This is a genomic window from Erwinia sp. MYb416 (genome assembly GCF_037479575.1).
Lineage (GTDB): Bacteria > Pseudomonadota > Gammaproteobacteria > Enterobacterales > Enterobacteriaceae > Erwinia > Erwinia rhapontici.
The window spans coordinates 1-57,671 of record NZ_JBBGYT010000422.1 but is presented as its reverse complement, the minus strand read 5'-3'; the positions used below and the strand labels follow the sequence as shown (position 1 = coordinate 57,671).

The 57,671-nt window shown below is 54.7% G+C and carries 51 protein-coding genes, 1 rRNA gene and 1 riboswitch (1 of these 53 running past the window's edge); of the genes, 25 read left to right on the top strand and 27 right to left on the bottom strand.

All coding sequences use genetic code 11. The features are described from left to right. A protein-coding gene (gene cpxA / locus WH277_RS07505) for an envelope stress sensor histidine kinase CpxA (RefSeq protein WP_133846421.1) crosses the window boundary here: on the bottom strand, positions 1–1,076 show its 5' portion. Its footprint begins 304 nt before the window's first position; 1,076 of the gene's 1,380 nt are visible here — the first part of the coding sequence; its start codon is at positions 1,074–1,076; its stop codon lies off the left edge, out of view. Beyond that, the gene (gene cpxR / locus WH277_RS07500; protein ID WP_133846420.1) at positions 1,073–1,771 is read right to left on the bottom strand and encodes an envelope stress response regulator transcription factor CpxR; all 699 of its coding nucleotides are present in this window, start codon (positions 1,769–1,771) and stop codon (positions 1,073–1,075) included. The genes cpxA and cpxR overlap by 4 nt, the downstream gene beginning before the upstream one ends. 152 nt (positions 1,772–1,923) lie before the next feature. Between cpxR and cpxP the strand changes: the two genes are divergently transcribed. The 5 genes from cpxP (at position 1,924) to WH277_RS07475 (ending at position 6,721) form a co-directional block, all read left to right on the top strand. Then, positions 1,924–2,433: a cell-envelope stress modulator CpxP gene (gene cpxP, locus WH277_RS07495; RefSeq protein ID WP_133846419.1), complete on the top strand. Its 510-nt coding sequence runs from the start codon at positions 1,924–1,926 to the stop codon at positions 2,431–2,433. A 118-nt stretch (positions 2,434–2,551) separates the two neighbouring features. Beyond that, positions 2,552–3,454 (top strand): CDF family cation-efflux transporter FieF, encoded by a 903-nt coding sequence (fieF, locus tag WH277_RS07490; protein ID WP_133846381.1) that lies wholly within the window; start codon positions 2,552–2,554, stop codon positions 3,452–3,454. Positions 3,455–3,667: 213 nt separating this feature from the next. Beyond that, the gene (pfkA, locus tag WH277_RS07485; RefSeq protein WP_133846380.1) at positions 3,668–4,630 is read left to right on the top strand and encodes a 6-phosphofructokinase; all 963 of its coding nucleotides are present in this window, start codon (positions 3,668–3,670) and stop codon (positions 4,628–4,630) included. A 143-nt stretch (positions 4,631–4,773) separates the two neighbouring features. Further along, on the top strand, positions 4,774–5,763 hold the full coding sequence (locus tag WH277_RS07480) for a sulfate ABC transporter substrate-binding protein (RefSeq protein ID WP_133846379.1): 990 nt from the start codon (positions 4,774–4,776) through the stop codon (positions 5,761–5,763). Between the two features lie 181 nt (positions 5,764–5,944). After that, positions 5,945–6,721 carry a CDP-diacylglycerol diphosphatase gene (locus WH277_RS07475; protein WP_339505141.1) on the top strand — a complete coding sequence of 259 codons (777 nt, stop codon included), beginning with the start codon at positions 5,945–5,947 and terminating at the stop codon, positions 6,719–6,721. Positions 6,722–6,752: 31 nt separating this feature from the next. On the opposite strand, the gene yhjD is transcribed toward WH277_RS07475, so the two are convergent. Next, positions 6,753–7,766, bottom strand: coding sequence for an inner membrane protein YhjD (yhjD, locus tag WH277_RS07470; RefSeq protein ID WP_133846377.1), 1,014 nt, complete (start codon positions 7,764–7,766; stop codon positions 6,753–6,755). 56 nt (positions 7,767–7,822) lie between these two features. Then, positions 7,823–8,722, bottom strand: coding sequence for a LysR family transcriptional regulator (locus tag WH277_RS07465; protein ID WP_133846376.1), 900 nt, complete (start codon positions 8,720–8,722; stop codon positions 7,823–7,825). A gap of 115 nt (positions 8,723–8,837) precedes the next feature. Between WH277_RS07465 and WH277_RS07460 the strand changes: the two genes are divergently transcribed. Next, positions 8,838–9,596: an SDR family NAD(P)-dependent oxidoreductase gene (locus tag WH277_RS07460; protein WP_133846375.1), complete on the top strand. Its 759-nt coding sequence runs from the start codon at positions 8,838–8,840 to the stop codon at positions 9,594–9,596. 51 nt (positions 9,597–9,647) lie between these two features. On the opposite strand, the gene WH277_RS07455 is transcribed toward WH277_RS07460, so the two are convergent. Then, positions 9,648–10,499, bottom strand: a complete 852-nt coding sequence (locus tag WH277_RS07455; protein ID WP_227535338.1) for a PhzF family phenazine biosynthesis protein — start codon at positions 10,497–10,499, stop codon at positions 9,648–9,650. Between the two features lie 112 nt (positions 10,500–10,611). Between WH277_RS07455 and WH277_RS07450 the strand changes: the two genes are divergently transcribed. Beyond that, positions 10,612–11,235 (top strand): glutathione S-transferase family protein, encoded by a 624-nt coding sequence (locus tag WH277_RS07450; protein ID WP_133846373.1) that lies wholly within the window; start codon positions 10,612–10,614, stop codon positions 11,233–11,235. Positions 11,236–11,289: 54 nt separating this feature from the next. On the opposite strand, the gene WH277_RS07445 is transcribed toward WH277_RS07450, so the two are convergent. Beyond that, entirely contained in the window at positions 11,290–12,741 is a 1,452-nt protein-coding gene (locus WH277_RS07445; protein ID WP_133846372.1) for an aminotransferase-like domain-containing protein, read from the bottom strand. 137 nt (positions 12,742–12,878) lie between these two features. Here WH277_RS07445 and WH277_RS07440 point away from each other — a divergent pair, with 137 nt between their 5' ends. Further along, positions 12,879–13,466 carry a LysE family translocator gene (locus tag WH277_RS07440; protein ID WP_133846371.1) on the top strand — a complete coding sequence of 196 codons (588 nt, stop codon included), beginning with the start codon at positions 12,879–12,881 and terminating at the stop codon, positions 13,464–13,466. A gap of 126 nt (positions 13,467–13,592) precedes the next feature. Here the strand turns inward: WH277_RS07440 and mqo are convergent, their stop codons facing one another. Both mqo and WH277_RS07430 read right to left on the bottom strand, forming a co-directional pair. After that, the gene (mqo, locus tag WH277_RS07435; protein WP_167864832.1) at positions 13,593–15,155 is read right to left on the bottom strand and encodes a malate dehydrogenase (quinone); all 1,563 of its coding nucleotides are present in this window, start codon (positions 15,153–15,155) and stop codon (positions 13,593–13,595) included. Between the two features lie 320 nt (positions 15,156–15,475). Further along, entirely contained in the window at positions 15,476–15,931 is a 456-nt protein-coding gene (locus WH277_RS07430) for a carboxymuconolactone decarboxylase family protein (protein ID WP_339505136.1), read from the bottom strand. Positions 15,932–15,990: 59 nt separating this feature from the next. Between WH277_RS07430 and pdxR the strand changes: the two genes are divergently transcribed. Then, entirely contained in the window at positions 15,991–17,424 is a 1,434-nt protein-coding gene (pdxR, locus tag WH277_RS07425) for a MocR-like pyridoxine biosynthesis transcription factor PdxR (protein WP_171149579.1), read from the top strand. 31 nt (positions 17,425–17,455) lie between these two features. Here pdxR and tpiA read toward each other — a convergent pair whose 3' ends face one another. Both tpiA and WH277_RS07415 read right to left on the bottom strand, forming a co-directional pair. After that, a complete protein-coding gene (gene tpiA, locus WH277_RS07420) occupies positions 17,456–18,223 on the bottom strand; it encodes a triose-phosphate isomerase (protein WP_133846367.1) in 768 nt (255 codons plus the stop codon). Between the two features lie 118 nt (positions 18,224–18,341). Then, complete coding sequence (locus WH277_RS07415) at positions 18,342–18,935, bottom strand: YiiQ family protein (RefSeq protein WP_133846366.1); 594 nt, start codon at positions 18,933–18,935, stop codon at positions 18,342–18,344. 91 nt (positions 18,936–19,026) lie between these two features. Here WH277_RS07415 and WH277_RS07410 point away from each other — a divergent pair, with 91 nt between their 5' ends. Continuing rightward, positions 19,027–19,470: a DUF805 domain-containing protein gene (locus tag WH277_RS07410; protein ID WP_133846365.1), complete on the top strand. Its 444-nt coding sequence runs from the start codon at positions 19,027–19,029 to the stop codon at positions 19,468–19,470. Here the strand turns inward: WH277_RS07410 and fpr are convergent. After that, a complete protein-coding gene (gene fpr / locus WH277_RS07405) occupies positions 19,461–20,207 on the bottom strand; it encodes a ferredoxin--NADP(+) reductase (RefSeq protein WP_339505135.1) in 747 nt (248 codons plus the stop codon). The two genes, WH277_RS07410 and fpr, sit on opposite strands and share 10 nt — an antisense overlap. A 309-nt stretch (positions 20,208–20,516) precedes the next feature. On the opposite strand from fpr, the gene emrD reads away from it, so the two are divergent. Next, on the top strand, positions 20,517–21,695 hold the full coding sequence (gene emrD, locus WH277_RS07400; RefSeq protein WP_133846363.1) for a multidrug efflux MFS transporter EmrD: 1,179 nt from the start codon (positions 20,517–20,519) through the stop codon (positions 21,693–21,695). 147 nt (positions 21,696–21,842) lie between these two features. Here emrD and glpX read toward each other — a convergent pair whose 3' ends face one another. From glpX to WH277_RS07385, 3 genes are all read right to left on the bottom strand, one after another. Continuing rightward, positions 21,843–22,853, bottom strand: a complete 1,011-nt coding sequence (gene glpX, locus WH277_RS07395) for a class II fructose-bisphosphatase (protein ID WP_133846362.1) — start codon at positions 22,851–22,853, stop codon at positions 21,843–21,845. 100 nt (positions 22,854–22,953) lie between these two features. Then, positions 22,954–24,468, bottom strand: a complete 1,515-nt coding sequence (glpK, locus tag WH277_RS07390) for a glycerol kinase GlpK (RefSeq protein WP_339505132.1) — start codon at positions 24,466–24,468, stop codon at positions 22,954–22,956. Between the two features lie 34 nt (positions 24,469–24,502). Further along, a complete protein-coding gene (locus WH277_RS07385) occupies positions 24,503–25,345 on the bottom strand; it encodes an MIP/aquaporin family protein (protein WP_133846360.1) in 843 nt (280 codons plus the stop codon). Between the two features lie 445 nt (positions 25,346–25,790). On the opposite strand from WH277_RS07385, the gene zapB reads away from it, so the two are divergent. Continuing rightward, complete coding sequence (zapB, locus tag WH277_RS07380) at positions 25,791–26,030, top strand: cell division protein ZapB (protein WP_133846359.1); 240 nt, start codon at positions 25,791–25,793, stop codon at positions 26,028–26,030. 74 nt (positions 26,031–26,104) lie between these two features. On the opposite strand, the gene rraA is transcribed toward zapB, so the two are convergent. From rraA to priA, 7 genes are all read right to left on the bottom strand, one after another. After that, positions 26,105–26,590 (bottom strand): ribonuclease E activity regulator RraA, encoded by a 486-nt coding sequence (gene rraA / locus WH277_RS07375; RefSeq protein WP_133846358.1) that lies wholly within the window; start codon positions 26,588–26,590, stop codon positions 26,105–26,107. A gap of 106 nt (positions 26,591–26,696) precedes the next feature. Further along, positions 26,697–27,623, bottom strand: a complete 927-nt coding sequence (locus WH277_RS07370; protein WP_133846357.1) for a 1,4-dihydroxy-2-naphthoate polyprenyltransferase — start codon at positions 27,621–27,623, stop codon at positions 26,697–26,699. Positions 27,624–27,787: 164 nt separating this feature from the next. Continuing rightward, positions 27,788–29,119, bottom strand: coding sequence for an HslU--HslV peptidase ATPase subunit (gene hslU / locus WH277_RS07365; protein WP_133846356.1), 1,332 nt, complete (start codon positions 29,117–29,119; stop codon positions 27,788–27,790). Between the two features lie 12 nt (positions 29,120–29,131). Beyond that, the gene (gene hslV, locus WH277_RS07360; protein WP_133846355.1) at positions 29,132–29,662 is read right to left on the bottom strand and encodes an ATP-dependent protease subunit HslV; all 531 of its coding nucleotides are present in this window, start codon (positions 29,660–29,662) and stop codon (positions 29,132–29,134) included. A gap of 90 nt (positions 29,663–29,752) precedes the next feature. Next, positions 29,753–30,652: a cell division protein FtsN gene (ftsN, locus tag WH277_RS07355; protein ID WP_159338329.1), complete on the bottom strand. Its 900-nt coding sequence runs from the start codon at positions 30,650–30,652 to the stop codon at positions 29,753–29,755. A 179-nt stretch (positions 30,653–30,831) separates the two neighbouring features. Then, a complete protein-coding gene (gene cytR / locus WH277_RS07350; protein WP_133846353.1) occupies positions 30,832–31,869 on the bottom strand; it encodes a DNA-binding transcriptional regulator CytR in 1,038 nt (345 codons plus the stop codon). A 206-nt stretch (positions 31,870–32,075) separates the two neighbouring features. Further along, on the bottom strand, positions 32,076–34,274 hold the full coding sequence (priA, locus tag WH277_RS07345; protein WP_133846352.1) for a primosomal protein N': 2,199 nt from the start codon (positions 34,272–34,274) through the stop codon (positions 32,076–32,078). A 217-nt stretch (positions 34,275–34,491) separates the two neighbouring features. Here priA and rpmE point away from each other — a divergent pair, with 217 nt between their 5' ends. Further along, entirely contained in the window at positions 34,492–34,704 is a 213-nt protein-coding gene (rpmE, locus tag WH277_RS07340; protein WP_339505128.1) for a 50S ribosomal protein L31, read from the top strand. Between the two features lie 169 nt (positions 34,705–34,873). Here the strand turns inward: rpmE and metJ are convergent, their stop codons facing one another. Next, entirely contained in the window at positions 34,874–35,191 is a 318-nt protein-coding gene (metJ, locus tag WH277_RS07335; protein ID WP_133846350.1) for a met regulon transcriptional regulator MetJ, read from the bottom strand. A 243-nt stretch (positions 35,192–35,434) separates the two neighbouring features. Here metJ and metB point away from each other — a divergent pair, with 243 nt between their 5' ends. The 3 genes from metB to metF all read left to right on the top strand — a co-directional run bounded on the left by metB (position 35,435) and on the right by metF (position 40,150). Beyond that, positions 35,435–36,595: a cystathionine gamma-synthase gene (metB, locus tag WH277_RS07330; RefSeq protein ID WP_133846349.1), complete on the top strand. Its 1,161-nt coding sequence runs from the start codon at positions 35,435–35,437 to the stop codon at positions 36,593–36,595. 2 nt (positions 36,596–36,597) lie between these two features. Beyond that, entirely contained in the window at positions 36,598–39,033 is a 2,436-nt protein-coding gene (locus WH277_RS07325; protein WP_133846348.1) for a bifunctional aspartate kinase/homoserine dehydrogenase II, read from the top strand. Between the two features lie 214 nt (positions 39,034–39,247). Beyond that, positions 39,248–40,150, top strand: a complete 903-nt coding sequence (gene metF / locus WH277_RS07320; RefSeq protein WP_133846347.1) for a methylenetetrahydrofolate reductase — start codon at positions 39,248–39,250, stop codon at positions 40,148–40,150. A 108-nt stretch (positions 40,151–40,258) separates the two neighbouring features. Here the strand turns inward: metF and ppc are convergent, their stop codons facing one another. Further along, on the bottom strand, positions 40,259–42,910 hold the full coding sequence (gene ppc, locus WH277_RS07315; protein WP_133846346.1) for a phosphoenolpyruvate carboxylase: 2,652 nt from the start codon (positions 42,908–42,910) through the stop codon (positions 40,259–40,261). Positions 42,911–43,281: 371 nt separating this feature from the next. After that, positions 43,282–44,433, bottom strand: a complete 1,152-nt coding sequence (argE, locus tag WH277_RS07310) for an acetylornithine deacetylase (protein ID WP_133846345.1) — start codon at positions 44,431–44,433, stop codon at positions 43,282–43,284. A 171-nt stretch (positions 44,434–44,604) separates the two neighbouring features. Between argE and argB the strand changes: the two genes are divergently transcribed. From argB to argH, 3 genes are all read left to right on the top strand, one after another. Continuing rightward, positions 44,605–45,381, top strand: coding sequence for an acetylglutamate kinase (gene argB, locus WH277_RS07305; protein WP_133846344.1), 777 nt, complete (start codon positions 44,605–44,607; stop codon positions 45,379–45,381). Between the two features lie 149 nt (positions 45,382–45,530). After that, the gene (locus tag WH277_RS07300; RefSeq protein ID WP_133846343.1) at positions 45,531–46,745 is read left to right on the top strand and encodes an argininosuccinate synthase; all 1,215 of its coding nucleotides are present in this window, start codon (positions 45,531–45,533) and stop codon (positions 46,743–46,745) included. Positions 46,746–46,835: 90 nt separating this feature from the next. Then, entirely contained in the window at positions 46,836–48,209 is a 1,374-nt protein-coding gene (argH, locus tag WH277_RS07295; protein ID WP_133846342.1) for an argininosuccinate lyase, read from the top strand. Positions 48,210–48,295: 86 nt separating this feature from the next. Here the strand turns inward: argH and WH277_RS07290 are convergent, their stop codons facing one another. Beyond that, the gene (locus WH277_RS07290) at positions 48,296–49,027 is read right to left on the bottom strand and encodes a glutathione peroxidase (RefSeq protein WP_339505126.1); all 732 of its coding nucleotides are present in this window, start codon (positions 49,025–49,027) and stop codon (positions 48,296–48,298) included. A 135-nt stretch (positions 49,028–49,162) separates the two neighbouring features. Between WH277_RS07290 and oxyR the strand changes: the two genes are divergently transcribed. Further along, positions 49,163–50,077: a DNA-binding transcriptional regulator OxyR gene (oxyR, locus tag WH277_RS07285; protein ID WP_133846340.1), complete on the top strand. Its 915-nt coding sequence runs from the start codon at positions 49,163–49,165 to the stop codon at positions 50,075–50,077. On the opposite strand, the gene sthA is transcribed toward oxyR, so the two are convergent. Beyond that, a complete protein-coding gene (gene sthA / locus WH277_RS07280; RefSeq protein WP_133846339.1) occupies positions 50,060–51,460 on the bottom strand; it encodes a Si-specific NAD(P)(+) transhydrogenase in 1,401 nt (466 codons plus the stop codon). The two genes, oxyR and sthA, sit on opposite strands and share 18 nt — an antisense overlap. Before the next feature lie 192 nt (positions 51,461–51,652). Here sthA and fabR point away from each other — a divergent pair, with 192 nt between their 5' ends. Both fabR and WH277_RS07270 read left to right on the top strand, forming a co-directional pair. Then, complete coding sequence (fabR, locus tag WH277_RS07275) at positions 51,653–52,294, top strand: HTH-type transcriptional repressor FabR (protein WP_133846338.1); 642 nt, start codon at positions 51,653–51,655, stop codon at positions 52,292–52,294. 64 nt (positions 52,295–52,358) lie between these two features. Continuing rightward, a complete protein-coding gene (locus WH277_RS07270) occupies positions 52,359–52,715 on the top strand; it encodes a YijD family membrane protein (protein ID WP_339505125.1) in 357 nt (118 codons plus the stop codon). A gap of 36 nt (positions 52,716–52,751) precedes the next feature. Here WH277_RS07270 and trmA read toward each other — a convergent pair whose 3' ends face one another. Continuing rightward, a complete protein-coding gene (trmA, locus tag WH277_RS07265; protein ID WP_133846336.1) occupies positions 52,752–53,852 on the bottom strand; it encodes a tRNA (uridine(54)-C5)-methyltransferase TrmA in 1,101 nt (366 codons plus the stop codon). 125 nt (positions 53,853–53,977) lie between these two features. Further along, positions 53,978–54,157, top strand: a riboswitch (cobalamin riboswitch). 67 nt (positions 54,158–54,224) lie between these two features. On the opposite strand from trmA, the gene btuB reads away from it, so the two are divergent. The 3 genes from btuB to WH277_RS07250 form a co-directional block, all read left to right on the top strand. Beyond that, positions 54,225–56,105, top strand: coding sequence for a TonB-dependent vitamin B12 receptor BtuB (gene btuB / locus WH277_RS07260; RefSeq protein ID WP_133846335.1), 1,881 nt, complete (start codon positions 54,225–54,227; stop codon positions 56,103–56,105). Continuing rightward, complete coding sequence (murI, locus tag WH277_RS07255) at positions 56,050–56,901, top strand: glutamate racemase (RefSeq protein WP_133846334.1); 852 nt, start codon at positions 56,050–56,052, stop codon at positions 56,899–56,901. The genes btuB and murI overlap by 56 nt, the downstream gene beginning before the upstream one ends. A 405-nt stretch (positions 56,902–57,306) precedes the next feature. Further along, a 16S ribosomal RNA gene (locus WH277_RS07250) occupies positions 57,307–57,671 on the top strand; the annotation flags it as partial.

Genomic DNA, 57,671 nt, shown 5'->3' with positions numbered 1-57,671 from the left:
CGAACGATATTTTCCAACGCACTTTCGAGCGCACTGGGGTTCCCGTACAGCGGCCACGGACCGGGTGGATAAGGCACCTCCAGTGTTTTCCCCATCTGTTCCGCTTCGAAGCGTGCATCTTCCAGAACATCGGACCATAAGTGGTTAGCCTTAATGGCTTCACTGACCAGCGCATTGGTATGCTGAGTGCGTGATAACACCAACAGATCGTTGATCATGCCATCCAGACGCTGTGCCTCCATCTCAATACGTCCCAGCTCTTTGCCTTCACCATGACGACGGCGCATCAACGCGGTCGCCAGCTGCAAGCGTGTCAACGGGGTGCGTAATTCGTGAGAGATATCGGACAGCAGCCGCTGCTGAGAGTTCATCATACGTTCCAGCGCACTGACCATCTGATTAAAACTGGCACCCGCGGCCAGAAACTCCTGCGGTCCGGATTCCAGTTCAGGCCGCTGACGCAGATTGCCCGCCGCAACATCATCGGCAGCATGTTTAAGCTTACGTGCGGGTTTCGCCAGGCTCCATGCCAGCCACAACAGCAGCGGTGAACTGATCAGCATCGTGACAATCAGCAGTAGCAGCGGGCGGTCAAACAGCAGATTAATAAAATCGAGCTGCGAACTGCCTGCCGGACGGATCAGATACAGCTGATAGTTATCTTCTCCGTCGCGTATGGAAAATGGCCCGACCATCTCAAGTCGGCCATATTTTTTCTTCTGCGGATGATCGGCATTATCGGACTGGCCGATAAAGTTACGGATCACCTGCATTTCGTTATGCTGAGCGCCAATCACACGCCCTTCGCTGGTGACCAGCAGCAGGCGTTGACCGGGCGGAGCCCATTTATCGATGGCGCGGAATAGTCTGCGCCACCACATTAAGTCATTGGGCGGATCCTGACTCAGCTCCGCTTCAACGTGCTGCTCAATCATAATCCCCTGCCGTTGCTCATTATCCAGCAGCGGCGTCATCTGACGGGAATCGAGCTTGGGCAGCATTAACACCAGCATCAATACCAGTGCCAGAGTCAGCCAAAAAATGGCAAAGATGCGGGTGGTCAGGCTGGATATCATGTAGCAGACACCATCAGATATCCCCGGCCACGTAGCGTTTTAAACCACGGATGGCCGTCTCTGCGCTCCGGCAGCTTACGCCGCAGGTTAGAGATATGCATATCAATTGCCCGGTCAAACGGTGTCAGTCGCTTGCCGAGAACTTCCTGGCTGAGATGTTCACGGGATACGACCTGGCCCAAATGCTGTGCCAGCAGGTAGAGCAACGTGAATTCCGTTCCTGTTAAATCCAGCGTGACCTCATCGAAACTGGCTTCCTGACGACCCGGGTTCAGGCGCAGTAAATCCACTTCCAGCGTGGGTGAGCTGTTGTCGTGCTGTTGCTGCTGTTCACTCCAGTTAGAACGACGCAAAATGGCACGAATACGGGCAACCAGTTCGCGGTCGTTAAACGGTTTCGGCAGATAGTCATCTGCGCCCAGTTCGAGACCAAGGACACGGTCCAGTTCACTACCACGTGCGGTTAACATAATGACCGGCGTCTGGTGCTGCTGACGCAGTTCTTTCAGGGTATCGATACCGTTTTTCTTCGGCATCATCACATCAAGTAATAATAGATCGACAGTGCTGTCCAGTAGCGCCAGTGCCTGTTCGCCGTCACCGGCCACCAGGACATTGAATCCTTCCATTTCAAGCAATTCTTTCAGTAGCGAAGTCAATTCGCGGTCATCGTCAACCAACAGGATCTTATTCATTTTTTATTGCCCTCCGCAGGCAAAATACCGTGAACGAATGCGCTCAATCCATGACTTTACGTAGTTTTACACCCCCTGACGCATGTTTGCAGCAGGCACCGTAGACTCATTCTCGTTGAATCGAAATACGGAAACAAACCTGGGAGTAAACGATGCGCAAAGTTACCGCCGTCGTTGTTGTTCCGGCGCTGATGTTCACTCTCTCCGCCGCATGGGCTGACAACGTCGCGACGACTGACGAGATGCATCAGGATGACGGAGCAAACCGTACACTGAGGCAGGTTCCGCAGAGTCATATGTTTGATGGCATCAACCTCACGGAACAGCAGCGTCAGCAGCTACGAGATCTGATGCAGCAGGCACGACACGATCGTTCTCCTATAAGTATTAACGATTTAGAGCGACTGCACGAACTGATTATTGCAGATAAATTTGATGAAGCGGCCTACAAGGCTCAGGCGGAAAAAATTTCACAGGCAGAGGTAGCGCGCCAAATCGAGATGGCTCGGGTTCGCAACCAGATGTATCACCTGTTAACGCCTCAGCAGCAGGACGTTTTAGAACAGAAACATCAGCAGCGCTTTGATGAAATGCGCCGGCTAACGAACATGCAGCAGGCTTCACCGCTGCAGGCAGCAAGCAGTACCGGCAGTACCCAGTAACATAGTATCCCTGTTTTTCCTTGCCATAGACGTATCCCTGTCTTCCCCCGCCATGATGGCGGGGTTTTTTTTGCCCAAAACTCAGTATACTTAGCACTCCGACGTCACGGGGTATTCCATGAATGCAAATTACGCCCGGCTGGTGAATGCCGCTGCCCTTGCAGCGACGGTGCTGGCCTCGATGCTGTTAATTATCAAGATTTTTGCATGGTGGTATACGGGCTCAGTGAGCGTACTGGCGGCGCTGGTGGATTCTCTGGTGGATATTGCCGCTTCGCTGACCAACCTGTTTGTGGTGCGCTACTCACTGCAACCGGCTGATGCTGAACATACCTTCGGTCATGGCAAGGCGGAGTCCCTTGCAGCACTGGCGCAGAGTATGTTTATCTCCGGTTCTGCACTGTTTTTATTCCTCACTGGCTTACAACACCTTGCGTCTCCTGCACCGATGAAAGCCCCGCTGGTGGGGATGGTCGTCACGGTGATTGCACTGGTGGCAACGCTCGTGCTGGTCACATTCCAGCGTTGGGTGGTTCGGCGTACCCGCAGTCAGGCTATTCGCGCTGATATGCTGCACTATCAATCTGACGTTGTGATGAACGGTGCCATCTTGCTGGCCCTGGCCCTCAGCTGGTACGGCTTTCATCGTGCCGATGCGCTGTTTGCGTTAGGGATTGGCGTGTGGATTCTGTACAGTGCTTTGCGTATGGGTTATGAGGCCGTTCAGGCCCTGCTCGACCGCGCCCTGCCCGTTGAGGAGCATCAGGCGATTATAGACATCATTGCGGCCTGGCCCGGTGTTCAGGGGGCGCATGACATTCGCACGCGTCAGTCCGGGCCGACGCGTTTTATTCAACTGCATCTGGAAATGGACGACCACCTTCCGCTGTACCAGGCTCATCAGATTGCGGAGCAGGTTGAACAGGCGCTGCTGCATCAGTTTCCGGGTTCCGATGTGATTATTCATCAGGACCCGTGTTCTGTGATACCCGACAGGCCGCAGGGCAAATTTGAGCTGTAAAGCGTTTTTAAATGAAATGGTTAGCGTTTACACTACTTAAAACGTGATACACCGCAAAAAAAATAGCCGAAAGTTGCCTGACCTGAATCAATTCAGCTTGAAGTGTTTGATATACTATTGCCAATAATTGAGCCGGTTATCTCGTATGTATGTTTTTAATCCCGCTCCGGCGTCCAGAATTCATCATTTGCATCATCAAGTTCAGAGGTTGTCATGATCAAAAAAATCGGTGTACTGACAAGCGGCGGCGACGCCCCAGGTATGAATGCTGCGATCCGGGGTGTTGTTCGCGCCGCGCTCAGTGAAGGGCTGGAAGTTTGTGGCATTTATGACGGCTACCTCGGCCTGTATGAAGATCGCATGGTCAATCTCGACCGCTACAGCGTATCGGATATGATTAATCGCGGCGGTACCTTCCTCGGGTCTGCGCGTTTCCCTGAATTCCGTAATGACGATGTGCGCACTGTTGCCATCGAAAATATGAAAAAGCGCGGTATTGATGCGCTGGTGGTGATCGGCGGTGACGGGTCTTACATGGGCGCCAAGCGCCTGACCGAGATGGGCTTCCCGTGTATTGGCCTGCCAGGCACCATTGATAACGATGTAGCGGGAACGGATTACACGATTGGCTATTTCACCGCGCTGGAAACCGTTGTCGAAGCGATTGACCGCCTGCGTGACACCTCATCATCACATCAGCGTATTTCTATCGTGGAAGTGATGGGCCGTTACTGTGGCGATCTGACGCTGGCTGCGGCGATTGCCGGTGGTTGTGAGTTTATCGTTCTGCCGGAAATCCCTTACACCCGTGAAGAGCTGGTGAGCGAAATCAAAGCGGGGATTGCCAAAGGCAAAAAACACGCCATCGTGGCCATCACTGAGCACATCTGCGATATCGACGAGCTGGCGAAATTTATCGAAGAAGAAACCAAACGCGAGACGCGTGCCACGGTGCTTGGCCATATTCAGCGCGGTGGCCCACCGGTAGCCTATGACCGCATTCTGGCCTCGCGTATGGGTGCCTATTCCATTGAGCTGCTGTTGCAGGGCTACGGCGGTCGCTGCGTCGGTATTCAAAACGAGAAGATGGTGCACCATGACATCATTGACGCGATTGAAAACATGAAGCGTCCGTTTAAAGGCGACTGGCTGGATACCGCTAAAAAACTTTACTGATGAAAAACAAGGCGCTGCTGGTCAGCGCCTTTATTATGCAAATCGTTATTCCATATAGTTATTACAGCTAATTTTTAATTCTTTAATTCACTCTACACTTTGTGTCACGCTCCTTATCAGATAAACCTTTGGGAGTACGTGCAATGAAGAAGTGGAGTGTAGGAATTACCCTGTTACTGGCCTCAACCAGCGTGCTGGCCAAGGATATCCAGCTGTTGAACGTGTCTTATGACCCAACGCGTGAGCTGTACGAGCAGTACAACAAAGCGTTTAGCGCGCATTACAAACAGGAAACGGGCGATAATGTCGTCATCCGCCAGTCTCACGGTGGTTCAGGTAAACAGGCAACTTCGGTCATCAATGGCATCAAAGCCGATGTGGTGACGCTGGCGCTGGCCTCCGACGTGGATGCGATTGCCGAGCGCGGCCGTATTGATAAGAACTGGATCAAGCGCCTGCCAGATAACTCCGCTCCTTATACCTCCACCATCGTGTTCCTCGTACGCAAAGGTAACCCGAAACAAATTCATGACTGGCAGGATTTAACCAAACCTGGCGTGTCTGTTATAACCCCGAACCCGAAAACCTCTGGTGGGGCACGCTGGAATTATCTGGCGGCCTGGGGCTGGGCACTGGACCAGAACAAAGGTGACCAGGCTAAAGCTCAGGAATACGTGAAGGCCCTGTTTAAAAACGTTGAAGTGCAGGATTCTGGCGCACGTGGCGCCACCAATACCTTCGTTGAACGTGGCATTGGCGATGTGCTGATTGCATGGGAAAACGAAGCCTATCTGGCGGTGAACAAATTGGGCAAAGATCAGTTTGAAATCATCACGCCAAGCGAATCGATCCTCGCAGAACCGACTGTTTCCGTGGTCGACAAAGTGGTGGACGAGCGTGATACCCGTAAAGTCGCTGACGAGTATTTGAAGTATCTGTATTCCACCGAAGGGCAGGATATTGCCGCTCAGAACTTCTATCGTCCGCGTGATGCTGCAGTCGCGAAGAAATATGCCAGCACCTTCCAGCCGGTGAAACTGTTTACTATCGATAATAAGTTCGGTGGCTGGACGCAGGCGCAGAAAACCCACTTCGCGGAAGGGGGGACTTACGACCAGGTGATGAAGCGCTAATTCGCGTAACCCTGAATTGTTCCGAAGGGCCGACATTTGTCGGCCCTTTTTCGTTATTTGATTTAAGTATTTATCAGGCAGCCTGGTTTCCAAAAAAGTACCGTGAAGTGATGATTTCGCATGATATTTCACGCAGCTTAGATTACATTGTGAACAACAATTGGGTAGAGGTTTGGAAAAGATGCTGGAACGAAGGCGGGTTGTTATCACGCTGGTCACTATGGTGGTATTGGTAACCGTCGGTTGTGCTTATATTGCATTGAATTACTTAAAAAATTCTGACCAGTTATGGAAAATAGTCAGCCAGCAATGTGTACCAGGCCAGGAGCAAAAAAACAATCCGTCCCCCTGCCGTCAGGTCAATATTCAGGACGGGTATGTGGTATTAAAAGACAGGAACGGTGCGCTGCAATTTTTGCTGATGCCGGTAGCGAAAATAACGGGAGTGGAGAGCCCGGGTTTACTTAATCCCTCTACGCCTAATTATCTGGCGGAAGCCTGGCGTGCACGTCATTTTATGGAAGAGAAACGCGGTGCGGTTATAGATGATCGGATCTATTCACTGGCGGTTAATTCGCGCTGGGGACGTACCCAAAATCAGTTACATGTTCATATTTCTTGCCTGCGCCCGGATATTCGTCACCAGTTAGATGCGCTCAGTACGCGGCTGAATGATCGCTGGCAAAACCAGCGTCTTGGCAGCCATGAGTATCTGGTCAGAGTGATCAGTCGTGATGAGTTTAAGCGCACCAGCCCGTTTATCCGTATGGCAAATGAGTTGCCAGGTGCGCGTGAAAACATGGGCAGTTATGGTATTGCCATTGCCGCTTTGGGTGATGGCAGACGAGTGTTGATGGTGGTGAAGCGTAATCTGCTGTTGCTTAATCGCGCCTCTGCTGAGGAATTACAAGACCATCGCTGCGCATTATTGAATTCGACATCCGGTAGTGAGCTTTGACAGAAGCCGGTAAAACCGGCTCCTTTTAACACTATACCGCTTCGTTTTTTTGCACCGGTTCCGGATCATTTTTATAACGGGCGGTGGCAATCCATGCTGCGCAGAACAGTGTCAGGCGTGCAAAGAAATAGAAGAATGCCATCAGTCCTAACACCGACCCAAAGGCCGCACCGGATGGCGAAGAGGCCAGTTTCGGTAGCGTCAGCGTCATAATAAATTTAATCACTTCAAACCCTATTGCGGCCAGCAATGTGCCACGAAACAGGGCTTTTTTACGCGGCTTATGGCGCGGCAGGATCCAAAAAATCCACAGAAACAGCAAATAGTTAGCGAAAATGGAAATCGACAGGGCAATCAACGTCATGGCCGGTCGCAGCCATTCAATCCCCTCCAGACCCAGGGCACGTACGATAGCGGCCTGTGCTGCACCGGCAATCGACGTCAGTGATAGTGTGATAATCAGTGCCAGCACCAGTCCGGTCAGCGAAATAAAATCGCGCGAATATTTAAACCAGATTTTTTCCTGATCCTGCGGCGTACGCTCCCAAACATCGCGTGACTGAGCGCGTATCGCTTCGCGCAGATTGCCCATCCAGCTAATCCCGGAATACAGTGCCACCAGCAGGCCCGTCAGGCCAACGGTGGTTCGTTGCTGAATAGCGGTGTTCACCGTGCTCTTTAGCGTGGCGGCCAGTGATGGATCGCTGATATTACTGACGATCGTATTGATCAACCTGGCGAGCAGATCAGGGTTAGAAGCCAGCACAAAACCGACGCCGGCGAAAGAGACCATCAGGATCGGGATCAGTGAGAGAAAAGAGAAGTAGGTGATCGCAGCGCCAAACTGGCTGCCAAGACGATCGTTAAAGCGCTCACCGGCGCGGATAAAATGCGCCACTGCTGGAATAGCACGGAACCACTCAACCAGTCGCGATACCCGCGTCAGGGATTTATCTACCGTATGATTGCCGGTTTTCAGGTTGATAAGCGGCTTCTCTGCGGACTGCTCTTCGGGTCGGGTCGTACGTTGTGGTTTCTCTGCCATGAATCCTTCTTTATCCTGGTTTGACGGTAAGACTGCCGCTAATTATAGCCTGCTGGTCAGGTGACGTAACGCGTAAGGGCCTGACTGAGCCATTCAATAAACACTCGCACCCTGCGTGCCAGGTTACGGCGGTGGGGGTAGAGCAGGGAGACGGGCATGGCGCGTGCCGGGAACTGTGGCAGGATTTCGACCAGTTTTTTCTCTTTCAACGCCTGCAATACCCCTGCCCGTGGGACCTGGATAATCCCCAGGCCGGCGATACAGGCGGCGCGGTAAGTTTCAGTACTGTTGACAGTCATCACGCCGCCGGTCTTAATCAGCCGGGCCGTTTTCCCATCGTAATATTCAAACCCTTCAGGCTGGCTCCCCAGATGCTGGCTGTAATGCACCATGGCATGTTGAGAGAGGGCTTCCAGCGTATGCGGTGTGCCAAAGCGCGCCAGATAGCCCGGGCTGGCACAGTTGATCAACGGTAGATGGCCGAGCTGACGCGCAATCAGCCCGGAATCCTCCAGTACGCCAACGCGCACTACGCAGTCGAAGCCCTCGCGAATCACATCCACTCGCCGATCGCTGCTGCTCAGCTCCAGCTCAATTCCCGGGTAATGTTGTAAAAAATCCGGCAGCAGCGGGATCAGGTAGTTACTGGCCAGGCTTACCGGCATATCGACCCGCAGTCGTCCGCTCAGGGTCGCGGGGTCGTGCTGAAACAGCGAGTCCATCTCATCCAGCGTGGCCAGCACATCACGGCAGCGCTCGAAGTAAACCTGCCCATCCTGAGTCAGCTGCACCCGGCGTGTGGTACGGTGCAGCAGACGTGAACCGAGACTGTTTTCCAGCGCCAGGATCTGGCGCGACAGGCTACCCTTTGGCAGGCCCAGGCTCTCCGCTGCTTTGGTAAAACTCTGCATTTCTGCCACTCTGACAAACACCTGCATTGCGTGAATTTTATCCATTGCTGAGCTCATTGTTGTTATTAATGGAACAGTGAAGCGTATTTGAAGACATTTATAGTTCAGCTGGCAGGTAATATCCTCTTTTTTGTCCACAGCCCACTCCCTGGAGAAAAAAATGAGCCAGAAAATAGCACTGATTACCGGCGGAAGCCGTGGTTTAGGCCAGAATGCAGCCCTGAAACTCGCCGCAAAGGGCGTTGATGTGATTTTGACGTACCGTAGCCAGCAGCAGGAAGCGGAAGCCGTTGTGGCCCGCATTCAGGCGCTCGGGGCCCGTGCGGTGGCACTTCCACTGGATGTGGCGGACAGCCAGAGCTTCAGCGCATTTGCCGCTGAGGTTGCCCAACAGCTCAAAACGGTATGGCAGCGTGAAACCTTTGATTATTTATTAAACAATGCCGGTACGGGTTTGTACGTCCCTTTCACTGACACCACGGAAGCGCAGTTTGATCATCTGGTGAATGTCCATTTTAAGGGGCCGTTTTTCCTGACGCAGATCCTGTTGCCGCTGATGGCTGACGGTGGGCGCATCCTGAATGTCTCCAGCGGTCTGGCACGCTTCAGCCTGCCGGGCTCCAGCGCTTATGCGGCGGTGAAAGGGGCAATGGAGGTGCTGACGCGTTATCAGGCCAAAGAACTGGGCGTGCGCGGTATTGCGGTAAATATTCTGGCACCTGGCGCGATTGAAACGGACTTCGGTGGCGGAAAAGTCCGTGATGATGCGGCAATGAATGCGTTTGTCGCCTCACAGACTGCGCTGGGACGCGTTGGGCTGCCAGATGATATCGGCCATGCGGTTGCCGCGTTGTTCAGCGAAGAGTGCCGCTGGGTGAACGGTCAGCGTATCGAGGCTTCGGGCGGAATGTTCCTGTAATTCTGGGGGCAGGCGGACCGAAACAGAAGGTCCGCCTCTACGGGGAAAGGATTATACCCGGACCGAGCCGTCAATCACGGTGACGGTCTGACCGCCAATCCAGATGCCGTCAGCCGCATAGCGCACGCTGAGGCGCCCGGCCCGCTGCATCGCGCTTCCCTGGCGTACACGGTAATCCAACTCGACGCCACGTGCCTGGAAGTAACGCGCCAGGCACGCGTTGGCGCTGCCGGTGACCGGGTCTTCGGTTAGCGAGCCCTGCTCAATCAGCAGGCCGCGCACTTCGTATTGCTCTTGCCCACCGGGCAAGGGGCCAAACGGCATCACGCCATCGACCCGGGCTTTCTGCACCAGGCGAGAAAACTCCACCACGTCTGGCTTCAGCGCCAGTACGGCATTGGCTGACGTCATGGGCACCAGCAGCCAGCGAATCCCCATATCGGCAATCATCACTGGCAGTTCTGTTTCCAGGTGGTCGCTGTTGAGCGCGCTGCTGATTGGCGCATCGCTGAAGGGCGTGAGGATCGCTTCCGGGGCAGCAAAAGCCAGCGCGCCGTCGTCACTAATTTTGACCCGCACCAGTCCCAGCCCACACTCCTGCACAATCTGGCCAGGGTGGTGAAGTGTGATGCCCGCCTCCAGTAGCGCATGTGCCGTGCCCAGCGTGGGATGGCCTGCAAACGGGAATTCGGTATCCGGGGTGAAAATACGCACCCGATAGTCGGCCGTCGGATCGGTGGGGGGCAGGACAAACGTAGTTTCCGACAGGTTGGTCCAGCGGGCGATTGACTGCATCTGCTCATCACTCAGACCACTGGCATCCATAATTACCGCAAGCGGGTTGCCGTTGTACGGGGTGGAAGTAAATACATCGACCTGTTTAAAAGGGCGTAATTGCGTCATAGCTCTTCCTGTCAGCGTGAAGGTTCCGTTGGTTGACGATCCGCCTGGCGGTTGTCAGTACCGACTATTATGGGTATTAATAAACCACAGTGGTTAAAAAAGTGATGATTTTATGCTGAAAATACTGGGACGTGCCTCATCTATCAATGTCAGAAAAGTGCTTTGGCTGTGCGATGAGCTGGAGATCGATTTTCACCGCGAAGAGTGGGGCGATGGTTTTAAGTCACCGCAGGAGGCAGAATTTAAGGCGATGAACCCCAATGCGTTGATCCCGGTGATTCAGGACGGTGAGTTTATTCTCTGGGAGTCAAACACCATCATTCGCTATCTGGCGAACGCTTACGGTGGCGAAGCGCTGTATCCCACGGCACCACAGGCCCGTGCCCGTGTCGATCAGTGGATTGACTGGCAGGCGACGGAACTGAATACTGCCTGGCGCTATGCCTTTATGTCACTGGTGCGTCACTCACCGGCGCATCAGGACCCGCGTCTGCTGGCTGCCGCATCAAAAGGCTGGGCTTACACGATGGGGATTCTCAACCAGCAGCTGGAGCGCACGGGTGCATATGTGGCCGGGCAGACATTCTCACTGGCTGATATTCCGATAGGCCTGTCCGTGAACCGTTGGTATGAGACACCGCTCGATCACGCTAATCTGCCTGCGGTGCGTGCCTACTATGAGCGCCTGACGGCGCGTAAGGGTTATGCCACCTGGGGCCGTAACGGCACGCCATAACCCGTCCGGGTCGACTTTTTTGCGGTCGACCCGCAGTGGCGTCACACCACGCCGTTACATCCCCGCCGCAATGCCACTCATTTCACACGCCAGCGCGCCCGTACGTTTCAGCGCCCAGGTATAGCGTTCGTCAAAGGGATAACAGCAGGAGAGGCGCAGTGCATTGTTGCAGCGTTCGGAGAGGGTGTAGAGCGCTCCCGGCGTCAGGCAAATCTTCTCCTGCAACAGACGATGGAACAGTTCCACGCTATCGACGTTACCCGGCAGCTCAACCCAGAAGACAAAGCCACCGCTCGGGCGCGTGGCCCGCGTTCCCTGAGGAAAGTGGCGGGCGATAATACCGCGGGCCTCTTCCAGCTGCGCGGCGTAACGACGGCGCAGTGAGCGCAGATGATGGTCGTAGCCACCTGACTCGAGAAAATGCCCCAGCGCTTCCGACAGCAGGCGAGACTCTGCCAGTGAAGAGACGGCTTTCAGCCGCGCCAGCTGCTGGCTGAAACGCCCGGCGGCTATCCAGCCAAGGTGGAAGTCGGGGGCAACCGTTTTGGTAAAACTGGTGCAGTACATCACCCAGCCGCCGTCATCGAAGGCTTTTACTGCGGGCGTCAGCGGCCAGCAGAATTGCAGTTCAGTGTACAGCCCGTCTTCCAGCAGCGGCACCTGATAGTGATTGACCAGCCGCGCCAGCCGTTTTTTGCCATCCAGCGTCATGCTACTGCCTAACGGGTTCTGCGCATTTGGCATGGCGATCAGCGCCTGGATACGTTTTTCCTGTAACAACAGCTCCAGCGCATCCAGCGACAACCCGTACTGTGGGTCCGTTGGGATTTCCACCACTTTCAGACCGAGGCTGGCCAGCAGCGGGAACAGATAGAAATAGGTGGGTGTTTCCACGCCGACGCAGTCGCCAGGCTGTGTGACGGCACGCAGCCCGAGTTGCAGCGCTTCCATACAGCCATGCGTCAGGGTGATGTCTTCTGCGCTAAGGGTGATGCCCAGTTCCATTGAGCGGCGTGCGATTTCACGTCTCAGACGCAGACTGCCGGGGGGGAGCGCATAGCGGCCAATGAGTTCGGGCTCCCTGCGCAGAAGCGAGGCAATAATGCGGCTGATTTTCCCTGTCGGGAAAAAATCCCCGCTCTGGGGACAGGCCAGCGAGATATTGGTGTAGTCACTGTGGTTCTGTGCGGCGAACACTGCATCAATCAGATCGAGTTTTTCGCTGCTGGGGGAACGTACGCTGGTGCGCTGAAAAGAGGGACGGGCCAGCGAAGGCAGCGTGTCGCGCACGTAGTACCCCGACTGCGGGCGAGCTTCAATCAGCCCACGATCTTCCAGGATGCCATAGGCGGTGAGCACGGTGTTGACGCTGACCTGATGGTTGCTGGCACAGCGGCGAATCGCGGGCAGGCGGCTGCCGGGCATAAAGGTGCCCTGATGGATGGCCTCCGCCAGCGTTTCTGCCAGCTGATGGTACAACGTGATCGGCGGTTCAACGATGGACACAATGTGCTCCTCAACCTGTGGGTACAGTGACTATTTTTGACGTATTGTACTCATAACAATAGCGGGTTTCTGCATCTGTTACCATTGCTGACGGCTGATTACACTGAGGCTCTCACTTGGAATGCAGGACAGAAATCATGCTTGATCCCTCTTTTATCAGCTACGTCACGGTGATGTCGATCACACCAGGCCCGAACAATCTGATGCTGGCCACGTCAGGCGTGAACTTTGGCATACGCCGTACACTGCCGATGGTCAGCGGCATTCTGGTCGGCTGCGGATTACAGACGGCGCTTGCGGGGGCGATGCTTGAGGTATTACTGCAATGGATGGGCGCGATACGTCTGCCGTTGACTCTGCTCGGCTGTACCTACCTGCTGTGGCTGTCGTGGAAGATCTTCCGCTCTGGTGCGCCGGAGTTACGTGAGAAAGCGCGGCCAATGACGTTTGTCGGTGGGGCATTGTTCCAGGCCGTGAATCCTAAAGCCTGGCTGATGGCGATCAACGTGGCGCTGATGTACACCGTGAACAGTACGATTCTGACGGTGATGCTGAGTTTTATGGCGCTGAACCTGCCGTGCATTCTGATCTGGGCAATGATGGGCGATCGGCTGGGAAAACATCTGCAGGTGGCATGGAAACTTCAGCTGTTTAACGGCGTGATGGCGCTGTCATTGCTGGTCACCACGGTGTGGATGCTGGTGGAGGCATTCCAGCTGTCATAATTACAAGGGGCGGTGGGCCAGGCATGCCTGGCCCCTACAAGGGATCGTAAAAGCGCGGCAGGCCTGACGAGGTGCAGGGATCGCAAAACGCTGTAGGGGCGCAGCGTGCCGCGCCCGTTACAGCGACTACTTGCCGACCACCGAATCCTCGACAACCACAGGTTCGTCATTCGCGGCCGGGTTCATTGGCGTGTAATCCAGCTGCAGAATACGGCTGGTTTCGGCCAGTTCACGCTCAGTGGCTGCCACATTGCCATTCAGTTTCTGACCGTAGAAAGGAATGATCGCCTTTAGCTTGCTCTGCCATTCCGGCGATGCCATCTGGTCTTTGAACACTTTGCTCATCAGGTCCAGCATGATCGGTGCCGCCGTAGAGGCGCCTGGAGAGGCACCCAGCAGTGCCGAAATCGTGCCATCCTGTGAGGTGACCACTTCCGTCCCCAGTTTCAGCACGCCGCCTTTGTTGGCATCCTTCTGAATGATCTGCACGCGCTGGCCGGCTTTCACCAGGCGCCAGTCGGCTTTTTGGGCGTCCGGGAAGTATTCGCGTACGGCGTTGATGCGGTCATCTTCGTTCAGCATCACCTGACCGACCAGATATTTCACCAGGTCAAAGTTATCCAGGCCAACGCGTACCATCGGCATCAGGTTGGATGGCGTGATGGAACCGAACATATCCCACAGTGAACCCTGTTTCAGGAACTTGGTGGAGAACGTGGCGAACGGCCCGAACAACAGCACCTGCTTGCCATCCAGCGTGCGGGAGTCAAGATGCGGTACAGACATCGGCGGGGCACCCACCGACGCTTTGCCATACACCTTAGACTGATGACGCTTTACCACTTCCGGGTTATCGGTCACGAGGAACTCACCACCGACCGGGAAGCCGGCATAGTTTTTCGCTTCCGGAATACCGGACTCCTGCAACAGCGTCAGCGCTGCCCCACCGGCACCGATAAACACGTATTTTGCCCTGATGATTGTTTTCTCATCGTTGTTCTTCAGGTCGGATACGGTGATGCTCCAGGAACCATCGTCATTGCGTTTAATCGCACGCACTTCATGGCTGGTCTGACGTTCAAAGTTTTTGCTCTGCTGTAGCGATGCCACCAGCTGGCGGGTGATTTCACCGAAATTCACATCGGTTCCGGTCGGAATGCGGGTCGCCGCGACTTTCTGCGCGCTGTCACGACCTTCCATCACCAGTGGCACCCACTCTTTAATCTGATCCGGGTCTTCAGAGAACTCCATCCCGCGAAACAGAGTGCTCTGTTGCAAGGCGGCAAAACGCTTTTTCAGGAAATCGACGTTCTCTTCGCCCCAGACGAAACTCATATGCGAGACGCTGGTGACAAAGCTGCGAGGATCGCGCAGGACATTACGCTGCACCTGGTGTGCCCAGAAGCGACGGGAAACCTGGAAGGCTTCGTTAATTTCCACCGCTTTTTTGATATCGACAGAACCATCTGCGTTCTCTGGGGTGTAGTTCAGCTCCATCAGAGCGGAATGGCCGGTACCGGCATTATTCCAGCCGTTTGAGCTCTCTTCGGCTACACCATCCAGACGCTCTACCATGCCGATGCGCCATTCTGGCTCCAGCTCTTGCAGGTAGGTACCGAGTGTTGCGCTCATCACGCCACCCCCGATCAGTAATACATCGACGTGCTTCTCTACTGCCAGTTTGCGCATGAGACGACATCTCCGTGTTGAAGGAAATCAACATGTTAAGTAGAGAAGCAGTGGCAGGCCTTCTGGAACCCGTCTGACTGCTTCGCCCTTTCTGGATTGCTGACAGCGAAAATCCACATGAATTCAAAGTGTTTAATCGCTGTTCAAAAGCGTCAGAAATATAGCATTGTTACGGGGTAATTAAAAAAGTGTTTAAAGATTAAAAATGAGAATGATGAGCGTTAAAAAATAAGCAACATTGATACGGGCCGTTGAACGGCCCGCCAGGGCGAAGGATATCCCACAGGATAATGAGGGGTAACTATTTGAACAGAATGAAGTTAGGGGCGAGGAGCACTGTCCGGCAATTTACGCAGGGCGATCGCCAGTCGGTTGTAAGCATTCATTAAACCAATGGTGATCGTGAGGTCGGTGATCTCTTTGTCACTAAATTCCGCTTGCACCTGAGCAAAAACCGCGTCCGGCGCGTGGGTCTGTGCAATCAGCGTCAATGATTCTGCCCAGGCCAGCGCCGCCTGTTCACGTGGGGAGAACCAGTTACCCGCTTCGCGCCAGACTTTGGTTAGCACAATTTTGTCCCAGGGCAGGCCCGCTTTATGTAACGCTTTGGTGTGCATGTCGATACAGTAAGCACAGCCGTTGATCTCAGAGACGTGCAGGAAGGCCAGCTCAATAATATCGTGTGGCAAACCGCTTTGCGTGACATAGCCTGAGACACCTGCCAGTGCTTTCATACCCGCGGGTGAAGTGGTGTAGAAGTTGATACGTTCGCTCATTGCCTTGTCCTTTTATCTGGGTAGGGCGCTATTCTCATCTGTTTTATGGGCGGCTAAAAGTGCCAGGAATTCATAAAAATAATGGTCCATCCGTTCCCGATATTCTGCTGCGGCGCGATACGGGCCACTCGCTGAGTGAGCAGATCCGTCAGGGGATCACGCAGGCGATTGATGAAGGGCGTCTGAAGCCCGGATCGCGCGTCCCCTCCTGCCGCGATCTGGCCGCACAGCTTGGTGTGGCACGTGGCACGGTACGCACAGCGTATGACATGCTGGTCGACGGTCAGCGGCTGGTGGCGAAAGGATCGGCGGGCACCTGGGTGAGCGAGGTTCACCACTCACCGGGAAAAAGTCTGCTGTCGGATACGGCAGTGATGGCACCGCTGGCGTCGGTTATCCACGCTTTTGATCGTCCGCCGCTGACGTTTCAGATGGGCGTGCCTGCCAACGATGCCTTTCCTGCCAAGGTCTGGTCGCGCATTCTCACGCGTCATGCCCGGGAAATGGTGAGTAAACCGATCGGCTATTCCGATCCGCGTGGCAGCCTGGCACTGCGGGAACAACTGGTCAGCTATCTGTCGATGGCTCGCGGCATACGTTGTCAGGCTTCGCAGGTGATGATCACCAATGGTTATGCCGGGGCGCTGGGACTGATCTGCCTGGCGCTGGGTTTGCGTGGCAAGTCGGTATGGACAGAAGACCCCGGTTATCTGCTGGCCCGTAAAGCGCTAACGCTTGCAGGTGTCGAAGCCGTTCCCGTTGCCGTGGATGAGCAAGGACTGTGCGTGGAGGAAGGAATACGGCTGGCGGCAGATGCCGCTGCGGTGCTGGTCACGCCGGGTCAGCAGGCCCCGTTAGGTATGACGCTGTCGTTGGAACGGCGAGCGGCGCTGCTGGCGTGGGCGGAACGCCAGACAAGCTGGATTATTGAAGATGACTATCTCGGTGAGTTGCAGCTGGAAGGGCGGGCGGCCCCGGCCCTGGCTGCGCTGGATGGTGGGCGCGTGCTGCATATTGGTACTTTCAGTAAAAACATCAGCCCGTCGCTGCGTCTGGGCTATCTGGTTGTTCCGGCATCACAGGCGGCACATTTTGCTGAGGCAGCTGCGTTGCTGGCACCCGCCTCGTCCTTTGTGCTGCACAACGCGGTGGCTGAATTTCTGCACGAAGGCCACTTTATGCGTCATTTACGCCGGATGAAGCGGCTGTACAACGAACGGCTGGTGGCGCTGCTGGCAGCACTGCAACCGCTGTTCCCGCAGGCAACGCGTGCGGCACTGGCGGTGATCATTGCGCTGCCAGAGGGATGCCAGGATACGCGCATCGCGCAGGAAGCACTGGCGTTTGGCATGGCGCCAACACCGCTGTCGGTGTGGTATCAGGATGAGGGGCGTCGTCGTTATGGGCTGGTACTGAGTGTGACGAATATCCCACGTGAAGGGTTTGAGGCGTGTGCGCAGCAGCTGAAAGCGCTGGTCGGGACATTCGGTTAAATCCTGCCCCGGGGAGGGGCAGGAGGCATCATCAGGCTTTTTTCGCTGCAGCAGCAGCTTTAACGATCACCGCGAAAGCATCCGCTTTCAGTGATGCGCCGCCCACGAGGGCACCGTCGATGTCTGGCTGAGCAAACAGCTCTGCCGCATTTTTATCGTTCACAGAACCGCCGTATTGAATGATGACCTGAGCGGCCACCGCAGCATCTTTCTTCGCAATATGGTCACGAATGAATTTGTGAACGGCCTGAGCCTGAGCAGGGGTGGCAGATTTGCCGGTACCGATAGCCCATACAGGTTCGTAAGCGACAACCACGCCGTTGAACGCGTCAGCGCCCAGGGTGTTCAGCACGGCATCGATCTGACGTGCGCACACTTCTTCGGTTTTGCCCGCTTCGTTTTCTGCATCAGTTTCGCCGATGCACAGTACAGGGATCAGACCGGCTGCTTTCAGCACAGCGAATTTTTTCGCGATCAGCTCATCGCTCTCAGCGTGATAAGTACGACGCTCAGAGTGGCCGATGATGATGTATTGCGCGCCCAGATCTTTCAGCATGTCGGCAGAGACTTCACCGGTGAAAGCGCCAGACAGGTTAACGTCAACGTTCTGCGCACCCAGTGCGATATGGCTACCGGAAATGGCATGTTTCGCCTGATCCAGATACATAACAGGCGGAGCAATCGCCACACCACAACCATCAACACCGCTCAACTCGGTACGCAGACCGGCGATCAGCTCGTTGACCATGTGTTTGTTGCCGTTCAGTTTCCAGTTACCCATAACTAATGGATGTCGCATTGTATCCTCCACGCTTAGAGAGTATTAAAGCTGCCAGCAGGCAGCATTGTCTGCCAGACAGTATAGAGATCAAACATCGGAAAGGCTTTGCTTTTCGTCATCCTTTGGGCCTGTCGTCTCAGGGTGTGCTCAAGGCCAGTTTTAACGGTTCCACCGCAAAGGTTAATCCTTTATCGCCGTTATCGGCCACGATATAGCGCAGTGCCCCTTCGGTCTGTTGGTAAAAGCGAGAGCCTTTGCCTTTGGTCACCAGCGCCTCGGCACGTTTCTGGCTTTGGGCTTCACTCAGCATCGGTTCGAAGTAATGAATCAGCGCTGCGATGTACGCCAGCGCTTTATCGCGTGAGGCTTTCTGTTCCGGGCCGGGAATGGGCAACCAGGTGATCTGCAACGTTTTGATTTTTCCCGTGCCTTGTTCCAGTGCAGTCGACGAATAAAGATTTTCGTTGATCTTGCTGGCAGCACGCGTCAGATTGCTTTTATCATTCCTGCTGTCAATGGCGCGATATTCACTTAACGGTAACGTTTTATTGGCAGCATTATACTTTTCGCGAAACTGGCCGATAGTCATATCAAAGGTGGGGGCGCCGGCCTGTAAGTAGGGCGCGCCAGGCAAATGCTCAGTCCGATCCTGCGGGTCCGGATCGGCGTGTGCCGCAGCGATCGTCATTGCGGATAGCAGTGCAACTGCTGCCAAAATCGCGTTCTTCATTTCAATGACCCTAACCAGTAAACTCAGCCCAAGATTAAAACGGACAATGACCGGCAAAGTCAAAGGGCACCCGGACTCTGAGATAAAAATAATGACGTTACAGCAATGGTGTTTCTCTTTTCGTGGTCGCCTGGGACGGCGCGACTTCTGGATCTGGCAGGTGGCCTGGCTGCTGATGCTGGTGCTGCTCTTTACGCTGGCAGGCAATGGTCTGTTGGATACGCAGACGGCCGCTTTCTGCGTGGTGGCCCTGCTGTGGCCCACCAGCGCTGTCATGGTAAAACGACTGCACGACCGTAACAAAGGCGGCCAGTGGGCGCTGCTGTTTATCGTCGCCTGGATGCTGATGGCCGGGCACTGGGCGATATTGCCGGCAGATGCGCAGTGGCTGGTGGGCCGTTTTATTCCCACATTGATCATGGTCGGTATGGTGGTTGAACTGGGCGGTTTTGCGGGTACACCGGGTGATAACCGGTTTGGCAAAGCGACGCAGCCTGTGGTGTATCTGCGCCGCCGCTCACCGGATTACCAGTAATGTTCGCTGGTGATATGCCCGGGTTTGCGCTTGAGATGTTTACGCATGCCGCGGGTTTCTTTTAAAACTTGCTGGGTATCGCGCACCATTTGCGGGTTGCCGCACAGCATGACATGGCTTTGTTCGGCATCGATGCTCAGCCCGGTCACCGCTTCCAGCTGGCCACTCTCTATCAGCGCGGGCACTCTGCCCGTCAGTGAGCCCGGGCTCTCTTCGCGACTGACCACGGTTTGAATCTGGAGTTTCCCAACGTAACGCTGCTGTAATGCCTGCATCACTGGCAGATAACTCAGATCCTGTGCATAACGTGCGGCATGGACCAGTACGATATTTTTGAAGCGCTCCAGCCCTTTTCCTTCCTGTAAAATCGACAGATACGGCCCGATGGCGGTGCCGGTTGCCAGCATCCACAGCGTTTCGCACTCAGGGATTTCATCCAGTACAAAGAAGCCCTGAGCATCCTGGGTAATCATCAACTCATCGCCGGGTTTCAACGCATGCAGTCGTGGGCTTAGTTTCCCTTCCGGCACGGTGACCAGGTAGAACTCCAGATTTTCATTGCTGGGCGCATTCACAAAGGAATAGGCGCGCACCACACGTTCACCGTCAATTTCCAGTGCCAGCTTGGCATATTGCCCGGCGGTAAACGGGTCGATGGGAGCGGTCACCGTCAGACTGAACAGGCTGTCAGTCCAGTCGGTGACATGTTTAACGCGGGCGTTGACCCATACGGCCATAAAAAAACTCCTTCATTCGCTTGCGACATAAGTGACGTCTCTGCGGCTATCTTCGCCAGCCATCGGTTTTTTTTCCACCCGACGGCCCGGGTGAAAGCTCATATCGACAAAGTATGAGCACTATTTAAACGTAGCGTAAAAAATGTTTTACAGACACGCCTGCTTTTACTGACAGTGGCGCCAGCGTTATTTACCGCGACCCCCTCGCTTTGCTACGCATTCCTGATATTTTCAGCGCCATTGTGCCGGTATGACTGGCCACCCTTGCTGGTTGGGTGAGTTTCCGCTTTTTATAAGAGTCGTAACTTAATGAAAAAAATAGAAAATGGCCATTTGCTGGTGATGCTGATGGCGTTGCTGGCGGTGGGACAGATGGCGCAGACGATCTATGTTCCGGCGATGTCGACCATTGCTGATGTCTTCCATGTACGCGATGGTGCGGTACAACGGGTGATGGCTGCCTATCTGATGGCCTACGGTGCCTCGCAGCTGTTTTACGGCCCGCTGTCTGACAGTATCGGGCGTCGCCCGGTGATCCTGATGGGAATGGCGGTGTTTATTGCCGGATCGCTCACCGCACTGTTGGCAGGCAGTCTGAATGGCCTGGTGCTGGGGGCTGCTATTCAGGGAATGGGCACGGGTGTTGCCGGGGTGATGGCGCGCACAATGCCGCGTGATCTCTACGCCGGTAGTGCGCTGCGTCAGGCCAACAGCCTGCTTAACATGGGAATTTTGGTCAGTCCGTTGATTGCTCCCGTGATTGGTGCCGGGCTGACACACCTGTTTGGCTGGCGCGCTTGTTTCGCTTTTTTACTGCTGTTGTGCCTGATTGTTGCTGGCGTGATGCTGCGTTGGCTGCCGGAAACGCGTCCCGCAGGACAGCAGACACGCCCGCTGTTCTCCCGTTACCGTCCACTGCTGGCCGACAGCAGTTTTGTCCGTTATCTGGTGATTCTGATCGGTGCGCTGTCTGGGATTGCGGTGTTTGAGGCCAGCTGTGGCGTGCTGATGGGAGGTGTACTGGGTATGAGCAGCCTCGCCGTCAGCGTGTTGTTTATATTGCCCCTGCCTGCGGCCTTCTTTGGTGCCTGGTTTGCCGGGCGCAGTGAGAAACCCTTCACCACGGTGATGTGGTATGCGGTGAACAGCTGCCTGCTGGCGGGCGTGATGATGTGGATCCCCGGCTGGCTGGGCGTGATGAATCTGTGGACGCTGATTGTGCCGGCATCGCTGTTCTTTTTCGGTGCCGGGATGCTGTTTCCGCTGGCAACGACGGGTGCAATGGAGCCCTGGCCGTATATGGCGGGCACCGCCGGAGCGCTGGTGGGGGGATTACAGAATCTTGGTTCTGGGCTGGTCGCGTGGCTGTCTGCGCTGTTGCCGCAAACCGGTCAGTTCAGTCTGGGGATGCTGATGTTTGCCACTGCGCTGCTGATCCTGCTGTGCTGGCTGCCGCTGTCAAAACATCCACAGCCGCACGCGGTGTAAGGCTGTCATTTACCCGCTTTGGTACCGGGCGAGGCGTGCCTCGCCCCTACGGTCTCAGAGGCCGTGTAGGGACCCCTAGGGTCTCAGAAGCCGTGTAGGGGTCGGGCATGCCCGACCCGCATTGACACCTACTGAGACGGTAGACGATCACAAAATATACGGGTGCAGGCTTTCGTCTTTCAGATCGAGGTAATGGATCGACTGAATACGGCGGATGGTGCGGGATTTACCACGTATCAGCAGCGTTTCAGTGGTCGCCATATTGCCCTGACGGGTGATGCCTTTTAACAGGTCGCCGCTGGTAATGCCGGTCGCGGAGAAAACCACGTTGTCGTTGCGCGCCATCTCTTCCAGCTTCAGCACCTGTCCGGCAGCAATCCCCATTTCCGCACAGCGTGACAGCTCCTGTTCGCCCAACTGACGGTTCTCAGGGGTATCACCCTTAACGTCATGACGTGCCAGCAGACGAGCCTGCATATCGCCATCCAGCGCACGGATCACCGCTGCGGAGACTACGCCTTCCGGTGCGCCACCGATGCCGTACATCACGTCGACTTCGCTGTCCGGCATGCAGGTCAGGATCGACGCGGCAACATCACCGTCCGGGAACGTAAATACGCGTACGCCAAGCTGTTGCAGGCTGGCAATCACCGCATCGTGGCGTGGTTTCGCCAGCAGGGTCACGGTCAGTTCTGTCAGGGATTTATTCAGGGCACGGGCAACGCGTTGCAGGTTCTCTTCCAGCGGCAGGTTAAGGTCAATAGCGCCTTTAGCCCCAGGACCGACCACCAGCTTCTCCATATACATATCCGGTGCGTGCAGGAAGGTGCCTTTGTCCCCGACGGCCATGACCGCCAGTGCATTGGCCTGTCCCAGTGCGGTCATGCGCGTACCTTCAATGGGGTCGACGGCAATATCCACCGCATCCCCGTTGCCTGTCCCGACTTTCTCGCCGATATACAGCATCGGTGCTTCATCAATTTCCCCTTCGCCAATCACGATCTGACCGTCGATATCCACTTTGTTGAGCATGATGCGCATTGCATGTACGGCTGCACCGTCTGCCGCATTTTTATCGCCACGCCCCAGCCACTTATAGCCAGCCAGTGCCGCTGCTTCTGTTACGCGGGAAAATTCAATCGCCAGTTCTCGTTTCATGACATGCCTTTAAGGAAACTAATGAGGCGGGAAGTTTATCACAGGGAGCGGAGCGGGGAAGGGAGATACCCGTGGTCAGGCGACCACGGGCAGGAGATGATTACTTGTCGTCAGCGTCTTCCCATGCCTGCGCACGGGCGACGGCTTTCTTCCATCCTGCGTACAGCACGTTGCGCTGGGTGGTTTCGATGCTTGGGCGGAATTCGCGCTCGATGACGGACTTGGCGCGCACTTCATCCAGATCTTTCCAGAAGCCCACTGCCAGACCGGCAAGGTAAGCAGAACCCAGCGCAGTCACTTCACGCACTTCAGGACGCTCAACGCGCGCACCGAGGATATCGGACTGGAACTGCATCAGGAAGTTGTTCGCCACGGCACCACCGTCAACGCGCAGTGATTGCAGACGGGTGTTGGCATCGTTCTGCATCGCTTCCAGCACGTCACGCGTCTGATAAGCAATGGACTCCAGCGTGGCGCGAATGATGTGGTTAGCATTGGCACCACGCGTCAGGCCGAAGATAGCGCCTCGGGCATACGGGTCCCAGTAGGGGGCACCCAAACCGGTGAATGCAGGCACCATATACACGCCGTTGGTGTCTTTGACTTTGGTGGCGAAATATTCGGAGTCAGTAGAGTCACTGATCAGCTTCATTTCGTCACGCAGCCACTGAATGGATGCACCGCCGATAAACACCGCACCTTCCAGCGCATAGTTCACTTCGCCACGTGGGCCGCAGGCGATGGTGGTCAGCAGGCCGTGTGTTGAGGTCACCGCTTCTGTACCGGTGTTCATCAACATAAAGCAGCCCGTGCCATAGGTATTTTTCGCCATACCCGGCTGGACGCACAGCTGGCCATACAGCGCCGCCTGCTGGTCACCCGCAATACCGGCGATTGGAATACGCGTTCCGCCTTTACCACCGATGTTAGTCTGGCCGTAAACCTCTGACGAGGATTTCACTTCCGGCAACATTTCACGCGGGATATCGAGAATGTCCAGCATGCGCTGATCCCACTCCAGCTTGTGAATATTGAACATCATGGTACGGGAGGCGTTGGTGTAGTCGGTGATATGAACCCGTCCCTGCGTCATTTTCCACACCAGCCAGGAGTCGACGGTGCCGAACAGCAGTTCGCCACGGCGTGCACGCTCGCGGGAGCCTTCCACGTGGTCGAGGATCCACCTCACTTTGGTGCCGGAGAAGTACGGGTTAATCACCAGACCCGTGGTATGACGGATGTACTCTTCCAGGCCTTCTTTTTTCAGCTTCGAGCAGTAGTCGGCGGTACGCGGGTCCTGCCAGACGATGGCGTTGTAAATCGGCTTGCCAGTTTCTTTGTCCCACACAATGGTGGTTTCACGCTGATTGGTGATACCAATCGCGGCAATCTCGTCAGAGTTAATGTCCGCATGCGCCAGGACTTCGACCAGGGTGGAGCTCTGTGACGCCCAGATATCCATCGGGTCATGCTCAACCCAACCCGCTTTCGGGTAGATTTGCTGGAATTCACGCTGTGATACCGCAACGATATTGGAGTCATGATCCAGAATCACGGCGCGGGAACTGGTGGTTCCCTGGTCGAGTGCGACAATGTATTTTTTTTCTACGGTCATAATAGATTCCTGATGGTGTAAGCAATGAGCAGGATTACGCTTTACGCTGTGCAGCGCGCGGTGCTGATTTTTCCTGTTTCTCCACAACCTTACCCGGAAGGTTGTTGGCAATCAGGGCGCGGTAGCCAAAGGCTCCGAGGCTTGCACCGATCAGTGGGCCAAAGATCGGAACAAGGAAATACGGAATATCACGGGCACCGGTGAAGGCAACATTACCCCAGCCAGCCACCCAGGCGAACAGCTTAGGTCCGAAATCACGTGCCGGGTTCAGTGCAAAGCCAGTCAGTGGGCCCATTGCGGCACCGATGATGGCGATAAGGAAACCAATCAGCAGCGGTGCCATCGGGCCACGCGGCAGGCCGTTACCGTCATCGGTCAGCGCCATAATCAATGCCATCATGATAGCGGTAATGACCATTTCAACCAGGAATGCCTGACCCACGCTGATGTGCGGGTTAGGATACGTGGAGAAGATGCCCGCGAGGTCGAGGCTCTCAACGCTGCCACGTACCATGTGATGTGTCTGTTCGTAATCGAGGAAGAGATTGTGATACAGGCCGTACACCAGCGCTGCGGAGCAGAATGCACCCGCTATCTGCGCAATCGTATAGGGCAGCACTTTACGCCCTTCGAAATTGGCGAATAGCCACAGCGCGACGCTGACGGCGGGGTTCAGGTGAGCACCTGAAATACCCGCGGTCAGATAGACGGCCATCGCAACGGCCAGGCCCCAGACAATACTGATTTCCCAGAGGCCGAAACTGGCTCCGGCAACTTTCATTGCGGCCACGCAGCCAGCACCGAAAAAGATGATCGTGGCAGTGCCGAGAAACTCGGCGATGCACTGCCCCTTAAGTGTACTTGTTGTCTGACTCATGATGAATTCCTGAAGGCGAGGTTAATGGTTTAGCTTCTTAGTTTTGTTTCATCCATGAATCACCCAAATCTTATGTAGGGCTGTTGTGAATTTATCGTTAACGAGCATAAACGAGAAATAGCGAAATCAAAAATTGTGTTCTGTGTCATAAAAATGAGCGTTTTCGCGTCTTTTTGCTTTCCAAACACGACCTGGTGCGCGTTTGATCGCGTGTGAAATGCGCAATTATTTAACGCTGACCTTACATCAGGAGGGGGAAGATGTTAATGAGACCAGGTATAGACTGAAAATTGTTACAGACTACGCCCTGTAAGGGTTCGCTGCTGGACTTGAGCTGTCGCTCTACTTACAATCGGAGAATCGTTGTTATCCGCGGAATGCCGGTTCATTCCTCACCCCTGCGGCTAGCATCATCAACGCCCTGCGATTAGGAGAGGTTATAGACATGTCATTTGAAGTATTCGAGAAACTGGAAGCGAAAGTGCAGCAGGCGATTGATACCATCACGCTGTTGCAGATGGAAATCGAAGAGCTTAAAGAACAAAACGGTAATTTGAACCAGCAGGTTCAGCAGGCAGCAGGCAGCAGTGATGCGCTGGTGCGTGAAAATCAGCAGTTAAAAGAAGAGCAGCATGTCTGGCAGGATCGTCTGCGGGCTTTGCTGGGAAAAATGGAAGAGGTGTAATGCTGCACCTGGCGTAAAAGCAGGAAGCAAGCAGAAAACGGGTGCCCTGGGGCACCCATTTTATATGTTCGTCTTTATTCGATGTCGAGCGCGTCTTCGGACAGGATCATTCCCGTGTTGTCTGCGTACAGATGATCGCCGGAGAAGAACGTGACGCCACCAAAGTTCACCCGCACGTCGCTTTCACCAATGCCTTCACCTGCAGCCCCGGCAGGAATAGCCGCGATGGCCTGAATGCCGATATCCAGTTCTTCCAGATCATCCACCTGGCGAACAGAACCATACACCACAATGCCTTCCCACTCATTTTGCTGAGCCAGCGTTGCGAGCGCGGCGTCCACCAGCGCACGGCGTACTGAACCACCACCATCAACCAGCAGAACACGACCACGGCCGTTTTCCTCCAGCAAATCATAGAGCAGCCCGTTATCTTCGAAACATTTTACCGTGGTGATTTGCCCGCCAAACGAGGTGCGACCACCAAAGTTTGAGAAAAGCGGTTCAACGACATTCACATCTTCATGGTAGATGTCGCACAGTTCTGAAGTATCGTATTTCATAGGGGTTTCGTCTGTTTGCCGCAGGAGGGCTAAGTATATCGCTTAAAGGCCACTGTTGGCAAAATCATCAATTGTTAAAAATTGCGATGGGTCAAGCACATCGCGTTTAGCTGAACACTAAGCCGATGGCAAACAGGATATTGATCAGCAGGGCTGCTTTAACGGTTTTTTCCAGCATGGGTCGCATCGCCAGTGCACTGGTTTCTCGCAAAATGAAACGTCCCTGCTGCCACAACAGAGGTGCCGCGAGCAGGAATAACCAACCCACCGGACGCAGGCTGACCAGCGCACTGTAGAGAGCAAAGCAGGCCAGTGCGGTGGTTAACAGCACGGCATGATAGCGGCGTGCTCCATGTGCACCCAGGCGAACTGCCAGCGTAAATTTGCCATTCTGCCGGTCGCTGTCGATATCGCGCAGGTTGTTGACGTTCAGTACGGCGGTCGCCAGCAGGCCACAGCCACTGGCGGGAAGCAGCAGCAGCAGATCAATCTGGTGTGTTTGCAGATAGCTACTGCCGATGACCCCCAGCCAGCCAAAGAAGATCATCACAGACAGATCCCCAAGGCCAAGATAGCCATAGGGTTTTTTCCCCACGGTATAAGCGATGGCTGCGACTATCGCCAGCGCGCCCATCGCCACAAAGCCGAGGATATCGGCGGGAGACTGGCAGGCCCGCAGGATCAGTAGCAGGCCACAGCCGGTGGTGATGGCCACGGTCAGCATCAGCGCGATGCGCATCTGCTCTTTGGTGATCGCCCCTTTCTGCATGCCACGCAACGGCCCGATACGCTGCGGCGTATCGCTGCCTTTCAGCGCATCGCCGTAGTCATTCGCCAGGTTAGAGAGGATCTGTAACAGAGTGGTGGTCAGCAGCGCCAGCAGGGCGATGGAGGGGTCAAAATGCCCCTGATGCCACGCCAGAGCGCTACCGGTAATGATCGAGGCACAGGCCAGCGGCAGTGTGCGCAGACGCAGGCTTTCCAACCAGGCTTGGGGCATTGAGAGTGGGGGAGCCAGTTGAGTATTATCCATGACAGGTTGCGCCTCCGATCCGTTTCAGGTCCAGTGCGGCGAGTGCCAGCACGATATCGGTGTCATGGTAAGCGCCTTTTTAACAACGGGAGTTAATCCTGGTCAAGTTGGTGCAGGATATAAAAAAAGGAGGCCGAAGCCTCCTGATGTGTCGAGCCGTTTGCTTACAGGATAAAGCGGCTGAGATCTTCGTCAGCCACCAGCTCGTCGAGATGTTTGCCTACATATTCGGCATCAATGGTAATCGACTGGCCATTCAGGTCGCTGGCGTCGTAGGAGATGTCTTCCATCAGACGCTCCAGGACGGTATGCAGACGACGTGCACCGATGTTTTCAGCGGTCTCATTCACCTGCCATGCCGCAGCCGCAATCTTACTGATGCCGTCAGGGGTAAAGTTAATCTCTACGCCTTCCGTGTTCATCAGTGCTTTATATTGCACGGTGATGGAGGCACTTGGCTCTGTGAGGATGCGCTCAAAGTCGTGCGTGGTCAGCGCCTGGAGTTCAACGCGGATAGGCAGACGGCCCTGCAACTCAGGGATCAAGTCTGACGGGCTGGCTACCTGGAATGCGCCGGAAGCGATAAACAGGATGTGGTCAGTTTTTACCATGCCGTGTTTTGTCGACACCGTACAGCCTTCGACCAGCGGCAACAGGTCACGCTGTACGCCTTCGCGAGACACGTCAGGACCGGACGATTCACCCCGTTTACAGACTTTGTCGATCTCATCGATAAACACGATACCGTGCTGTTCAACCGCGTCGATCGCTTCCTGCTTCAGCTCTTCCGGGTTCACCAGCTTGGCGGCTTCTTCTTCCACCAGCAGTTTCATCGCCTCTTTGATTTTCAGCTTACGAGGTTTCTGTTTCTGGCCGCCGAGGTTCTGGAACATCGACTGGAGCTGGCTGGTCATCTCTTCCATGCCTGGAGGTGCCATGATTTCTACGCCACCGGATACGGCAGCCAGATCGATTTCGATCTCTTTGTCATCCAACTGGCCTTCACGCAGTTTCTTGCGGAAAGACTGGCGTGCAGTAGAAGGCTCGGGTGCCGCTTCATTCTGGCCCCAGTTGTTTTTGGCCGGTGGGATCAGCACATCGAGGATGCGTTCTTCGGCCAACTCTTCAGCACGGTAGCGATATTTCTCAATCGCCTGTGAGCGCACCATTTTAATCGCAGAATCGGTCAGATCGCGGATAATCGAATCCACTTCTTTACCCACATAGCCCACTTCGGTGAACTTGGTCGCTTCCACTTTGATGAAGGGAGCGTTAGCCAGTTTTGCCAGGCGGCGGGCAATTTCCGTTTTACCGACCCCGGTTGGGCCGATCATCAGAATGTTTTTTGGCGTCACTTCATGACGTAACTCTTCGTCCAGTTGCATCCGGCGCCAGCGGTTACGCAGCGCGATGGCGACGGCGCGTTTGGCGCCATCCTGGCCGATGATAAATCTGTTCAGTTCGCTGACAATCTCGCGCGGAGTCATAGCAGACATAAATTAGGATCCTTACGCTTTAGACGGTAATGCTTCGATGGTGAGGTTATGGTTGGTATAGATGCAGATATCACCTGCAATACCTAGCGCTTTTTCCACGATGTCGCGTGCGCCGATATCGGTGTTTTCCAGCAGCGCACGGGCTGCTGCCTGAGCGTATGGACCGCCTGAACCGATAGCAATTAAGTCGTTTTCTGGCTGGATGACATCCCCATTACCGGTAATGATCAGCGAGGCATTTTCATCGGCCACGGCCAGCAGTGCTTCAAGTTTGCGCAGCATACGGTCGGTGCGCCAGTCTTTTGCCAGTTCGACGGCGGCTTTCACCAGATGACCCTGGTGCATTTCCAGTTTGCGTTCAAAAAGTTCAAACAGAGTGAAGGCATCGGCGGTACCGCCCGCAAAGCCCGCAATGACTTTGTCATTGTAGAGACGACGCACTTTTTTGACGTTGCCTTTCATCACGGTATTGCCGAGGGTAGCCTGGCCATCACCGCCAATTACTACCTGGCCGTTGCGTCGTACACTTACTATTGTTGTCACGGGCAGACCCCTTATTGCAGTCGGAAGATGACCCCGCACGTTTTGTACGGGGTACTGATGCAATCAGATATGGGGCGGGTTTGAGGGGTTTCAACCCCCGATGGACAGAGGAATACAATTTGAGTGGCCGGAACCACGCAGGCGTTTTAGCGTGCTGTCGGCCGCACTGCGGTTGTTATACGGTCCGATAACGACACGATTCCAGCCACCGCCGGTCGTGATCCTGCTTTCAAATCCTTCAAAAGCTAACTGAGCACGAATGGACTCGGCCTGGTCGGTACCTTTGAAGGAGCCACACTGCACCATCCAGCGCTGCGCGCTCTCTTTTTCCGCTTCTTTTGGCTTGGTTTCCACTTTCGGCTGCGCGGCAATTTCCGGTTTCGGCTGGCGAACAGGTTCGCGGGTGACCGGAGTTATCGGTGCCGGGCGCGGTGTCTGAGTTTGAGTCTGTGGCTGCGTGCGCGGCTGCGTTTGCTGCTGCGGCATACGCGACTGCTGCTGAAGCTGGCCCTGCTGCTGCTGACGTTGAATGGTCTGCTGGCGCTGCGCCGGCGTTTGTTCATTCCACGGCACTTCGTTGAGCTGAGTAGGTTGCTGGCGCATATCGGCCTGCATCTGGTCCAGTAGCTGACGCTGTTCATCGGTTAACTGGGTCTGGGAATGTGCTTCGCCCCCTGACGTCGGTTCTGTAGGCGTAGGAACGCCAAGCTGACGGTTCTCCAGCTCTTTGATATAGCGCCAGCGTTCTTCCGGTTTGGGTGGCAGGCCATTGCCGGTCGCCTTGTGGTCAGGGATCACTGGTGTATCTTCTTTTTTATGATGCGCGATAAACCACAAGCCACCAATAAAGGTGACCAGAACGGCAACCGCCAGCACTATCATGATTTTTGATACACCGGACCCACTGCTGCGCTTCTTGCTGCGACTGTTGGTATTTTTGCGACGCGTCCCTGTCGAACGCCCGCGGCCTACATAATCTTTTTGTGCCACTATCGTTCCGCTAATAATCGATGAAGGTAAGGCCGGGCTAAAAGAGTGAAAATGTGTACCCGATGATAGCCCGCCATGTTACTGAAGGGCCGGAAGTTTGACCAGCAGCGATCTTACTAAGAATCCGCTGATTTTTGCCCAAAAGCAGGCATGGCGTGCTACCCGCTATCTGGGAAAAATCAATCTTCGTCGCGCAGGGAGGGCGCGGTGCTCCCGCGAATTTTCAGCTCGAAGTCCAGCAGGCGTGAACCATTGCTGACCATCCTGCCCTGCAACTGCTCCAGCAAGAGTAGCATCGCTTCGCGACCTATGTTGAAACGCGGCTGGGCAACGGTGGTTAATTGCGGATCGCTGTAGCGTGACAGTTCGATATCATCGAAGCCGATGATTGACAGATCTTTTGGTACGCGCAGGCCCATATTCTTCGCCTGTGACATCGCACCCAGTGCGATGATATCGCTATGACAGAACAAGGCATCGGGCGGTTTCGGCAGGGTCATCAGATGTTTCATCGCCTGCGAACCGGCATCGAAGGTGAAGTCACCCCGCACGATATAGGTCGGGTCGACCGCCATGCCGTGACGGCGCAGAGCCTGAATATAGCCCTGCAGGCGATACTGGCACAGCGGCATCTCTTCCGGGCCGGAGATGCAGGCAATGCGGCGATGTCCGAGCTTTTGCAGGTGGTTAACGGCTTCAAAGGCTGCCGTCAGATTATCGATATGGACCGTTGGCAGTTCCAGCTCCGGTGCAAACTCATTGGCCATCACCATTGGCGGCAGATTACGTTGCTCTTCCACTCCGGTGTCAAAAGGGACATTGGAGCCAAGCAGCACCATGCCGTCGATCTGGCGGGTCAGCATCAGATTAAGAAAGGATTTTTCCTGTTGGTTCTGGTGAGCACAGTCGCCAATCAGTACCAGATACCCTTCAGCCGCCGCCACGACTTCAATGCCACGAATAATTTCACTGAAAAATGGGTCGCAGATATCTGGCACAATCACCAGTACGGTCCGTGATTCACTGCGTCGCGCGCTGCGCGTCATTGAATGCGGGGAGTAGCCGACGGCGATCACCGCCTGTTCAACCTTATAGCGTGTTGCAGCAGAGACCTTTTCCGGATTCATCAGGGCGCGGGAAACCGTCGCCGTTGATACGCCGGCTTTTTCAGCCACGTTTTTCATGGTCACCACGGATGTGTCTTGATTCTGCTCCAACGCTTTTCTCCTCACGCCAGCCCCTGAGCCGACCTGACCAACTAATAACGATGTATTGTCCGGCGACTCAACATGTCGCTTGCGGTGAACGCCCCCGCATTCTTAACAGATATGCGAGGTGGCTGTTACTTAATTTGCATAAAAATTGTGACTTGTGCGACTTTTTTCGATCCAGTGCGCAACTTTGCAGGCAATCGATTACGTTGTCAGCTTTCTGTCGGGTCGATATCTAACGTCCATTTCACCTTACGGGCCTGAGGCAGTGTTGAGATCAGGGGCAAGCTGGATTTAATCAGGCGCTGCAAGACGGCGCGCGAAGGATGTTGAAGCAGGAGCTGCCAGCGATACCGGCCACTGCGTTTTGCCTGCAATGCCGGAACCGGGCCCATGACCCAGAATGATTCACTGTTAAGTGGGCTGGCTTCGAGCAAATTGCGCAGCTGCTGCAGGAAGAGGTTGGCCTGCTGGTTGTCGTGATCCTCTGCACGAAACAGAGCGTGGCTGGTGAACGGTGGCAGGAACACGCTGTTGCGCTCGCTGAGTGCCTGGTGGGCGAAGGCATCGTAACCCTGATGCATCAGGGTTTGCAGCAGGGGATGTTCCGGATGATGGGTCTGCAACAATACTTCCCCCTGTTTACCGGCACGGCCTGCTCGCCCCGCGACCTGGGTATACAGCTGAGCAAAGCGCTCGGCCGAACGAAAGTCTGCCGAGAACAGCGCGCCATCGACGTCCAGTAGTGACACCAGCGTGACATCCGGGAAATGGTGGCCTTTCGCCAGCATTTGCGTTCCGACCAGAATGCGCGCCCCGCCGCGATGAACCTCAGCCAGTTGCTGCTCAAGCGCCCCTTTACGGCTGGTGGTATCGCGGTCGATACGCGTCAGGGGGACGCCCGGGAACAGCTCACTAATATTGTGTTCGAGCTGTTCGGTTCCCAACCCAACCGGCACCAGATGCGTGGAACCGCACTGCGGGCACTGATGGGGAACCGGACGCTGGCTGTCACAGTGATGGCAGCGCAGTTGGCGCTGATGCTGGTGCAGGGTGTAGTAACGGTCACAGCGCTGGCATTCGGCAATCCAGCCGCATTCATGGCACAGCAGCGTTGGCGAGAAACCACGACGGTTGAGGAACAACAGCACCTGGTTATCGGCTTTAAGATGCTGGCCAATTTTCTTAATCAGCATCGGAGACAGGCCACCCTGAAGCTTGACGCCTTTCAGGTCGACCAGCAGCTGTGTGGCTTTGGTGGCATTTCCGGCGCGTTTGCTGAGGTTAAGCTGGCGATATTTACCGGACTGAACGTTTTGCAGGGTTTCCAGCGCTGGGGTCGCTGAGCCCATCACGATTGGAATATTTTCCTGACGGGCACGAAACACCGCCAGATCGCGTGCGTGATAGCGCCAGCCTTCCTGCTGTTTGTAAGAGCTGTCATGCTCTTCATCAATAATGATGGCGCCCAGACGGGCAAACGGCGTGAAGAGGGAAGAGCGGGTGCCAATCACAATGGCTGTTTCGCCACTGCGCGCGCGCAGCCATACGGCGAGGCGTTCGCTGTCGTTCAGCCCGGAATGCAGCACATCCACCGGGGCGCTAAAGCGCTCACGAAAGCGGGCGATGGTTTGCGGTGTCAGACCGATTTCTGGCACCAGCACCAGCACCTGGCGGCCGTTGGCCAGAATGTTTTCCAGAACGCTGAGATAAACCTCAGTTTTACCCGATCCGGTGATCCCCGCGAGTAACCAGGCAGAAAACTGATCGTCGGCACTGCGTATGGCTCCCACGGCTGTCGCTTGTTCAGTATTGAGCCGTAGACGTTCGCCCTTCACCGTATAATTTTCCCGCCAGTCCTGGTGGGCACGTGGCTGGGCGCGCAGCTCACACAGGCCTTTCGCCCGCAGTGCTTGCAGTGTGGCCTCGGTGATGTCGTGCTGGCTGACTTCATGGCGATACAGCCCGCTGTGTCGCAGCGCAGCCAGTGCCTGCTGCTGTTTTGGGGCACGTTTGAGGCTTTCCGGTGCGGTCGCTTTGCCTTCTTCTGTCATCAGCCATTGCCAGAGAGGGGCTTCTTCGGCGGGTTTGCCCTGACGCAGTAGCACGGGCATGGCGTGGAACAGCACTTCACCCAGTGGATAATGATAATAATCAGCAGCCCATAGCAGGATGCGCCACAAGGAGGCGGGGTACAGTGAGTCGCTATCTAACACCTCATGCACGCTTTTTAGCTGGTCGAGGGGGAAATCGCTGTGTTCAACAATGCCGACAACCACGCCGATCGCCTTGCGCTTACCAAAAGGCACGCTGACGCGCCCACCGACCACGGCATGGCTGAGGTGAGGTGGCAACAGATAATCAAAGTTGCGGGCAAGCGGAACGGGTAGCGCGACCTGAACAACGGGCATGGATTCATCCGGGTGAAAAACAGGGCCAGTTAGTGTACACTGTGTCGTCCGGAATGTGCGGATCCGATTGCGGCGGCTGTTTAATTTCTGTATAGTTCGCCGCCGTTGGTATGGCATTTTGGTATCAACTTCACTTGAAATATTAATCTTCGTGTGGTGCCGGTGCAGGAGTGATCCTGGCGCGGGAGAGCGACACGGCCTTAACTGAGGTTTTCCCATGAAAAAAGGTATTCACCCTAATTACGCTGAAGTTACTGCTAAATGTTCTTGCGGTAATGAAATCAAAACCCGCTCTACCGTGGGTCACGACCTGAACCTGGACGTGTGTGGCAACTGCCACCCGTTCTACACCGGTAAGCAGCGTGATGTTGCTAGCGGCGGCCGTGTGGATAGCTTCAACAAGCGTTTCAGCATCCCAGGCGCTAAATAAGCACCCTGAAAGAAACGGTTACCGTTTCGGATGTAAAAAAAACCCAGCCTCTGGCTGGGTTTTTTTATGCCTGCTTATCGGGAAGCGGCGGTGTGTAATATGCGGGGCTATCGGGTAACCCGGCAGGCCCTGATGTGACATCAGGTGCCTGACCGGATAACCGAACGGTTTAGTATTCCCAGGTCTCAGGATCGACGCCCATTGCACGCATGATCGCTTTTGCTTCCTCGGGAATTTCGTCACTGCGTTCTTTGCGCAGGTCAACATCATCCGGCAGAGGCTGGCCGGTAAATGCATGCAGAAATGCTTCGCACAGCAGTTCGCTGTTGGTGGCATGACGCAAGTTATTAACCTGGCGGCGGGTGCGCTCATCGGTCAAAATCTTTAATACTTTCAACGGAATGGATACCGTGATTTTTTTAACCTGCTCGCTTTTTTTACCGTGCTCAGCGTAAGGGCTGATATATTCGCCGTTCCATTCAGCCATGAGTTACCTTAATCATATTAAATGTAGAATTGCCGAAATTTGGCTAATTATGCCCGAAGTCGATGGCTATCACACCGGGATGGCACAACTTTCTCTGGGGTATATCGACATAATTCTAACGGTTATTGACGCATTGCTCAATCTATACGCAAAGACATTTAGATGTCCAGATGTATTGACGTCTATCTCGCTGCTGTTTACTCTATCAGTCTTATCTTATTAACCAGCAGGAAGTTATGCACCATGACGCGTAAACAGGCAACCATCGCAGTACGTAGCGGTTTGAATGATGACGAGCAATATGGCTGCGTTGTCCCACCGATTCATCTCTCCAGCACCTATAACTTTACCGACTTCAATGAGCCGCGCGCTCATGACTACTCACGTCGCGGCAACCCGACGCGTGATGTCGTGCAACGTGCGCTGGCAGAGCTGGAAGGGGGCGCTGGTGCAGTGATGACCAATACGGGCATGTCTGCCATCCATCTGGTGTGTACCGTATTCCTGAAACCCGGCGACCTGCTGGTGGCGCCGCATGACTGTTACGGCGGCAGTTACCGTCTGTTCGATAGCCTGAGCAAACGCGGTGCGTATCGCGTGAAGTTTGTTGACCAGGGCGATGAGGCTGCTTTACAGGCGGCGCTGGCTGAGAAACCTAAGCTGGTACTGATTGAAAGCCCGAGCAACCCGCTGCTGCGTGTGGTGGATATTGCGTCGATCACCCAGGCTGCGGCAGAAGCTGGCGCGATTAGCGTGGTGGACAATACCTTCCTCAGCCCGGCTTTACAGAATCCGCTGGCGCTGGGTGCTGACCTGGTGATTCACTCCTGTACCAAATACCTTAACGGTCACTCCGATGTGGTGGCCGGTGCTGTTGTTGCCAAAGACCCGCAGCATGTGACTGAACTGGCCTGGTGGGCGAACAATATTGGTGTGACCGGTGGCGCATTTGACAGCTATCTGCTGTTGCGCGGCATGCGTACACTGGCCCCGCGTATGGCGGCGGCACAGCGTAATGCGCTGGCGATTGTCGATTATCTGAAACAACAACCGCTGGTGAAAAAGCTGTATCATCCTTCCCTGCCGGAAAATGCCGGACATCAGTTTGCGGTACGTCAGCAAAAAGGCTTTGGCGCCATGCTAAGTTTTGAGCTGAACGGTGATGAGGCAACGCTGCGTCGTTTCCTGAAAGCGTTGGAATTATTCACACTGGCGGAATCGCTGGGCGGCGTCGAAAGCCTGATTTCCCACACCGCAACCATGACCCATGCGGGCATGTCTGCTGAAGCGCGTGCGGCAGCGGGGATTTCGGAGACGCTGCTGCGTATTTCGGTGGGAATTGAAGATCACGAAGATTTAATCGCCGATCTGGATAATGCATTCCGGATCGCGGCCAAGAGGTAAGCATGAGTTATTCAGCAGTGGCAGGGGCAGACAGTTCGCGGCAGTTACATAAATTTGGTGGCAGTAGCCTGGCCGATGCCAAATGCTACCTGCGTGTTGCCGGGATCATGGCAGAGTACAGCCAGCCGGGTGACCTGATGGTGGTCTCGGCAGCCGGCAGTACCACTAACCAGCTGATTAGTTGGCTTAAGCTGAGTCAGAATGATCGGTTGTCTGCGCACCAGGTGCAACAGGCATTACGCCGTTATCAGAGTGAGCTGATTAGCAGTCTGTTACCGTCGGATGTCGCTGAACCGCTGATTGCTGAGTTTATTCATGACCTCGAAAAACTGGCCGTCCTGCTGGATAACAAAATCACTGATGCAGTTTATGCACAAGTCGTGGGGCACGGTGAAATCTGGTCGGCACGTCTGATGTCAGCGGTGCTGAACCAGCGGGATATTCACGCAGGCTGGCTGGATGCTCGCGATTTTTTACGCGCCGAACGTGCCGCACAGCCGCAGGTGGATGAAGCGAAGTCACAGCCGCTGTTACAGCAGTTGATGGCGCAGCGTCCTGAACAGCGTTTGGTGGTCACTGGTTTTATCTGCGCAAATGATGCGGGTGAAACGGTGCTGTTGGGGCGTAACGGCAGTGACTATTCTGCAACGCAGATCGGTGCGCTGGCCGGTGTGACACGCGTGACCATCTGGAGTGACGTGGCTGGCGTGTACAGTGCTGACCCGCGTAAAGTGAAAGATGCGTGTTTGCTGCCGCTGCTGCGTCTGGATGAAGCCAGTGAGCTGGCACGTCTGGCGGCTCCGGTCCTGCATACGCGTACGCTTCAGCCGGTTTCAGGCAGCGATATCGATCTGCAACTGCGTTGCAGCTATCAGCCAGAACAGGGATCAACACGTATTGAACGCGTGCTGGCTTCAGGCACCGGGGCGCGTATCGTGACCAGCCATGATGATGTTTGTCTGATCGAATTCCATGTACCTGCACAGCATGATTTTGCCGCGCGGCATAAAGAGATCGATCAGCTACTGAAGCGTGCACAGGTTCGTCCGCTGGCAACCGGCGTCCATCCTGACCGTAATCTGTTACAGCTGTGCTACACCTCGGAAGTGGTAAACAGTGCCCTGACTCTGCTGGAGGATGCTGGATTACCGGGGCGTTTGCAGCTGCGTGAAGGCATGGCAATGGTGGCGATGGTGGGGGCAGGCGTTTGCCGTAACCCGCTACACAGTCACCGTTTCTGGCAGCAGATGAAAGATCAGCCGGTGGAATTTATCTGCCAGTCACAGGAAGGCATCAGCCTGGTGGCGGTGCTGCGCGTCGGGCCGACGGAACATCTTATCCGGGGCCTGCATCAGACGCTGTTCCGTGCGGAGAAGCAGGTAGGCCTGGTGCTGTTTGGCAAAGGCAACATCGGTTCCCGCTGGCTGGAGCTGTTTGCCCGTGAGCAGGAAACCCTTTCTGCGCGCACCGGGTTTGAATTTATTCTTGCCGGAGTGGTGGACAGCCGCCGCAGTCTGTTGAGTTACGACGGGCTGGATGCCAGCCGCGCGCTGGCCTTCTTTGAAGAGGAAGCGGTAGAGCAGGACCAGGAGTCGTTGTTCCTGTGGATGCGCGCTCATCCGTTTGACGATCTGGTGGTGCTGGATGTGACCGCCAGTGAAACGCTGGCTGCGCAGTACTTAGATTTCGCCAGCTACGGTTTCCACGTGATTGGTGCGAACAAAGTGGCAGGCGCGGCCAGTAGCAATAGCTATCGCCAGATCCGCGATGCGTTTGCGAAAACCGGGCGCCACTGGTTGTATAACGCCACGGTCGGTGCCGGGTTGCCGGTAAACCACACGGTGCGCGATCTGCGTGAAAGCGGTGACAGCATTTTGTCGATCAGCGGTATCTTCTCCGGCACGCTCTCGTGGCTGTTCCTGCAATTTGATGGCACGGTGCCCTTTACCGAACTGGTGGATCAGGCGTGGCAGCAGGGTCTGACTGAACCCGATCCGCGTGTCGACCTCTCCGGCCAGGATGTGATGCGTAAGCTGGTGATTCTGGCGCGTGAGGCGGGCTACGATATTGAACCTGACCAGGTACGCGTTGAGTCGCTGGTTCCCGCCAGCTACCAGTCGGGATCGGTGGATGACTTCTTTGAGAATGCCGATGAGTTGAATGACCAGATGGTCCAGCGCTTTGAAGCCGCTCAGGAACTGGGACTGGTACTGCGCTACGTCGCACGTTTCGATGCCAACGGCAAAGCGCGTGTTGGCGTGGAAGCCGTGCGTGACGATCATCCGCTGGCGGCGCTGTTGCCGTGTGATAACGTGTTCGCTATCGAAAGCCGCTGGTATCGCGATAATCCCCTGGTGATCCGTGGGCCAGGTGCAGGGCGCGATGTCACTGCCGGAGCCATTCAGTCGGATCTCAACCGCCTGGCACAGTTGCTGTAATCTCCTCCTCATTTGGGCCAGGCATGCCTGGCCCCTTCGCCACACCACACCATCATGAAATTCCCTCATCTTTGTTGAGGATTTGTCACGCCAGGCCATCATTTATCTGTTGACTGAATAACCAATTTCCGTCATTTTGAATGTCTGGACGTCTAAACGGATAGACGTTCAAGGTAGCGAGCCATCTTCAGCAGCGATCGATGAGGTAAAGGGTATGAGTTTTTTCCACGCAAACCAGCGCGAAGCATTGAACCAAAGTCTTGCCGAAATCAGCGGGCAAATTAACGTTTCCTTTGAGTTCTTTCCGCCGCGTACCAGTGAAATGGAAGACACCCTGTGGAGCTCAATCGATCGCCTTAGCAGCCTGAAGCCAAAATTCGTTTCGGTCACCTACGGTGCCAACTCAGGTGAACGTGACCGTACCCACAGCATTATCAAAGGCATTAAAGACCGCACCGGTCTGGAAGCCGCCCCACATCTGACCTGTGTTGATGCTACCCGCGATGAACTGCGCGCCATTGCCCAGGATTACTGGGACAACGGCATCCGTCATATTGTGGCGCTGCGCGGTGACCTGCCGCCGGGCGGTGGCAAGCCGGAAATGTACGGGGCTGACCTGGTCGCCTTGCTGAAAGAAGTGGGTGATTTCGATATTTCTGTCGCGGCCTACCCGGAAGTGCATCCGGAAGCGAAAAGCGCACAGGCCGATCTGATCAACCTGAAACGTAAAATTGATGCCGGCGCGAACCGCGCGATCACTCAGTTCTTCTTTGATGTAGAAAGTTACCTGCGTTTTCGTGACCGTTGCGTGTCTACCGGTATTGATGTTGAGATTGTCCCGGGTATTCTGCCGGTGTCGAACTTTAAGCAGTTGCAGCGCTTTGCCACCATGACTAACGTGCGCGTACCGGGCTGGATGACCAGCATGTTTGAAGGACTGGATAACGACCCGGAAACCCGCAAAATGGTGGGTGCCAATGTCGCGATGGATATGGTGAAGATCCTCAGCCGCGAAGGGGTGAAAGATTTCCATTTCTACACGCTGAACCGTGCCGAAATGAGCTATGCCATTTGCCATACGCTGGGCGTACGCCCGGGGGCGCAGATCATCGCCTGAGAGGGGCGGCACAAACAGAAAAAGGACGCGAAAGCGTCCTTTTTTGATCGTGGCGGGCGAACATCTGTAGGGGCCGATCATTTTTTCCGATCGGCCCGTGAGGCCAGATTAACCGGTATTACGCATCCCTGCCGCCACCCCGGCAATCGTCACCATCAGTGCCTGCTCAACGCGGGCATCCGGCTCTGCGCCTTCTGCTTCCTGCTGGCGTGAACGATGTAACAGTTCGGCCTGCAATACGTTCAGTGGGTCAGTGTAGACGTTACGTAGCGCAATCGATTCGGCAATCCACGGCTGGTCGGCCATCAGATGGGAATCGTTGGCGATGGTCAGCACCGCTTTAATATCGGAGTCCAGCTGGTCACGTAGCTGTTTGCCCAGTGCCCACAGCGACTTATCGACCAGGCGCTGATCGTAGTACTCCGCCAGCCACAGGTCGGCTTTCGAGAACACCATTTCCAGCATCCCCAGGCGGGTAGAGAAGAACGGCCAGTCACGACACATGGTCTCCAGCGTTTCCTGATGACCATCTTCCATCGCTTTCTGCAATGCGGCACCGGCACCTAACCAGGCAGGCAGCATCAGGCGGTTTTGCGTCCAGGCGAAGATCCACGGAATGGCGCGCAGTGATTCGACACCCCCCGTCGGACGACGTTTAGCCGGACGCGAACCCAGGGGTAATTTGGCCAGCTCCAGCTCCGGTGTGGCGGAGCGGAAGTACGGCACGAAATCGGCGTGTTCACGCACATAGCCACGATACATTTTGCAGGAAACATCAGAGAGCTGATCCATGATGCTGTTCCACTCTGCTTTCGGCTCCGGTGGTGGCAGCAGGTTAGCTTCGAGGATCGCGCCGGTGTACAGCGACAGGCTGCTGATGGTGACTTCTGGCAGGCCGTATTTGAAGCGGATCATCTCACCCTGTTCGGTGACACGCAGGCCACCTTTCAGGCTGCCCGGAGGCTGAGACAGCAATGCCGCATGCGCTGGCGCACCACCACGGCCGATTGAGCCACCGCGTCCATGGAACAGCGTCAGGGTGATACCCGCTTTCTCGCAGGTTTTGATCAGTGCATCCTGGGCCTGGTATTGTGCCCAGCTTGCTGCCATCACGCCCGCATCTTTCGCGGAGTCAGAATAGCCAATCATCACCATCTGTTTGCCCTGAATCAGGCCGCGATACCAGTCAATGTTGAGCAGCTGGCTCATCACGTCGTTGGCGTTATTCAGGTCATCGAGGGTCTCAAACAGCGGTGCGACCGGCATGGCGTAAGTAATGCCCGCTTCTTTCAGCAGCAGGTGAACCGCCAGCACGTCTGACGGCGTTTTCGCCATCGAGATCACATAGGCAGCAATCGAACCCTGAGGCACTTCTGCGGCCACGCGGCAGGTATCCAGCACTTCTTTGGTGTCGGCGCTGGGTTCCCACTGGCGCGGCATCAACGGACGCTTGGAATTCAGTTCACGGATCAGGAAGGCCTGTTTGTCGGCCTCTGACCAGCTTTCATAGTCGCCAAGACCGAGGTAACGGGTGATCTCTGCAATGGCTTCAGTGTGGCGGGTACTCTCCTGGCGCAGGTCAATACGCACCAGTGGAACGCCAAAGCACTTCACGCGGCGCAGGGTATCAAGAAGCTGACCGTTCGCGATGATGCCCATGCCACACGCCTGCAGTGACTGGTAGCAGGTGTACAGTGGTTCCCACAGCTGGTCGTTGGAGATCAGTAAATTGGCCGGGCGTGGTAAGCGCTCGCCCTTCAGGCGGCGTTCGAGATAAGCCTGAGTGCTCATCAGCTGGCCACGGAGGTTTTTCATGATCTCGCGGTAAGGTTCCAGGGCTTCCGGGTTACCACACAGCTCACGGACTTCTGGCGTACATTCAGACATCGACAGCTCAGAAACCAGCACGGCGATATCACGCAGGAACAGGTCGGTCGCTTTCCAGCGGCTCAGTTGTAAAACATGGCGAGTGATGTCGGCCGTGACGTTCGGGTTGCCGTCGCGGTCGCCGCCCATCCAGGAGGTAAATTTCACGGGGACAAAATCAACCGGCAGGGTGTAACCAAAAGCGGCTTCAACCTGTTCGTTTAGCTCGCGCAGGAAGTGAGGAACACCTTCCCACAGGCTGTTTTCGACGACCGCAAAGCCCCATTTAGCTTCATCGACCGGTGTCGGGCGGTATTTACGAATTTCATCGGTATGCCAGGCCTGTGCAACCAGCTGACGCAGGCGGCGCATGATCTTGCCGTGGTCATAATCAGACAGGTCATTGTGATCCAGCTGTTGCAGGCAGGTATTCACTTCTACCAGCTTATGGATCAAGGTGCGGCGGGTGATTTCAGTCGGGTGCGCGGTCAGAACAAGTTCAAGCGACAGGGACTCAATAGCTTCACGAACGGCGGCTTCGGTCAGGTCCGGCTGCTGCTTCAGGCGTTCAAACGTCTTTGCCAAGAGCTCCGGGTGATTCGCACCTTCGCCTTTTGGCGAAATGGTGTGGTACTGCTCGGCCACGTTGGTCAGGTTGAGGAACTGGCTGAAAGCGCGGGCAACCGGCAACAGTTCGTCATTGGACAGATTTTGCAGCGTGGACAGCAACTCTTGACGGTGGGCATCATTTCCCGCACGTGATGACTTAGAGAGCTTACGGATGGTTTCTACCTGGTCCAGGATGTTCTCTCCCAGTGCATCCTTAATCGTATCCCCGAGCAGTTTGCCGAGCATACTGACATTACTTCGCATTGCGGAATATTGTTCGTTCATATGACCCCTGACACCCTTCTTGTATTTGTAACTTTAATATCCGTCATACTTGAAGCTGCAACTACGTTGGCTGCTCTCACTCACCCGAATCACTGACTAATGTAAGCTCATCGGGACTCGCTCTTTTGCCGCCTTGCTGCAACTTCAACTATTTTGGCTATAAATAACCCTTGTGGGCATAACTTAGCCTTTTATCTAGCCACGTTAGCAACCATTCGTCAATTGACTTAAATTTGCCGCATCGTGACGCTAAATAGCGGGAATTTATGAAATTTAATTACAACGGAGTGAGATAAGTTATTCTTATCAACCAGAATAATTGAAATCGGTGGCAAACGGCTGTTTTGGCAGTCATTTACCCCCTTTTTTACTCAGTGATGGCAAAAATGATGCACCACCTGGGCGATTAACTCCCGGGTAGGTTTGATAAATGCCGTGTCAATAAATTCATCCGGCTGGTGTGCCTGATCGATCGATCCTGGGCCTAAAACCAGCGTCGGGCAGATTTCCTGAATAAATGGCGCCTCGGTACAGTAGTTCACTACTTCCGTTTCTGTCCCCAGCAATTTCTCCACGACCTGTACCAGCTGATGCTCGCGCGGGCACTCATAACCCGGGATCGGGGGATGCAGTTCACCCACGGTCAGGCGGCCTGGCCAGCGTGCACTGACGGGTGCCAGCGCTTCATTCAGCAAACCGTCAAGGTCGCTTAACGTCAGGCCTGGCAGTGGGCGGATATCCATATGCAATTCACAACAGGCGCAGATACGGTTGGCAGCGTCGCCACCGTTGATGTGGCCAAAGTTCATGGTCGGATAGGGAATGGCGAATCCGTCATGGTGGTAGCGCGTTTTTAGCGTATTACGCAGTTCCATCAGTTGGGTAATCGACTCGTGCATCAGCTCAATGGCGTTGACGCCGCGTCCTGGATCGCTTGAGTGGCCGGACTGGCCCTGAATGCGAATCACATTGGAGAGATGGCCTTTGTGGGCGCGAACGGGTTTCAGTGAGGTGGGTTCACCGATAATGGCGCAGTCCGGGCGCAGGCTGGTGGTTTCTGAGAAAAACTTCGCGCCTGCCATCGTGGTTTCTTCGTCAGCGGTGGCGAGGATATACAGCGGTTTTTTCAGCGTTGAAACGTCAATATCACGCAGGGTATCTAAAATGAAGGCGAAGAAGCCTTTCATATCGGCGGTGCCCAGACCGTACAGTTTGTTGTCGTGCTCGGTCAGGGTAAAGGGATCGCGCGTCCAGCGGCCATCGTCGAAGGGAACGGTATCGGTATGACCCGCCAGCAGCAGCCCGCCGGCGCCGTGGCCGCTCTTCGCCAGCATATTGAATTTGTTGCGCGTACCGGGAACGGGTTGGACTTCCACGCTGAAGCCAATATCGCGGAACCAGCCGGCCAGTAAATTGATTAAAGTCTGATTACTCTGATCGAGCGCGCTGTCGGTTGCGCTGATTGATGGTGTAGCAATCAACTGGCGGTAAATCTCGATAAAAGGGGGTAATTTTGTCTTCACTGTTGACAGTCCTTGAGTTAGGATAGTATCAATATTCATGCATTAATAGTGAATAAAAATACATTAACGACGACCGGATGGAAACCGATAAATTTGTCTTCCACGGTAGCAGTTCAACAGGCGTTTTGGCAGCCCTGAAGCGCAATGACTCACAGTGAGCGAGTGACTTTCATGACAAATCCGTTAATTATCAAGTTGGGTGGTGTGTTGCTGGACAGCGAAGAAGCGCTGGAGCGGCTGTTTGACGCCCTGGTGACCTACCGTGCTGCCCACCAACGCCCACTGCTGATTGTTCACGGTGGTGGCTGCCTGGTGGATGAGCTGATGACTAAGCTTGCGCTGCCGGTGAAGAAGAAAAACGGCCTGCGCGTGACACCTGCCGATCAGATTGACATTATTACCGGTGCACTGGCCGGGACGGCGAACAAAACCCTGCTGGCCTGGTCGAAAAAACATGGCATTGATGCCGTTGGTCTGTGCCTCGGTGACGGCGGAAGCGTCAATGTAGCGCAGTTTGATGATGAACTTGGGCACGTGGGCCTGGCAACGCCGGGATCGCCACGGCTGATCGCCACACTGCTGGAGGCGGGTTATCTGCCAGTAGTGAGTTCGATTGGTATTACTCAGGATGGCCTGCTGATGAACGTTAACGCCGATCAGGCCGCGACGGCGCTGGCCGCCACTCTGGGTGCAGACCTGATTCTGCTCTCTGACGTTAGTGGTATTCTCGATGCCAATAAACAGCGCATCGCCGAGATGACGGCAGAGAAAGCAGAACAGCTGATTGCTGATGGTGTGATCACTGACGGCATGATCGTCAAGGTGAATGCCGCACTGGACGCTGCCCGTACCCTGGGCCGTCCGGTAGATATTGCCAGCTGGCGCCATGCTGAACAGCTGCCAGCCCTGTTTAACGGTGTGTCTATTGGCACCCGTATCCTCGCTTAATTATAAACCTTTCCCGAAAAATTTCGGGTTGCAGCAAGGCGGCGACGGAATGAATCCCCGGGAGCTTAGTTCACTAAGTGACTGGGGTGAGTGTAGGAAGCCAACGTAGTTGCAGCGTGAAAGATGATGGGAAATTGAAGGAAGAGACAATGCAAGATAAAAGCATCAAGAAAATCGTACTGGCTTACTCCGGCGGTCTGGATACTTCGGCCATTATTCCGTGGCTGAAAGAGAACTACGGCGGCTGTGAAGTGGTGGCATTCGTGGCCGATATCGGTCAGGAACGTGGCGATCTGGAAGGTGTAGAGCAGAAAGCGCTGCAATCCGGTGCATCTGAATGCCACGTTGTGGACCTGCGTGAAGAGTTCATCAGCGAGTACGTGTATCCGGTGCTTCAGACCGGTGCCCTGTATGAAGGCACCTACCTGCTGGGGACGTCAATGGCGCGCCCAATTATCGCTAAAGCTCAGGTTGAGCTGGCACTGAAAGTGGGGGCAGATGCACTGTGCCACGGCGCAACCGGTAAAGGTAACGACCAGGTGCGTTTCGAAACCACCTATACCGCACTGGCTCCGCAGCTGAAAGTGGTGGCACCGTGGCGCGAGTGGAACCTGCGTTCCCGTGAAGCCCTGCTGGACTACCTGAAAGAGCGTAATATCCCGACCACCGCGTCGCTGGAAAAAATCTACAGCCGTGATGAAAACGCATGGCATATCTCCACCGAAGGCGGCGTGCTGGAAAGCCCGTGGAACGCACCGAACAAAGATTGCTGGGTGTGGACCGTGGATCCTTTGGAAGCACCAGACCAGCCTGAGCAGGTGACCGTTGCCGTTGAGAAAGGCCGTGTAGTTGCCGTCAACGGTGAAGCGTTAAGCCCGTTTGGCTGCCTGGACAAATTGAATGCTATCGGTGCCCGTCACGGTGTTGGCCGTATCGATATCGTGGAAAACCGCCTGGTGGGCATCAAGTCCCGTGGCTGTTACGAAACCCCAGGCGGCACCATCATGGTGAATGCGCTGCGTGCGGTTGAGCAGCTGGTTCTGGACCGTGACAGCTTCAAATGGCGTGAGCAGCTGGGCCTGGAAATGTCCTACGTGGTTTACGATGGCCGTTGGTTCGCGCCACTGCGCAAATCCATTCAGGCATCTGCCGCTGCCCTGGCAGAAGAAGTGAACGGTGAAGTGGTTCTGCAACTGTATAAAGGCCAGGTCACCGCGATTCAGAAGAAATCTGCTAACAGCCTGTACTCTGAAGAGTTTGCGACCTTCGGTGAAGATGAAGTATACGATCACCGTCATGCAGGCGGCTTTATCCGTCTGTTCTCACTCTCTTCACGCATCCGTGCGCTGAACGAGAAGAAGTAATTTTTTGGGCGAGGCAACTCGTCCCTACAGGTATTCGTAGGGGCGGCACATGTGCCGCCCTTATTACATTATTTGAATGGAGTACGCATCATGGCACTTTGGGGTGGACGGTTTACGCAGGCAGCAGATCAACGTTTCAAGCTCTTCAATGACTCACTGCGCTTCGACTATCGTCTGGCAGAGCAGGACATCACTGGTTCCATTGCCTGGTCCAAAGCGCTGGTGACGGTCAATGTATTAACCACAGAAGAACAGCAGCAGCTGGAAGTGGCGCTGAATGTTCTGCTGGAAGACGTGCGCGCGAACCCACAGCAAATTCTGGAAAGCGATGCCGAAGATATTCACAGCTGGGTGGAAGGCAAACTGATTGACAAGGTCGGTGCGCTGGGTAAAAAACTCCACACTGGCCGTAGCCGTAATGACCAGGTCGCTACCGATCTGAAACTGTGGTGTAAAGCGCAGGTCAGCGAACTGCTGATCGCCACACGCCAGTTCCAGCAGGCGCTGGTGGCGACGGCGGAAGCCAATCAGGACGCCGTCATGCCGGGCTATACCCACCTGCAACGTGCCCAGCCGGTGACGTTTGCACATTGGTGCCTGGCCTACGTTGAGATGCTGGCACGCGATGAAAGCCGCCTGCAGGATACGCTGAAGCGTCTTGACGTCAGCCCGTTGGGCTGTGGCGCACTGGCCGGAACCGCGTACGAAATCGACCGTGAGCAACTGGCAGGCTGGTTAGGTTTTGCCTCCGCGACCCGTAACAGCCTGGACACCGTGTCTGACCGTGACCATGTGCTGGAACTGCTGTCTGATGCGTCCATCGGCATGGTTCACCTGTCGCGTTTCGCGGAAGATCTGATCTTCTTCAACACCGGCGAATCCGGTTTCGTTGAGCTGTCCGATAAGGTCACTTCGGGGTCATCCCTGATGCCGCAGAAGAAAAACCCGGATGCGCTGGAGCTGATCCGTGGCAAAGTTGGCCGCGTACAAGGCGCATTGACCGCGATGAGCATGACCCTGAAAGGTCTGCCGCTGGCGTATAACAAAGATATGCAGGAAGACAAAGAAGGGCTGTTTGATGCGCTCGATACCTGGTCTGACTGCCTGCATATGGCCGCACTGGTGCTGGATGGTATTCAGGTGAAACGCCCACGTTGCCAGGAAGCCGCTGAGCAGGGTTACGCGAATTCGACGGAGCTGGCGGATTATCTGGTCGCGAAAGGCGTGCCATTCCGTGAAGCGCACCATATTGTAGGTGAAACCGTGGTCGAAGCGATTAAACAGGGTGTGGCGCTGGAAGCGCTGACGCTGGGTGATTTACAGAAGTTCAGCAGTGTGATCGGAGAGGATGTGTACCCGTTCCTGTCTCTGCAATCTTGCCTGGATAAGCGTAACGCGAAAGGCGGTGTCTCTCCGCATCAGGTATCAAAAGCGATTACTGAAGCGAAACAGCGTCTGGCGTAATGCCTTTTGTGTCAGGCATGCATAGGGTCAGGTATGCCTGACCCCTTGGATGACATAGGGGATGGGTATGCCCATCCCTGTTCGGTTTATGCCGTAAAGAACTGCTGTAAATCATCGCTTCCGCCAATATGGCGACCACCGATAAACACCTGCGGCACAGTGGCACGGCCAGTAACGGCGCGCAAACTGACGGTCGTGGCATCCTGGCCCAGCACGATCTCTTCGAACTGAATTCCACGATCTAACAGCATCTGTTTGGCTTTCGCGCAGAATGAACAGCCTGGTTTGGTGAACAGGGAAACGGATTCCTGCACTTTAAATTCTGGTGCGACGTAGCGCAGCATGGTGTCTGCATCAGACACTTCAAACGGGTCGCCCGGCTTGTTAGGTTCTACAAACATCTTCTCTACCACACCGTTGCGTACCAGCATCGAGTAACGCCATGAACGCGGACCGAAGCCGAGATCGGCTTTCTCAACCAGCATCTCCATGCCACGGGTGAACTCACCGTTACCGTCAGGAATAAAGGTAATGTGTCCGGCGTTCTGATCGGCCTTCCAGGCATTCATCACAAAAGTATCGTTAACCGAGACGCACAGGATACTGTCCACTCCATGTTTTTTGAACACATCCGAGAGTTCGTTATAGCGCGGCAGGTGGCTGGAGGAGCAGGTAGGAGTAAAAGCCCCCGGCAGTGAAAAGACGATCACGGTTTTGTCTTTAAACAGCTCATCAGTAGTGACATCGACCCAACTGTCGCCCTGACGTGTGTGAAAAGTGACCTGCGGGATGGACTTACCTTCCTGACTTGCAAACATAAAAGACCTCAAGGTGATTGAATTTGGTGTGCCCCTTTTTGGCACCGGCACATTATTATCATTCAGGCTTGATAGGGATAATCGTTGGTTGCTATGCTATCTATCGTCACGGGCTATCGTGAAAAAGAGGATAAGATGAATATTCGTGATCTGGAGTATCTGGTTTCGCTGGCAGAACATCGCCATTTTCGTCGTGCAGCCGATGCCTGCCATGTGAGTCAGCCAACGTTAAGCGGCCAGATTCGCAAGCTGGAAGATGAGCTAGGGGTGATGCTGCTGGAACGTACCAGCCGCAAGGTATTATTCACTCAGGCAGGTCTGCTGCTGGTGGATCAGGCCCGGACTGTGCTGCGGGAGGTCAAGGTCCTGAAAGAGATGGCCAGCCAGCAAGGCGAGGCGATGTCCGGCCCGCTGCACATTGGGCTGATCCCGACCGTTGGCCCGTATCTGTTGCCGCAGATTATTCCTACGCTTCATCAGACCTTCCCTAAGCTGGAGATGTATCTGCACGAAGCACAAACGCAGCAACTGCTGGCGCAACTCGACAGCGGTAAGCTGGACTGTGCGATCCTGGCATTGGTGAAAGAGTCAGAAGCGTTTATTGAAGTCCCACTCTTTGATGAGCCGATGAAACTGGCGATCTATGCGGATCACCCGTGGCACGACCGCGATCGTGTTCCGATGTCGGATCTGGCCGGGGAGAAACTGCTGATGCTGGAAGATGGTCACTGTCTGCGCGATCAGGCGATGGGCTTTTGCTTCCAGGCGGGGGCGGATGAAGATACGCATTTCCGTGCGACCAGTCTGGAAACGCTGCGCAATATGGTGGCGGCGGGCAGCGGTATCACACTGTTACCTTCGCTGGCCGTACCGAACGAAAGAGTGCGTGATGGCGTCTGTTATCTGTCCTGCTATAAGCCGGTACCACAGCGCACTATCGCCCTGGTGTATCGCCCAGGTTCACCTCTGCGTGGCCGTTATGAACAGCTGGCAGAGGCGATCCGTGAGCATATGCGAGGTGTGATGGGCCGCTTAGAACAGCCTGTTTAAACCGTTAAGCGCCGCCACCCGATAGGCTTCCGCCATGGTGGGGTAGTTAAAGGTGGTATTCACGAAGTACTCAATCGTGTTGCCACCGTTTTTCTGCTCCATAATCGCCTGGCCGATATGGATAATCTCCGCAGCACGTTCACCGAAGCAGTGAATACCGAGGATCTCTTTGGTTTCGCGGTGGAACAGAATTTTCAGACTACCAACGTTCATACCAACAATCTGCGCACGTGCCAGGTGTTTAAACTGCGCACGGCCCACTTCATATGGCACTTTCATTGCTGTCAGTTGCTGCTCGGTTTTCCCGACAGAGCTGATTTCCGGAATGGTATAGATACCTGTAGGAATATCTTCGATCAGATGAGCGGTGGCCTCGCCTTTGATCATCGCCTGAGCGGCAATGCGGCCTTGATCGTAGGCGGCTGATGCGAGGCTCGGATACCCGATGACATCGCCTACCGCATAGATATGCGGCTGCGCCGTCTGATACATACTGTTCACCTTCAGCAGGCCGCGGCCATCCGCTTCCAGTCCGACATTTTCCAGCCCCAGCCCATCGGTATTACCGGTGCGGCCGTTGGCGTACAGCAGGCAGTCTGCTTTGAGTTTTTTTCCGGATTTCAGGTGCATGATCACACCATCTGCCACACCTTCAATCTTCTCGAACTCTTCGTTGTGGCGTATGACCACGCCGTTATTCCAGAAGTGATAGGACAGCGAGTCAGACATTTCCTGATCGAGGAAAGCCAGCAGACGGTCACGGGTATTGATCAGGTCAACTTTGACGGACAGACCCCGGAAAATCGATGCATACTCACAGCCAATCACCCCTGCGCCATAGATAATCACATGACCAGGTTCATGGTGCAGATTCAGGATGGAGTCGCTGTCATAAACACGTGGGTGGGTAAAGTCGACATCCGGCGGATGGTAAGGACGTGATCCGCAGGCGATGACAAACTTGCCTGCGGTCAGGCGCTCAATGCTGCCATCGTGGCTCTCGATTTCAATGGTGTTGGCATCGATAAAGCGTGCATCCCCCTGGAACAGTTCACAGTGGTTGCGCTCATAGAAACCCTGGCGCATATGGGTTTGCTGGCTGATAACGTTTTCGGTGTGATTCAGAATGTCGGCGAAAGAAGAACGGAGAAGACGCGTGTGGTCGCTATACAGTGGGTTCTGGTTGAACTCGATAATGCGGCTGACGGCGTGACGCAGCGCTTTCGACGGGATTGTTCCCCAGTGTGTACATCCGCCACCAATATTGTGGTAGCGCTCGATGACGGCAATACGTGCACCTTGCTTCACCAGTCCCATCGCAGCACCTTCACCGCCAGGACCGGAACCAATGACAATGGCGTCGTAATCATAAGACTGTTGCATACCAATACGTCCTATTTTCTTATACAATTTTACAACGAGATTCTAACATCTCGCGCCTCAGTTCCCAATTCTAACCGTGCTTTTTGCCATCAAATGCCAAATGACAGGGTTAACAGCCGCTCACAAAGTTTGGCCCACTGTACGCTGAAATTTTTGCTATAGTGCCCACTTGCAGGCTAAACAGGCACAAAAATGGGCGTTAGAGCGCAGCAAAAAGAACGTACACGACGTTCACTTATCGAAGCGGCATTCAGTCAACTCAGTGCCGAACGTAGTTTTGCCAGCCTCAGTTTGCGGGAAGTTGCCAGGGAGGCGGGGATTGCCCCAACGTCATTTTATCGTCACTTTCGTGATGTAGATGAATTGGGATTAACCATGGTGGACGAAAGTGGTCTGATGTTGCGACAGTTGATGCGCCAGGCGCGTCAGCGTATTGCCAAAGGTGGCAGTGTCATCCGCACTTCTGTTTCTACCTTTATGGAGTTTATTGGTAATAACCCAAATGCCTTTCGGTTACTGCTGCGTGAACGCTCCGGCACGTCATCCGCATTTCGTGCCGCTGTTGCCCGTGAAATTCAGCACTTTATTGCCGAACTGGCCGATTATCTGGAAGTTGAGAACCGTATGCCGCGCAGCTTCACCGAAGCGCAGGCAGAAGCGATGGTCATTATCGTGTTTAACGCCGGTGCTGAAGCACTGGATATTGATGTCGATCAGCGACGCCAGTTGGAAGAAAGGCTGGTACTGCAACTGCGTATGATCTCGAAAGGGGCATATTACTGGTATCGACGTGAGCAGGAGAAGCTGGCGGTGACGCTGGAAGCAAAAGACTAAGCGGCCTGGTCAGGGCCTACATGGCAAATAACCTAGCCGACTGGAACAAATTCAAGGGGATGACATGAATTTAGCGATTGGCCGCGATAAAGGCACTCTGCTGTTAACATTTCTTACCGGGCTGTCGATTAACGGCTCGTTTTCGGTGCTGTTCAGCGCAGTGGTGCCATTTTCTGTTTTCCCTCTGATTGCATTGGGTCTGTCGGCCTGGTGCCTGCATCAACGTTATCTTAACCGTGCCATGCCGGACGGTATGCCCTCGCTGGCTGCGGGATTCTTCCTGTTGGGCATTCTCTTGTACAGTGCGATTGTCAGAGCGGAGTATCCTGAGATTGGCTCAAACTTTGTGCCGACCATTCTGATGGTGGCGGTGGTGTTCTGGATTGCTGTTAAGTGGCGCGCGCGTCATTCCAGCGTGTAATGCGAAAGCCGGGCGATGGATATCGCCCGAGCCAGATTAGCGGCGAGTCAGCAGAACGCCGCACTCCATATGGTGTGTGTACGGGAACTGGTCGAACAGGGCCAGACGCGTAATCTCATGAGTAGCCGATAATGTGGCGAGGTTCTCGCACAGCGTTGTCGGGTTGCAGGAGATATAAAGGATACGTGGATACGCCTGCACCATCTTCACCGTTTCGTCATCCAGGCCGCTGCGCGGAGGGTCGACGAAAATGGTTTCACACTCGTAGCTGGTCAGATCGATGCCTTCCAGGCGTCTGAAGCTTCTTTCTCCGTTCATTGCCTGAGTAAACTCTTCTGCCGCCATACGGATAATCTGGACGTTATCGATCTGGTTTACCGCGATATTGTACTGAGCAGAGGCGACTGACGGTTTGGCGATTTCCGTTGCCAGCACGCGGCGGAAGTTACGTGCCAGCGCCAGCGAGAAATTGCCATTGCCGCAGTACAGTTCCAGCAGGTCGCCGCGACAATCGCGCGTCGCATCCAGCGCCCATTCCAGCATCTTCACATTCATTGCCGCATTTGGCTGCGTAAAGCTGTTTTCTACCTGGCGATAGATCATCTCACGCCCGTCCACCATCAGACGCTCATCCACGAAATCCTGATCCAGACAGATTTTGGTTTTAGTCGCGCGGCCGATGAGGTGCAGATCGAAACCTTCAGCGCGCAGCGCATCACGCAGTAGCGTGGCAGCCTGCTGCCATTCATCATCCAGCTTACGATGATAGAGCATAGAGACAACGACCTGCCCGCTGACCGTCGACAGGTAGTCGATCTGGAACAGTTTAAAACGCAGTGCACGCTGGTCGCGCACGGCATCGATCAGCCTTGGCATCAGGCGGTTAATCAGCTCACTGGCTGCCGGGAAGCTGTCCACCCGGATGCGGTCATGTGTCTTCTGATCGAAAATAATATGGTACAGATCATCACCGTCATGCCAGATACGGAACTCTGCACGCATCCGGTAATGGCTGACCGGTGAACGGAAGACCTCGACGTTGGGAGCATTAAACGCAGACATCATGGATGTCAGTCGTGTCACTTTCTCTGTGAGTTGGTCGTCATAGTGTTCAACAGGCAGTTGTTCGGGTGTCATGGGCGTTCCTGAGTATGTGGCAGTGATAGCCGGGCGATTGTAGGGATTCTTTACCTCATGTCCAGTATTGTCCACGATTCAATCTTTATGGATGTCTGGATATCTGGACTTCTAACACATTTGTTCATAAAATGCGTTCCCCGGCCTCCCACGAGTTAATAGGGAATCCAGTGTAAATCTGGAGCTGACGCGCAGCGGTATAGAATGTCGTGACAATAGCGTAACGCAGACACTGTCTTTTGACGGGAAGTCATTGCCACCCAACGATTCTGAGCCCGAAGACCTGCCGGATTAACGTCGCATTTCTTACGGTCATCGCGTGCTATCGATCGTATGCCTGCGGCATCCTGCACATTTTTTGGATGCTTGGTCATGATTACAACAAAAAATACGCTGTTGGCGTTTAGCGCTACGGCAATTTCCCTCTGGGCGCAAAACGGCTTTGCACAGGACAGTAATAAAGAAGAAACGCAGGTTGTGACTGCGAATCGTTTTGAACAGCCAGTCTCTGCTGTATTGGCCCCTACCACGGTGGTCACGAAAGAGCAGATCGACCGCTGGCAGTCAAAAACGCTGACGGATGTGATGCGCCGCCTGCCTGGCGTCGATATTGCTCAAAATGGTGGAATGGGCCAGCAAAGCTCACTGTTTATTCGTGGCACTAACTCCAGCCATGTTCTGGTCTTGATTGATGGTGTGCGCCTTAATCAGGCGGGGATCAGCGGTGCTTCCGATCTCAGCCAGATCCCAATTTCACTGGTTCAGCGGATTGAATATGTACGTGGAGCACGTTCAGCGGTCTATGGTTCTGATGCCATTGGTGGGGTACTCAACATCATTACCACGCGCACTAAGGATGGTACGACGCTTGCGGCAGGGGTCGGTTCCAACGGCTATCAGTCTTACGACGGTTCCACTCAGCAGATGCTGGGCCAGAATACTCGTGTGACGCTTGCAGGTAACTATACCTACACCAAAGGCTATGACGTTGTTGCTAATTATCCTGATGCGCTTGGCAACACTGCACAATCCGATCGTGATGGGTTTATGAGCAAGAACATCTATGGCGCGATTGAACATCAGATCAATGATGATTTTAGTGTCTTTGTTCGTGGTTATGGCTTTGATAACCGTACTGCCTATGACGGTAGCCCGACCTACGTTCAACCCGATACCTATGTTGATACTCGCCAGCTGTATAGCCAGACATGGGATGGTGGACTCCGCTTCAATAATGGTCTCTATTCTTCCAATCTGACCGCCAGCTACAGCCACACAAAAGATTATAACTACAGTCCTGATATGGGACGCTATGCGTCCTCCGCCACTCTTGATGACTCCCAGCAGTATAATTTGCAGTGGGCTAATAATGTGGTCGTGGGACAGGGCAGTGTGGGTGGCGGCGTTGACTGGCAGAAGCAGTCCATTGAGCCAGGGACTGCTTATGTGAATGACCGTCGTGAAGTGACTAATACGGGTTTGTATGCCACCGGGCAGCAGATGTTTGGTCCAGTTACGCTGGAAGGTGCCGTTCGTGGCGATGATCACTCCGTGTACGGCTGGCATAATACCTGGCAAACCAGCGCAGCCTGGGAGTTCATTGAGGGTTATCGTTTTATCGCCAGTTACGGGACTGCATTTAAGGCACCTAACCTCGGTCAGCTGTACGGTTCTTTTGGCGGCAATAGCAATCTTGATCCTGAAGAGAGCAAGCAGTGGGAAGGGGGCTTCGAAGGCTTAACGGGCCCTGTAACCTGGCATGTATCCGCATATCGCAACGATATCGACAGCCTTATTGATTACAGTAGTGCCAACGGCGGTTATTACAATATCAATAAAGCGACCATCAAAGGTGTTGAAGCAACGGCTTCATTTGATACCGGTCCGGTATCTCACCAGATTTCCTATGATTACGTTGATCCGCGTAATGCTGAAACCAATGAGATTTTGCTGCGTCGGGCTAAACAGCAGGTGAAGTATCAGCTCGACTGGACGGTGTATAATTTCGACTGGTCAGTGAGTTATCAATACCTGGGTGAACGCTACGACCGTCAATACGCAACAAATCCAAACGGTGATCTGGCCAAATTGGGCGGTGTCAGCCTGTGGGATCTCGCGGTTTCGTATCCAGTCACATCCCATCTCACTGTTCGTGGTAGAATTGCCAACCTGTTCGATAAAGATTACGAGACAGTGTATGGCTATGAAACCCCTGGACGGGAATACTACCTCAGCGGCAGCTACACCTTCTAAACCGCGCCCCACCGTGCTGGTCTTTGACTCCGGCGTCGGTGGGCTTTCTGTCTATGATGAGATCCGCAAATTATTGCCGGATCTCCATTATCTCTATGCTTTCGACAACGTTGCTTTCCCCTATGGCGAAAAGTCGGAAGAGTTTATCGTCGAGCGTGTGGTGACCATCGTGGAAGCGGTCACTCGGCTCTATCCTCTTGCGCTGGTGGTTATCGCCTGTAACTCGGCGAGCACCGTGACGCTCCCTGCTCTGCGAGAACGCTTTGAATTTCCTGTTGTCGGTGTTGTGCCAGCGATTAAGCCAGCGGCACGTCTGACCCGTAACGGCGTGGTTGGTCTGCTGGCGACGCGTGGCACAGTAAAGCGTCCTTATACTAAAGAGCTGGTGGCGCGTTTTGGTGGTGAGTGCAAAACCGAGATGCTGGGCTCTGCGGAACTGGTGGAGTTAGCAGAAGCTAAGCTGCATGGTCAGCCTGTTCCTATAGAAGAAGTAAAACGTATTCTGCAACCCTGGCTGCGGATGCAGGAGCCACCCGATACCGTGGTGCTTGGCTGCACGCATTTCCCTCTTATCAGTGAAGAGCTACAGCAAGTACTGCCTGAAGGCACTCGTTTAATCGATTCTGGCGCTGCCATTGCCCGCCGTACGGTGTGGCTGCTGGAAAATGAGTCTCCTGAGGCTTTTTCTCAGGATGAGAACATGGCGTTCTGCATGGATATCACTGAACAGGCAGTTCAATTAATGCCCGTTTTACAACGATATGGCTTTGCAAAGCTCGAAAAACTGGCGCTTTAGGGAACTTTAGGGCAAAAAATCATCACTCAGAAAGTTTTTTGCAATTAGCCCTTGTCACTCTCCAGAAAATCCCTATACTGCGCCTCCACTGACACGGAACAACGGCTTACAAGCCACCGGGTCAGGAGCGTCAGGTAACTGATAGCGCCGGAAAAACTTCTCAAAAAGAAGTTGACTCCGAAGGAGGAAAGCGTAATATACGCCACCTCGCAACAGGAAGCTTCGGCACTGATTGCACCGCTCTTTAACAATTTATCAGACAATCTGTGTGGGCACTCGCAGGATTGATATCAGTCACCTCCGGGTGACAAAAAATATCAAGTCTTAAGAGTGAACACATAATGAAATTCATTATGACGTTTTACACTTGAGCATCGCTGCACTTGTTGCAGCAAATCGAACTTTTAATTGAAGAGTTTGATCATGGCTCAGATTGAACGCTGGCGGCAGGCCTAACACATGCAAGTCGAACGGTAGCACAGAGGAGCTTGCTCCTTGGGTGACGAGTGGCGGACGGGTGAGTAATGCCTGGGAAACTGCCCGATGGAGGGGGATAACTACTGGAAACGGTAGCTAATACCGCATAACGTCTTCGGACCAAAGTGGGGGACCTTCGGGCCTCACACCATCGGATGTGCCCAGGTGGGATTAGCTAGTAGGTGGGGTAATGGCTCACCTAGGCGACGATCCCTAGCTGGTCTGAGAGGATGACCAGCCACACTGGAACTGAGACACGGTCCAGACTCCTACGGGAGGCAGCAGTGGGGAAT

Excerpts from the sequence above, each read along its gene's own strand:
- cpxR (WP_133846420.1), bottom strand. The coding sequence starts at position 1,771 with ATGAATAAGATCCTGTTGGTTGACGATGACCGCGAATTGACTTCGCTA.
- cpxP (WP_133846419.1), top strand. The coding sequence starts at position 1,924 with ATGCGCAAAGTTACCGCCGTCGTTGTTGTTCCGGCGCTGATGTTCACT.
- fieF (WP_133846381.1), top strand. The coding sequence starts at position 2,552 with ATGAATGCAAATTACGCCCGGCTGGTGAATGCCGCTGCCCTTGCAGCG.
- pfkA (WP_133846380.1), top strand. The coding sequence starts at position 3,668 with ATGATCAAAAAAATCGGTGTACTGACAAGCGGCGGCGACGCCCCAGGT.
- WH277_RS07480 (WP_133846379.1), top strand. The coding sequence starts at position 4,774 with ATGAAGAAGTGGAGTGTAGGAATTACCCTGTTACTGGCCTCAACCAGC.
- WH277_RS07475 (WP_339505141.1), top strand. The coding sequence starts at position 5,945 with ATGCTGGAACGAAGGCGGGTTGTTATCACGCTGGTCACTATGGTGGTA.
- yhjD (WP_133846377.1), bottom strand. The coding sequence starts at position 7,766 with ATGGCAGAGAAACCACAACGTACGACCCGACCCGAAGAGCAGTCCGCA.
- WH277_RS07465 (WP_133846376.1), bottom strand. The coding sequence starts at position 8,722 with ATGGATAAAATTCACGCAATGCAGGTGTTTGTCAGAGTGGCAGAAATG.
- WH277_RS07460 (WP_133846375.1), top strand. The coding sequence starts at position 8,838 with ATGAGCCAGAAAATAGCACTGATTACCGGCGGAAGCCGTGGTTTAGGC.
- WH277_RS07455 (WP_227535338.1), bottom strand. The coding sequence starts at position 10,499 with ATGACGCAATTACGCCCTTTTAAACAGGTCGATGTATTTACTTCCACC.
- WH277_RS07450 (WP_133846373.1), top strand. The coding sequence starts at position 10,612 with ATGCTGAAAATACTGGGACGTGCCTCATCTATCAATGTCAGAAAAGTG.
- WH277_RS07440 (WP_133846371.1), top strand. The coding sequence starts at position 12,879 with ATGCTTGATCCCTCTTTTATCAGCTACGTCACGGTGATGTCGATCACA.
- mqo (WP_167864832.1), bottom strand. The coding sequence starts at position 15,155 with ATGCGCAAACTGGCAGTAGAGAAGCACGTCGATGTATTACTGATCGGG.
- WH277_RS07430 (WP_339505136.1), bottom strand. The coding sequence starts at position 15,931 with ATGAGCGAACGTATCAACTTCTACACCACTTCACCCGCGGGTATGAAA.
- tpiA (WP_133846367.1), bottom strand. The coding sequence starts at position 18,223 with ATGCGACATCCATTAGTTATGGGTAACTGGAAACTGAACGGCAACAAA.
- WH277_RS07415 (WP_133846366.1), bottom strand. The coding sequence starts at position 18,935 with ATGAAGAACGCGATTTTGGCAGCAGTTGCACTGCTATCCGCAATGACG.
- WH277_RS07410 (WP_133846365.1), top strand. The coding sequence starts at position 19,027 with ATGACGTTACAGCAATGGTGTTTCTCTTTTCGTGGTCGCCTGGGACGG.
- fpr (WP_339505135.1), bottom strand. The coding sequence starts at position 20,207 with ATGGCCGTATGGGTCAACGCCCGCGTTAAACATGTCACCGACTGGACT.
- emrD (WP_133846363.1), top strand. The coding sequence starts at position 20,517 with ATGAAAAAAATAGAAAATGGCCATTTGCTGGTGATGCTGATGGCGTTG.
- glpX (WP_133846362.1), bottom strand. The coding sequence starts at position 22,853 with ATGAAACGAGAACTGGCGATTGAATTTTCCCGCGTAACAGAAGCAGCG.
- glpK (WP_339505132.1), bottom strand. The coding sequence starts at position 24,468 with ATGACCGTAGAAAAAAAATACATTGTCGCACTCGACCAGGGAACCACC.
- WH277_RS07385 (WP_133846360.1), bottom strand. The coding sequence starts at position 25,345 with ATGAGTCAGACAACAAGTACACTTAAGGGGCAGTGCATCGCCGAGTTT.
- zapB (WP_133846359.1), top strand. The coding sequence starts at position 25,791 with ATGTCATTTGAAGTATTCGAGAAACTGGAAGCGAAAGTGCAGCAGGCG.
- rraA (WP_133846358.1), bottom strand. The coding sequence starts at position 26,590 with ATGAAATACGATACTTCAGAACTGTGCGACATCTACCATGAAGATGTG.
- WH277_RS07370 (WP_133846357.1), bottom strand. The coding sequence starts at position 27,623 with ATGGATAATACTCAACTGGCTCCCCCACTCTCAATGCCCCAAGCCTGG.
- hslU (WP_133846356.1), bottom strand. The coding sequence starts at position 29,119 with ATGTCTGCTATGACTCCGCGCGAGATTGTCAGCGAACTGAACAGATTT.
- priA (WP_133846352.1), bottom strand. The coding sequence starts at position 34,274 with ATGCCCGTTGTTCAGGTCGCGCTACCCGTTCCGCTTGCCCGCAACTTT.
- rpmE (WP_339505128.1), top strand. The coding sequence starts at position 34,492 with ATGAAAAAAGGTATTCACCCTAATTACGCTGAAGTTACTGCTAAATGT.
- metJ (WP_133846350.1), bottom strand. The coding sequence starts at position 35,191 with ATGGCTGAATGGAACGGCGAATATATCAGCCCTTACGCTGAGCACGGT.
- metB (WP_133846349.1), top strand. The coding sequence starts at position 35,435 with ATGACGCGTAAACAGGCAACCATCGCAGTACGTAGCGGTTTGAATGAT.
- WH277_RS07325 (WP_133846348.1), top strand. The coding sequence starts at position 36,598 with ATGAGTTATTCAGCAGTGGCAGGGGCAGACAGTTCGCGGCAGTTACAT.
- metF (WP_133846347.1), top strand. The coding sequence starts at position 39,248 with ATGAGTTTTTTCCACGCAAACCAGCGCGAAGCATTGAACCAAAGTCTT.
- ppc (WP_133846346.1), bottom strand. The coding sequence starts at position 42,910 with ATGAACGAACAATATTCCGCAATGCGAAGTAATGTCAGTATGCTCGGC.
- argB (WP_133846344.1), top strand. The coding sequence starts at position 44,605 with ATGACAAATCCGTTAATTATCAAGTTGGGTGGTGTGTTGCTGGACAGC.
- WH277_RS07300 (WP_133846343.1), top strand. The coding sequence starts at position 45,531 with ATGCAAGATAAAAGCATCAAGAAAATCGTACTGGCTTACTCCGGCGGT.
- argH (WP_133846342.1), top strand. The coding sequence starts at position 46,836 with ATGGCACTTTGGGGTGGACGGTTTACGCAGGCAGCAGATCAACGTTTC.
- WH277_RS07290 (WP_339505126.1), bottom strand. The coding sequence starts at position 49,027 with ATGTTTGCAAGTCAGGAAGGTAAGTCCATCCCGCAGGTCACTTTTCAC.
- oxyR (WP_133846340.1), top strand. The coding sequence starts at position 49,163 with ATGAATATTCGTGATCTGGAGTATCTGGTTTCGCTGGCAGAACATCGC.
- sthA (WP_133846339.1), bottom strand. The coding sequence starts at position 51,460 with ATGCAACAGTCTTATGATTACGACGCCATTGTCATTGGTTCCGGTCCT.
- fabR (WP_133846338.1), top strand. The coding sequence starts at position 51,653 with ATGGGCGTTAGAGCGCAGCAAAAAGAACGTACACGACGTTCACTTATC.
- WH277_RS07270 (WP_339505125.1), top strand. The coding sequence starts at position 52,359 with ATGAATTTAGCGATTGGCCGCGATAAAGGCACTCTGCTGTTAACATTT.
- trmA (WP_133846336.1), bottom strand. The coding sequence starts at position 53,852 with ATGACACCCGAACAACTGCCTGTTGAACACTATGACGACCAACTCACA.
- btuB (WP_133846335.1), top strand. The coding sequence starts at position 54,225 with ATGATTACAACAAAAAATACGCTGTTGGCGTTTAGCGCTACGGCAATT.
- murI (WP_133846334.1), top strand. The coding sequence starts at position 56,050 with ATGGCTATGAAACCCCTGGACGGGAATACTACCTCAGCGGCAGCTACA.